Origin of the sequence: Pseudorhodoferax aquiterrae (genome assembly GCF_014652235.1) — a bacterium.
GTDB classification, from domain to species: domain Bacteria; phylum Pseudomonadota; class Gammaproteobacteria; order Burkholderiales; family Burkholderiaceae_C; genus Pseudorhodoferax; species Pseudorhodoferax aquiterrae.
Window position 1 is genome coordinate 81,144 of record NZ_BMYK01000011.1, and the last position, 54,957, is coordinate 136,100.

The 54,957-nt window shown below is 70.2% G+C and carries 51 protein-coding genes and 1 pseudogene (2 of these 52 running past the window's edge); 17 read left to right on the forward strand and 35 right to left on the reverse strand.

All coding sequences use genetic code 11. The features are described from left to right. The 4 genes from IE209_RS17865 to IE209_RS17880 form a co-directional block, all read left to right on the forward strand. Positions 1-643 carry the 3' portion of an MFS transporter gene (locus IE209_RS17865; protein WP_189688295.1) on the forward strand. It extends 566 nt beyond the left edge of the window, so 643 of the gene's 1,209 nt are visible here — the last part of the coding sequence; the start codon falls outside the window, past its left edge; its stop codon occupies positions 641-643. Positions 644-709: 66 nt separating this feature from the next. Beyond that, positions 710-1,954: a glycosyltransferase family 4 protein gene (locus IE209_RS17870; RefSeq protein ID WP_189688296.1), complete on the forward strand. Its 1,245-nt coding sequence runs from the start codon at positions 710-712 to the stop codon at positions 1,952-1,954. Beyond that, positions 1,951-3,105: an MGDG synthase family glycosyltransferase gene (locus IE209_RS17875; RefSeq protein ID WP_189688297.1), complete on the forward strand. Its 1,155-nt coding sequence runs from the start codon at positions 1,951-1,953 to the stop codon at positions 3,103-3,105. The genes IE209_RS17870 and IE209_RS17875 overlap by 4 nt, the downstream gene beginning before the upstream one ends. A 100-nt stretch (positions 3,106-3,205) precedes the next feature. Beyond that, the gene (locus IE209_RS17880; protein WP_229882922.1) at positions 3,206-3,556 is read left to right on the forward strand and encodes a hypothetical protein; all 351 of its coding nucleotides are present in this window, start codon (positions 3,206-3,208) and stop codon (positions 3,554-3,556) included. A 1-nt stretch (position 3,557) separates the two neighbouring features. Here IE209_RS17880 and IE209_RS17885 read toward each other — a convergent pair whose 3' ends face one another. After that, a complete protein-coding gene (locus tag IE209_RS17885; protein ID WP_189688298.1) occupies positions 3,558-5,090 on the reverse strand; it encodes a CYTH and CHAD domain-containing protein in 1,533 nt (510 codons plus the stop codon). Between the two features lie 9 nt (positions 5,091-5,099). Continuing rightward, positions 5,100-6,125 carry a transporter gene (locus IE209_RS17890; RefSeq protein ID WP_189688299.1) on the reverse strand — a complete coding sequence of 342 codons (1,026 nt, stop codon included), beginning with the start codon at positions 6,123-6,125 and terminating at the stop codon, positions 5,100-5,102. Between the two features lie 107 nt (positions 6,126-6,232). Here IE209_RS17890 and IE209_RS17895 point away from each other — a divergent pair, with 107 nt between their 5' ends. Then, entirely contained in the window at positions 6,233-7,729 is a 1,497-nt protein-coding gene (locus IE209_RS17895) for an AMP-binding protein (RefSeq protein ID WP_189688300.1), read from the forward strand. Here IE209_RS17895 and IE209_RS17900 read toward each other — a convergent pair whose 3' ends face one another. After that, positions 7,730-8,119, reverse strand: coding sequence for a hypothetical protein (locus IE209_RS17900; protein WP_189688301.1), 390 nt, complete (start codon positions 8,117-8,119; stop codon positions 7,730-7,732). 203 nt (positions 8,120-8,322) lie between these two features. On the opposite strand from IE209_RS17900, the gene IE209_RS17905 reads away from it, so the two are divergent. Beyond that, positions 8,323-9,336, forward strand: a complete 1,014-nt coding sequence (locus IE209_RS17905) for an SDR family oxidoreductase (protein ID WP_189688302.1) — start codon at positions 8,323-8,325, stop codon at positions 9,334-9,336. 206 nt (positions 9,337-9,542) lie between these two features. Here IE209_RS17905 and IE209_RS17910 read toward each other — a convergent pair whose 3' ends face one another. Then, on the reverse strand, positions 9,543-10,025 hold the full coding sequence (locus tag IE209_RS17910) for a low molecular weight protein-tyrosine-phosphatase (protein WP_189688303.1): 483 nt from the start codon (positions 10,023-10,025) through the stop codon (positions 9,543-9,545). Between the two features lie 71 nt (positions 10,026-10,096). On the opposite strand from IE209_RS17910, the gene IE209_RS17915 reads away from it, so the two are divergent. Beyond that, positions 10,097-10,831: a transporter substrate-binding domain-containing protein gene (locus tag IE209_RS17915; RefSeq protein WP_189688304.1), complete on the forward strand. Its 735-nt coding sequence runs from the start codon at positions 10,097-10,099 to the stop codon at positions 10,829-10,831. Here IE209_RS17915 and IE209_RS17920 read toward each other — a convergent pair. Continuing rightward, on the reverse strand, positions 10,828-11,787 hold the full coding sequence (locus tag IE209_RS17920; RefSeq protein ID WP_189688305.1) for a YihY/virulence factor BrkB family protein: 960 nt from the start codon (positions 11,785-11,787) through the stop codon (positions 10,828-10,830). The genes IE209_RS17915 and IE209_RS17920 overlap by 4 nt on opposite strands. Beyond that, entirely contained in the window at positions 11,784-13,850 is a 2,067-nt protein-coding gene (locus IE209_RS17925) for an AsmA family protein (protein ID WP_189688306.1), read from the reverse strand. The genes IE209_RS17920 and IE209_RS17925 overlap by 4 nt, the downstream gene beginning before the upstream one ends. Before the next feature lie 141 nt (positions 13,851-13,991). Here IE209_RS17925 and IE209_RS17930 point away from each other — a divergent pair, with 141 nt between their 5' ends. Together IE209_RS17930 and IE209_RS17935 are read left to right on the forward strand one after the other, a co-directional pair. Next, the gene (locus tag IE209_RS17930) at positions 13,992-14,945 is read left to right on the forward strand and encodes a DMT family transporter (RefSeq protein WP_189688307.1); all 954 of its coding nucleotides are present in this window, start codon (positions 13,992-13,994) and stop codon (positions 14,943-14,945) included. Between the two features lie 10 nt (positions 14,946-14,955). Next, the gene (locus IE209_RS17935; protein ID WP_189688308.1) at positions 14,956-15,345 is read left to right on the forward strand and encodes a DUF2784 domain-containing protein; all 390 of its coding nucleotides are present in this window, start codon (positions 14,956-14,958) and stop codon (positions 15,343-15,345) included. Here IE209_RS17935 and IE209_RS17940 read toward each other — a convergent pair. The 6 genes from IE209_RS17940 to IE209_RS17965 form a co-directional block, all read right to left on the reverse strand. Continuing rightward, complete coding sequence (locus IE209_RS17940) at positions 15,337-15,702, reverse strand: SEL1-like repeat protein (RefSeq protein WP_229882923.1); 366 nt, start codon at positions 15,700-15,702, stop codon at positions 15,337-15,339. The genes IE209_RS17935 and IE209_RS17940 overlap by 9 nt on opposite strands. Positions 15,703-16,156: 454 nt before the next feature. Further along, a complete protein-coding gene (locus tag IE209_RS17945; RefSeq protein ID WP_189688309.1) occupies positions 16,157-16,942 on the reverse strand; it encodes an amidohydrolase family protein in 786 nt (261 codons plus the stop codon). Between the two features lie 113 nt (positions 16,943-17,055). Next, entirely contained in the window at positions 17,056-18,003 is a 948-nt protein-coding gene (locus IE209_RS17950) for a Bug family tripartite tricarboxylate transporter substrate binding protein (protein ID WP_189688310.1), read from the reverse strand. A 22-nt stretch (positions 18,004-18,025) separates the two neighbouring features. Beyond that, on the reverse strand, positions 18,026-18,901 hold the full coding sequence (locus IE209_RS17955; RefSeq protein WP_189688311.1) for a Bug family tripartite tricarboxylate transporter substrate binding protein: 876 nt from the start codon (positions 18,899-18,901) through the stop codon (positions 18,026-18,028). A 130-nt stretch (positions 18,902-19,031) separates the two neighbouring features. Beyond that, a complete protein-coding gene (locus IE209_RS17960) occupies positions 19,032-19,670 on the reverse strand; it encodes a 4-carboxy-4-hydroxy-2-oxoadipate aldolase/oxaloacetate decarboxylase (protein ID WP_189688312.1) in 639 nt (212 codons plus the stop codon). Between the two features lie 69 nt (positions 19,671-19,739). Then, complete coding sequence (locus tag IE209_RS17965) at positions 19,740-20,606, reverse strand: NAD(P)-dependent oxidoreductase (RefSeq protein ID WP_189688313.1); 867 nt, start codon at positions 20,604-20,606, stop codon at positions 19,740-19,742. A 165-nt stretch (positions 20,607-20,771) separates the two neighbouring features. Here IE209_RS17965 and IE209_RS17970 point away from each other — a divergent pair, with 165 nt between their 5' ends. Beyond that, positions 20,772-21,491: a GntR family transcriptional regulator gene (locus IE209_RS17970; protein ID WP_229882924.1), complete on the forward strand. Its 720-nt coding sequence runs from the start codon at positions 20,772-20,774 to the stop codon at positions 21,489-21,491. A 337-nt stretch (positions 21,492-21,828) separates the two neighbouring features. On the opposite strand, the gene IE209_RS17975 is transcribed toward IE209_RS17970, so the two are convergent. Beyond that, positions 21,829-22,737: a LysR family transcriptional regulator gene (locus IE209_RS17975; RefSeq protein ID WP_189688314.1), complete on the reverse strand. Its 909-nt coding sequence runs from the start codon at positions 22,735-22,737 to the stop codon at positions 21,829-21,831. Between the two features lie 111 nt (positions 22,738-22,848). Here IE209_RS17975 and IE209_RS17980 point away from each other — a divergent pair, with 111 nt between their 5' ends. After that, positions 22,849-23,727, forward strand: coding sequence for an NAD(P)H-binding protein (locus tag IE209_RS17980; RefSeq protein WP_189688365.1), 879 nt, complete (start codon positions 22,849-22,851; stop codon positions 23,725-23,727). A 112-nt stretch (positions 23,728-23,839) separates the two neighbouring features. Here IE209_RS17980 and IE209_RS34225 read toward each other — a convergent pair whose 3' ends face one another. Then, entirely contained in the window at positions 23,840-23,971 is a 132-nt protein-coding gene (locus tag IE209_RS34225; RefSeq protein ID WP_268245969.1) for a hypothetical protein, read from the reverse strand. A 17-nt stretch (positions 23,972-23,988) separates the two neighbouring features. Then, positions 23,989-25,416 carry an MFS transporter gene (locus IE209_RS17985; RefSeq protein ID WP_189688315.1) on the reverse strand — a complete coding sequence of 476 codons (1,428 nt, stop codon included), beginning with the start codon at positions 25,414-25,416 and terminating at the stop codon, positions 23,989-23,991. Between the two features lie 145 nt (positions 25,417-25,561). On the opposite strand from IE209_RS17985, the pseudogene IE209_RS17990 reads away from it, so the two are divergent. After that, positions 25,562-26,356, forward strand: a pseudogene (locus tag IE209_RS17990) (AraC family transcriptional regulator); the annotation flags it as partial. Positions 26,357-26,388: 32 nt separating this feature from the next. Here the strand turns inward: IE209_RS17990 and IE209_RS17995 are convergent. The 7 genes from IE209_RS17995 to IE209_RS18025 all read right to left on the reverse strand — a co-directional run bounded on the left by IE209_RS17995 (position 26,389) and on the right by IE209_RS18025 (position 33,176). Next, positions 26,389-27,720 carry a PQQ-dependent sugar dehydrogenase gene (locus tag IE209_RS17995; protein WP_189688316.1) on the reverse strand — a complete coding sequence of 444 codons (1,332 nt, stop codon included), beginning with the start codon at positions 27,718-27,720 and terminating at the stop codon, positions 26,389-26,391. 334 nt (positions 27,721-28,054) lie between these two features. Next, positions 28,055-29,674, reverse strand: coding sequence for an ATP-binding response regulator (locus IE209_RS18000; protein ID WP_189688317.1), 1,620 nt, complete (start codon positions 29,672-29,674; stop codon positions 28,055-28,057). A 14-nt stretch (positions 29,675-29,688) separates the two neighbouring features. Beyond that, positions 29,689-30,558 (reverse strand): sensor histidine kinase, encoded by an 870-nt coding sequence (locus IE209_RS18005; RefSeq protein ID WP_189688318.1) that lies wholly within the window; start codon positions 30,556-30,558, stop codon positions 29,689-29,691. Further along, complete coding sequence (locus IE209_RS18010; RefSeq protein ID WP_189688319.1) at positions 30,551-31,567, reverse strand: ATP-binding protein; 1,017 nt, start codon at positions 31,565-31,567, stop codon at positions 30,551-30,553. The genes IE209_RS18005 and IE209_RS18010 overlap by 8 nt, the downstream gene beginning before the upstream one ends. After that, entirely contained in the window at positions 31,558-31,965 is a 408-nt protein-coding gene (locus IE209_RS18015) for an anti-sigma regulatory factor (RefSeq protein WP_189688320.1), read from the reverse strand. The genes IE209_RS18010 and IE209_RS18015 overlap by 10 nt, the downstream gene beginning before the upstream one ends. Further along, a complete protein-coding gene (locus IE209_RS18020; RefSeq protein ID WP_189688321.1) occupies positions 31,952-32,329 on the reverse strand; it encodes an STAS domain-containing protein in 378 nt (125 codons plus the stop codon). The genes IE209_RS18015 and IE209_RS18020 overlap by 14 nt, the downstream gene beginning before the upstream one ends. A gap of 10 nt (positions 32,330-32,339) precedes the next feature. Then, positions 32,340-33,176: an STAS domain-containing protein gene (locus IE209_RS18025; RefSeq protein ID WP_189688322.1), complete on the reverse strand. Its 837-nt coding sequence runs from the start codon at positions 33,174-33,176 to the stop codon at positions 32,340-32,342. Positions 33,177-33,401: 225 nt separating this feature from the next. Between IE209_RS18025 and IE209_RS18030 the strand changes: the two genes are divergently transcribed. After that, positions 33,402-34,565, forward strand: coding sequence for an AI-2E family transporter (locus IE209_RS18030; RefSeq protein ID WP_189688323.1), 1,164 nt, complete (start codon positions 33,402-33,404; stop codon positions 34,563-34,565). Here IE209_RS18030 and IE209_RS18035 read toward each other — a convergent pair. Both IE209_RS18035 and IE209_RS18040 read right to left on the reverse strand, forming a co-directional pair. Then, positions 34,555-36,093, reverse strand: a complete 1,539-nt coding sequence (locus IE209_RS18035) for a hybrid sensor histidine kinase/response regulator (protein WP_189688324.1) — start codon at positions 36,091-36,093, stop codon at positions 34,555-34,557. The two genes, IE209_RS18030 and IE209_RS18035, sit on opposite strands and share 11 nt — an antisense overlap. Then, on the reverse strand, positions 36,090-37,550 hold the full coding sequence (locus tag IE209_RS18040; protein ID WP_189688366.1) for an ATPase domain-containing protein: 1,461 nt from the start codon (positions 37,548-37,550) through the stop codon (positions 36,090-36,092). Before IE209_RS18040 ends, IE209_RS18035 begins: the two co-directional genes overlap by 4 nt. 233 nt (positions 37,551-37,783) lie before the next feature. On the opposite strand from IE209_RS18040, the gene IE209_RS18045 reads away from it, so the two are divergent. Further along, positions 37,784-39,886 (forward strand): TonB-dependent receptor family protein, encoded by a 2,103-nt coding sequence (locus tag IE209_RS18045; protein WP_189688325.1) that lies wholly within the window; start codon positions 37,784-37,786, stop codon positions 39,884-39,886. Between the two features lie 53 nt (positions 39,887-39,939). Here IE209_RS18045 and IE209_RS18050 read toward each other — a convergent pair whose 3' ends face one another. From IE209_RS18050 to IE209_RS18075, 6 genes are all read right to left on the reverse strand, one after another. Further along, positions 39,940-40,746 carry a hypothetical protein gene (locus IE209_RS18050; RefSeq protein ID WP_189688326.1) on the reverse strand — a complete coding sequence of 269 codons (807 nt, stop codon included), beginning with the start codon at positions 40,744-40,746 and terminating at the stop codon, positions 39,940-39,942. Positions 40,747-40,889: 143 nt separating this feature from the next. Further along, positions 40,890-41,225 (reverse strand): hypothetical protein, encoded by a 336-nt coding sequence (locus tag IE209_RS18055; RefSeq protein WP_189688327.1) that lies wholly within the window; start codon positions 41,223-41,225, stop codon positions 40,890-40,892. 98 nt (positions 41,226-41,323) lie between these two features. Then, positions 41,324-42,526, reverse strand: a complete 1,203-nt coding sequence (locus IE209_RS18060; RefSeq protein WP_189688328.1) for a hybrid sensor histidine kinase/response regulator — start codon at positions 42,524-42,526, stop codon at positions 41,324-41,326. 19 nt (positions 42,527-42,545) lie between these two features. Continuing rightward, entirely contained in the window at positions 42,546-43,157 is a 612-nt protein-coding gene (locus tag IE209_RS18065; RefSeq protein ID WP_189688329.1) for a chemotaxis protein CheB, read from the reverse strand. Beyond that, entirely contained in the window at positions 43,154-43,975 is an 822-nt protein-coding gene (locus IE209_RS18070) for a CheR family methyltransferase (protein ID WP_189688330.1), read from the reverse strand. Before IE209_RS18070 ends, IE209_RS18065 begins: the two co-directional genes overlap by 4 nt. A 3-nt stretch (positions 43,976-43,978) precedes the next feature. Further along, complete coding sequence (locus IE209_RS18075) at positions 43,979-47,449, reverse strand: response regulator (RefSeq protein ID WP_229882926.1); 3,471 nt, start codon at positions 47,447-47,449, stop codon at positions 43,979-43,981. A 233-nt stretch (positions 47,450-47,682) separates the two neighbouring features. Here IE209_RS18075 and IE209_RS18080 point away from each other — a divergent pair, with 233 nt between their 5' ends. Next, a complete protein-coding gene (locus IE209_RS18080) occupies positions 47,683-48,756 on the forward strand; it encodes an adenylate/guanylate cyclase domain-containing protein (protein WP_189688331.1) in 1,074 nt (357 codons plus the stop codon). 3 nt (positions 48,757-48,759) lie between these two features. On the opposite strand, the gene IE209_RS18085 is transcribed toward IE209_RS18080, so the two are convergent. From IE209_RS18085 to IE209_RS18100, 4 genes are read right to left on the reverse strand one after another with little or no spacing between them, the layout of a single operon-like run. Then, entirely contained in the window at positions 48,760-49,371 is a 612-nt protein-coding gene (locus tag IE209_RS18085; protein WP_189688332.1) for a chalcone isomerase family protein, read from the reverse strand. Between the two features lie 17 nt (positions 49,372-49,388). Beyond that, positions 49,389-50,111 (reverse strand): flagellar basal body L-ring protein FlgH, encoded by a 723-nt coding sequence (locus IE209_RS18090; protein ID WP_189688333.1) that lies wholly within the window; start codon positions 50,109-50,111, stop codon positions 49,389-49,391. Beyond that, the gene (locus IE209_RS18095; RefSeq protein WP_189688334.1) at positions 50,092-50,724 is read right to left on the reverse strand and encodes a cell division protein FtsI; all 633 of its coding nucleotides are present in this window, start codon (positions 50,722-50,724) and stop codon (positions 50,092-50,094) included. Before IE209_RS18095 ends, IE209_RS18090 begins: the two co-directional genes overlap by 20 nt. After that, entirely contained in the window at positions 50,711-51,202 is a 492-nt protein-coding gene (locus IE209_RS18100) for a hypothetical protein (RefSeq protein WP_189688335.1), read from the reverse strand. The genes IE209_RS18095 and IE209_RS18100 overlap by 14 nt, the downstream gene beginning before the upstream one ends. Before the next feature lie 476 nt (positions 51,203-51,678). Between IE209_RS18100 and IE209_RS18105 the strand changes: the two genes are divergently transcribed. Both IE209_RS18105 and IE209_RS18110 read left to right on the forward strand, forming a co-directional pair. Next, entirely contained in the window at positions 51,679-52,413 is a 735-nt protein-coding gene (locus IE209_RS18105) for a response regulator (RefSeq protein ID WP_189688336.1), read from the forward strand. A 194-nt stretch (positions 52,414-52,607) separates the two neighbouring features. Then, positions 52,608-54,059 (forward strand): sensor histidine kinase, encoded by a 1,452-nt coding sequence (locus IE209_RS18110; RefSeq protein WP_189688337.1) that lies wholly within the window; start codon positions 52,608-52,610, stop codon positions 54,057-54,059. 1 nt (position 54,060) lies between these two features. On the opposite strand, the gene IE209_RS18115 is transcribed toward IE209_RS18110, so the two are convergent. Continuing rightward, positions 54,061-54,957 carry the 3' portion of an ABC transporter substrate-binding protein gene (locus IE209_RS18115; RefSeq protein ID WP_189688338.1) on the reverse strand. Its footprint extends 126 nt past the window's final position, so 897 of the gene's 1,023 nt are visible here — the last part of the coding sequence; its start codon lies off the right edge, out of view; its stop codon occupies positions 54,061-54,063.

Genomic DNA, 54,957 nt, shown 5'->3' on the forward strand with positions numbered 1-54,957 from the left:
GCTGCGCCTGCCCGACACGGTGCCGCGCCGTGCCGGTGCCTGGGCCTCGCTGCGGCCGCAGATGGCGGTGCCGCCCGCGGCGCGCGGCGCCTTGCAGCGCCTGCTGCCGGCCAACACGGTGGGCTGGGCGCTGATGGGCTTCTTCCTGTCGCTGGGGCCGACGCTCGCGCGCCAGGTGACCGGCAATGCCGCCCCCCTCACAGGCGGTGCGCTGATCGCGGCCATGGTGTTGCCGGGAGCGCTGGCCAGCGTGGCCATGCAGCACCGGCCGGCTGCGCTGGCCCTGGCCTTCGGTGCCAACGGACTGACGCTGGGCATGGTGCTGGCGCTGGCCGGCGTGCACACGCATGCGCCGGTGGCGTTCTTCGCAGGCGCCCTGGTGGCCGGCTTCAGCATGGGCTGTAGCTTCAGCGGCGCGCTGCGCACGCTGGCGCCGCTGGCATCGCCGCAGCAGCGCGCCGGCCTCATGGCCAGCTTCTTCGTGTGCAGCTACCTCGCGTTCAGCATCCCGGCCCTGCTGGCAGGGCTCTCGACCGGCTGGTTCGGCCTGCACCAGACCGCGCTGGGCTACGGCGCGGCGCTGCTGGCGCTCGCGCTGGTGGCGGCACTCGGCACGCGTGCCCTGGTGGCCGCGAAGGCCTAACCCTGCGACACCGAACTGCCATGGCAGCGTCACGCCGCTGACTTGCGCGGCTCGCAGCATGGCGGCATGCCGCACGCCGAGCCCATCCCCATCATCGTGGACGAGTTCGCGCCGGCACGGCGTGCGCTGCGTCTGGCCTTCGTCACCGAAACCTACCCGCCCGAGGTCAACGGCGTGGCGGCCACCATCGCCTGCGTGGTGCAGGGCCTGCGCGCGCGCGGCCACCAGGTGCAGCTGGTGCGCCCGCGCCAGGATGCCGCCGATGCGGCCGAAGCGCCCAGCGCCGAGGTGCTGATGCGCGGCCTGCCGATCCCGCGCTACCCGCACCTCAAGATGGGCCTGCCTGCGACGCGCGCACTGCAGCGGCTGTGGACGCTGGCGCGGCCCGACGTGGTGCACATCGTGACGGAGGGGCCGCTGGGCTGGTCGGCCTTGCAGGCCGCGCGCAAGCTGCGCCTGCCCGTGAGCTCGGACTTCCGCACCAACTTCCATGCCTACGGCCAGCACTACGGCCTGGGCTGGCTGCACAAGCCGCTGATGGCCTACCTGCGCAAGTTCCACAACCGCTGCGACCTGACCATGGTGCCCACCGAGTCGCTGCGCCAGCAGCTCGCGGCCCAGGGCCTGGAGCGCCTGCGCGTGGTGGCGCGCGGCGTGGACGCCCAGCGCTTCGACCCGGCGCGCCGCAGCACCGCGCTGCGCGCGCAGTGGGGCGCAGGCCCCGACACGCCCGTGGTGCTGCACGTGGGCCGGCTCGCGCCCGAGAAGAACCTCGGCCTGCTGCTGCAGGCCGTGCAGGCCATGCGCCGCATCGACCCGCGCGTGCGCCTGGTCATGGTGGGCGACGGGCCGCTGCGTGCCGAACTGGAACGCAGCTGCGCGGGCCAGGGCGTGGTGTTCGCCGGCGCGCGGCGCGACGACGACCTGGCCACGCACTACGCCTCGGGCGACATCTTCCTGTTCCCGAGCGTGACCGAGACCTTCGGCAACGTGACACCCGAGGCCATGGCCAGCGGCCTGGCGGTGCTGGCCTACGGCTACGCGGCGGCGGCCCAGCTCGTCACCGAGGGCGAGAGCGGCCTGCTGGCGCCCCTGGAGCAGCCGGCGCAGTTCATCGCCCAGGCCGAGCGGCTGGCGCGCGACCGGGCCCTCGTGCAGCGGCTGCGGCTGCAGGCGCGTGCCGCCGCCGTGGCGCTGGCCTGGCCGCAGATCGTGGGCGAGCTCGAATCGACCTTCGAGGCCCTGGCGCGCCAGGGCCAGTCCGGCGTGCGCGCGGCGACCGCCGCGCGTGCCGTGGCCGGCCTGCCATGAAGGTCCAGCTGGTCTACTTCAACGCGGGCGGTGGCCACCGCGCGGCTGCGCAGGCGCTCCAGGCCGCCTGCGTGCAGCAGCAGCGGCCCTGGGATGTGCAAGCCGTCAACCTCGTCGACGTGGTCGATCCGCAGGGCCTGTTCCAGCGCTGCACCGGGATGGCGCCCGAAGACCTCTACAACGCCCGGCTCGCGCGCGGCTGGACGCTGGGGCTGGCGCAGGAGCTCAAGCTGCTGCAGGGCCTGATCCGCATGGCCCACGGCCAGCTGTGCCAGCGGCTGGCCGCGCACTGGCGCGCGAGCCGGCCCGACCTGGTGGTCTCGCTGATCCCCAACTTCAACCGCGCGCTGGGCCAGAGCCTGGCCCAGGCCCGGCCCGGCGTGCCCTTCATGACGGTGATGACCGACATGGCCGACCACCCGCCGCATTTCTGGCGTGCCGACGGCGTGGACCAGCACCTGGTCTGCGGCACGCCGCACGCGCTGGCCCAGGCCCGTGCGGCCGGCCACGACGCGCGCCGGCTGCACCTGGTCTCGGGCATGCCCGTGCACCCGGACTTCTATGCACCGCTGGCGCTGGACCGCGCGGCCGAGCGGCGCGCCCTGGGTCTGCCCACCTCGGACACGGGCCCGCCCGTCGGCGTGGTCATGTTCGGCGGCGCCGGCTCCATGGTGATGGAGCGCATCGCCCGGCTGCTGCCCGAGACCCCGCTGATCCTGCTGTGCGGCCACCACCGACGGCTGGCCGCGCGGCTGCGTGCGCTGCCGGCGCCGGCCCCGCGCGTGGTGCAGGGCTTCACGCGCGATGTGCGGCGCTACCTCGCGCTGGCCGATTTCTTCATCGGCAAGCCCGGCCCCGGCAGCCTGAGCGAAGCCCTGCTGATGGGACTGCCCGTGCTGACCACGCGCAACGCCTTCACCATGCCGCAGGAGCGCTACAACACCCAATGGCTCGAGGAGCAGGGCCTGGGCCTGGTGCTGCCGGGCTTCGCCGGCGTGGCCCCGGCCGTCCGCGCGCTTTGCGAACGAATGCCCGCTTACCGTGCGCGGGTTGCCCTGTTGCGGAACCGGGCTGTCTTCGAAGTGCCCGATTTGATGGCGAAATTGGTTCAACATGCACCATCCGCGGGCCATCTGCAACTGGCCGCGTGACAATGCCGTCACGAATTGGTCATTGGATTGACACAATTTTTGTGGGGTGGGCGGTGTCCAATCAGGGTTTGCGCTAGTCCCAAGCGCCAGGAAGACTCCGTTGAACGCCATCAAAGAAGCCAAGAAACTCATCGCCAAGGACCCTTTCAAACCCTCCGCCAAGACGCTGGCGGACCTGGTCCTTTCTCTCGAATCCCATGAGCCCTTCCAGCTGGAACGGCTGTACGCGCTGCAGCTGAGCGACTTCGACCTGGCCGTGCAGATCATCAAGGAATGGCGCCTGGACCGGTACTACGCCGGCAAGGCCAAGCTGTACGACTTCGCGGTGCAGGCCAGCGCGCTGAACCAGCCCGAGCAACTGGCGGCGGCCGTGCAGCAGCAGGGCGGCGCACCGCATCCGCAGCAGGCCGGCAGCATCGCCGCCGACGCGCCGACGAACAGCCCGTCCTGAGTCAGTCCTTCTTCTTGCGCCAGAACGGCCGGGCCGCCCCGGCCAGTTCCGCGAGCGCAAGAGCGGCCTGGTGCGCGCTGTGCGGCGCCCGGGCCTGCAGCCAGCCCACCGCGAACCAGGCGCGCGGCTCCTGCTCCGCCGCCGCGCGGTAGCGCTCCAGTGCCACCACCTCGTCGTAGTACGCGCCCAGTGCATCCTGGGCGGGCTCCAGCGCGCGCGTGAACTGCGCGGCACGGCGCGGCGCGAAGCAGGCGCCCACGAACTCGGCCAGGTAACGCAGCCGCTTGAGGCGCTTGCGCAGGCTGTGGCGCGCTTCGGGCGTGAGCTTCTCGAAACCTCCGCCCTCCTTGGCCACGCGGCGGTGCAGCTTGTCCAGCCGCTTGCGCAGGTGGCGCTCTGTGTCGTGCGGCGCCAGACCCGTGCTCCGCGCTTCGGCGGCAAAGCCGACCAGGCCCACCCAGGCGGCCTGCAGGGCCGGATCGTGCAGCGCCTGTGCCGGCGTGGGCACGTCGTCGTCCTCGGGCGGCAGCACGATGACCGGGCCGCCCGCGGCCAACAGCCGTGGCTGCATGAGCGCCTGCAACTGCTGGCGGTCGCGCCGCGCACCGAGCACGCGGAAGGCCTGCACCAGCGGCGCCTCCCAGGCCGGGTCCAGCCCCGGGCCCAGCGCTGCCAGTTCGCGCAGCGCGGTGCGCAGCCGGCGCAGGCCCACGCGCAGCTGGTGGATCTGTTCGGCATCCTCGCTGCCGGCGGCGATCTCGCTCGCGTTCGGCAGGATCTGCGCGAGACAGGCGCCGACCACGGCGCGCTGCACCGTGGCGCCGTCCGGGAAGTCCTTGCCGGCCGGCCACTGCGGCGCGCTGGCCTTGACCGCCGGGCGCGTGGACTGGCCGTGCGCCAGGCGCAGGCCGCGTTCGGACTTGGTCACCGTGCTCAAGGTGAGTCCGTGGCGCGCGACCCATTCGCTGGCCACGGCGGTGAGGTCGCGCACATCGCCTTCGAGCAGTTCGAGCTCGAGCTCGCAGACCACGGCACTGCGCGGCAGGCCGCCGTCGGGCGCGGGCGCCAGTACACGGCCCTGGTCCAGGGCAAGCTCGATGCGGCTGGCGCCGACCTGCAGCTGCTGCGTCGCGCGCCAGATGTCGGTGCCGTAGACCTCCACCAGCGGCGTGCCGGCGCGGCACAGCACATGGTCCAGGCGGCGGCCGACGGGCGTGTCGGCGTGCCGGGCGGGATCGGCCTGCAGCGCCTGCTGTGCTTTCGATTTGCGCGCCGGCCCCAGATCCACGTTGTGCTCCAGCCGTTGCACCGGGCCATCGCCCAGAGCCTTGGCGGTCTGCACCCAGCGCGGGCCTTCCTTGCGCAGGCGCAGGGCCACGCCGTGCGCGGCCAGGTCGCCCTGCGGGGTGTCGAAGTAGCGCGCCTGCAGGTGCGTGCGCTGGCTGCCGGGGCCGCGCAGCGCGGCCTCCAGCGCGGGCAGGGCGGCGCGGGGAATGTCGAACTTGAATTCGATCTCGGTCATGGAGGAGGACATGGGGTGATGCTAGCGGTCGTCGTGACCGCGAAAGGCCAGCCAGCCGGCCACCGCGGTGAAGGCCATCACCACGGCCACGAGGATCCAGAAGCCGTGGTCGTTGCCGGCCAGCGGCACGCCGCCCACGTTCATGCCGAACAGGCCGGCCAGGATGTTGATGGGCAGCGCCAGCACGGTGACCACGGTCAGCACGAACAGGCTGCGGCTGGTGCGCTCGTTGACGGCTGCGGCGATCTCTTCCTGCAGCAGCTTGATGCGTTCCTGCAGCGCCGCCATGTCGCGCAGCGCCACCGAGAACTCCTCGGTGGCCTGGCGCAGTTCGTCCACGTCGCGCTCCACCATCCAGGCCGGCGGATGCTGCAGCAGCCGGAACAGCGCAGCCGGCTCGGGCGCGAGCAGGCGCTGCAGCCGCACCAGCAGCCGGCGCAGCACGCCCAGCCGCGTGCGCTTGTGCTGCAGGCGGCCGGCCAGCAGTGCGTCCTCCACCGCGTCGATGCGCCGCGTGACGCCGCGCACCACGTCGACCAGCACGTCGGCCTGCGCGCGCAGCAGCCACTCCAGCAGCTCGGTGGTCGAGCGCAGCGGCTCGCCGCGCCGGATCGCGGTGCGCAGGCGGTCCACCGAGCGCAGCGGCGACTGCCGGGCCGTGACCACCAGCCGTCGGTCCACGCCGATCCACAGCGTGGCGATGTCCGAGGATTCGAAGGCGAAGTCGAACTGCACGTCGTTGATGACCGCGATCAGCGCGGCCTCGTCGCGTTCCAGCCGCGTGGAGCGGTGGTCGTCGTGCAGCGTCTCGAAGAAGGACTCGGGCAGCTGCGCATGGCGCTGCAGCCAGCGCTCGGCGCCGGCGTGCGAGAGGTTGAAGTGCAGCCAGACGAAGCCGCTGCCCTCGCCGGGACCGGCCAGCCATTGCGCGGCCTGGTCGGAGCCGATCGGGCAGGCCGCGGTCGCCGCCTCGAAGCGGTAGCCGCAGACCAATCCATGCGCATCCGCGCCATAGCGGGTGGGTTCGATCAGGAGGTCGCTGTCCATGGCGTCGGGCAACCGCGCATGCTGCGCCCCGCGTATGTCAGCTGTGTGACGGTCCGCGGGCGGCCGGAACGCGCTTGCGCCTATGCTCCCGGGCGGAGACCTTCGCCATGAACCTTGCCGTCCTGCTCGACCAGTCCGCCACCCGCCATCCCGGCCTTCCCGCCGTGTGCCTGGGCCAGCAGACGCTGTGGACCTTCGCGCAGCTGCGCGAACGCGTTGCGGCCATCTCTGCGGCGCTGCACGCGCGCCATGCGCCCGGCACGCGCGTCGCGCTGGTCTCGGAGAACCGGCCCGAGTACGTGGAGCTGCTGTTCGCCGTCTGGGCCGCCGGCATGGTGGCCGTGCCCGTCAACTACAAGCTGCATGCGCGCGAGGTGGGCCAGATCGTCGAGGACGCGCAGGCCGCGCTGCTGTTCGCCTCGCCGGGCCTGGCGCCGGCGCTGCAGGGCCTGCCGTGCCCCTGCATCGCGCTGGACGGACCGGCCTATGCCGAGCTGCTGGCGCCGGCCGCGCTGCACATCGCGCCCGTGGCGGCCGATGCGCTGGCCTGGCTGTTCTACACCAGCGGCACCACCGGGCGCTCCAAGGGCGCCATGCTCACGCACGGCAATCTCATGGCCATGGCCGTGGCCCACCTGGCCGACATCGAGCCCGAGCTCGGCCCGCAGTGCAGCCAGCTGCACGCTGCGCCCATGTCGCACGGCTCGGGCCTGTACCTGCTGCCTTCGCTCGCGCGCGCTGCGCGCCAGGTGGTGCCGGCCTCCCGGGGCTTCGAGCCCGCGGAATTCCTCGCGCTGTGCGATGCGCATCCGGGCAGCGGCGCCTTCCTCGCGCCCACCATGGTGCAGCGCCTGCGCGAAGCCCTGGCCGCGCGCGGCGGCCAGCGCCCGCGCCAGCTGCGCTGCATCGTCTACGGCGGCGGGCCCATGTACCTGGAGGAGCTGCGCAAGTCCATGGCCGCCTTCGGTCCGGTGTTCGCCCAGATCTACGGCCAGGGCGAGACGCCCATGACCATCACAGGGCTCACGCGGGCGGACCATGCGCGCGGCGACGCCGGCCAGCTCGCCTCGGTCGGCTGGCCGCGCAGCGGCACCGAGGTCGCGGTGCTCGATGCGCAGGGCCGCCCGCTGCCGGCCGGCGAGCCGGGCGAGATCGCGGTGCGCGGCGCCACCGTGATGGCCGGCTACTGGCGCAACGCCGAAGCCTCGGCGCAGGCGCTGCGCGGGGGCTGGCTGTGGACCGGCGACATCGGTGTGCTGGACGAAACGGGCTGCCTCACGCTGCGCGACCGGTCCAAGGACGTGGTCATCAGCGGCGGCTCCAACATCTACCCACGCGAGGTGGAGGAGGTGCTGCTCACGCATCCCGGCGTGGCCGAGGCCTGCGTGCTCGGCGCGCCGGATGCCGAGTGGGGCGAGGTGGTGGTCGCCCACATCGTCGCCGCGCCTGGCGCGGTGGTCGACGCGGCCGCGCTCGACGCGCATTGCCTCGCGCAGATCGCGCGCTTCAAGCGGCCCAAGCGCTACGTGTTCGTCGAGGCCTTGCCCAAGAACAGCTACGGCAAGGTGCCCAAGCGCGCGTTGCGCGAGCCGCCGGCTTCCTGATCAGACGCTGTCGTCGTCGCCCGTGCCTTCGATCGGGTCGTCCTCGCTCTCGCCGTCCTCGCCGGCCAGGCCGGGCACCTCGTCCAGCGCGTCGCGGCCGGCACCCACGCCGGGGCTGACGATGCGGTCGGGCAGGATGTCAGCGTTGGCGCGGACGTCGTCGCCCACGGCCGAGGCGCGCTCGCCCGTGCCCGAGGCGTCGCTGTCGGAGTCGTGGTCGGCCACCACGGCGCCCCATTCGGCTGCGTTGTCGGGTGCGGTTGCCATGCGGCGCTCGCCCTGCACGTCGCTGCCGCTGTCGGACGTGTCGCTGGGCCCCAGCAGGTCCATGTCGCTGCCCTCGGGCCGGGTGGCGGGCGTCTCGCCGCCCATGATGCTGCTGCGTGCCATGTGTGTTTCTCCTTGGTTGGATCCTGGCACCAGCCTAGTGCGCGCGCCGCCGCGGCGCTGTAGGCCGCGGCGTCGGCCGACGTAGGAGGAGCGCAGCATCCGGGTGCGGCGCAGCGGCTGACATGGGCCCGCGCCGCCGTCCGAAACCGCGCGCCGCGCCAGGGTCGGAGCATGGAGGTAACCGTCATTTCCAAGGAGTTCCCATGTCCCGCGACAAGCAGACACCCGATGCCCAGGACACCGTGCGCAAGCAGCAGCGCATCCAGCGCGAACAGGACCACCGCGACGCCGAAGCCCGCGCCCAGGCCAAGGGCCAGCCGGACGACGGCGGCACGCAGGGCAAGAAGGCCGCCCCCGGCCCGCACCGCGACGAGCCGGCGCCGCCCATGTCGCGCCAGCACCTGGCCAAGCCGGGCCTGGAGGCCGAGATGGCGCAGAAGCCGCGGTTCGCCGCGCCGCACTACCAGGGCAGCGGCAAGCTTGCGGGCTTTGCCACGCTGGTGACGGGCGGCGACTCGGGCATCGGCCGCGCCGTGGCCGTGCTGTACGCGCGCGAGGGGGCCGACGTGGCCATCGTCTACCTCAACGAGCACGAAGACGCCGAGCGCACGCGCGAACTCGTCGAGGCCGAAGGCGGGCGCTGCCTGCTGATCCCCGGCGACGTGAAGGACCCGGCGTTCTGCCGCGAGGCCGTGGCCAAGACCGTGCAGGCCTTCGGCAAGCTCGACGTGCTGGTCAACAACGCAGCCTTCCAGGAGCATGCCCAGGCCATCGAGGACCTCAGCGAGGAGCGCTTCGACGAGACGCTGCGCACCAACGTCTACGGCTACTTCCACATGGCCAAGGCGGCAGTGCCGCACCTGCGGCGCGGCGCCAGCATCGTCAATTGCGGTTCGGTCACCGGGCTCAAGGGCAGCAAGCACCTGCTGGACTACTCGGCCACCAAGGGTGCGATCCACGCCTTCACGATGTCGCTGGCGGCCAACCTCATGGACAAGGGCATCCGCGTCAACGCCGTGGCGCCGGGCCCGGTCTGGACGCCGCTGAACCCGGCCGACAAGCCGGCCGACGAGATCGCGCAATTCGGCGCCGGCACCGACATGGGCCGCCCGGCCCAGCCAGAGGAGATCTCGCCGGCCTTCGTGTTCCTGGCCGCGCCGTGCTGCTCCAGCTACATCAGCGGCATCGTGCTGCCCGTCACGGGCTCGGTGGGCTGAGAACGTGTGAACGAACCGCTCACACCCACGCGAGGCCCCGGTGAGCACCTGCTTCCAGCATGATCGTCGCGCCCGGGGCCTCGCCCTTCGGGCCGGCGCGCGCCAGGCCGCATGGGGGCGTTGCAGTCCTTGCCCGGGCACCAGCCCGGGCTGCGGCCTGCGCCTTCGCCTGCGGCCCGCCGCACCCCGTCGTGGGCGCGATTGGTTCATTCACACGTTCTGATCCTGGCCAGCAGGCCGTCCACGCCGCGGTCGATGAGGTCGAAGGCGTGGATGAAGTCCTGTGTGCTGCCGTACCAGGGGTCGGGCACGTCCTCGCCCGCATGGCCGGGCGCAAAGTCGAGCATCAGCGCGATCTGCGCACGGGCGCCGGCCGGTGCCTGGCGGCGCAGCGCCGCGCAGTGCGCCTGCGTCATGCCGACGATCCAATCGAAGCGCGCGAAATCCTCGCCCCGCACCTGGCGCGCGCAGTGGTCATGGGCCGGCACGCCGCGGCGCCGCAGTTCCGCGGCGGCACGGCGGTCGAACGGGTTGCCGCGTTCCTCGTCGGAGATCGCGGCGCTGTCGACGGCGAGCTGCAGGCCGGCCGCGCGGGCCTTGTGCACGAGCAGCGCATGGGCCGTGGGCGAGCGGCAGATGTTGCCGGTGCAGATAAAGAGGACGCTGGGGAAAGAGGAATGGCCGGGCATCGCGCGATTGTCGCGACCAGGCCGTCCACCGTGCTAGCGTTGCGCCCTTCGTTGCACAAAGGCGCTTTCGCATGACCACCTCCGTGTCCGACCTCGTCCCGGCCTTCGCCCCCACCGGGCGCCTGCGCGCCTCCATCAACCTGGGCAACCCCATCCTGGCCGGCCGCGACGCCGCAGGCCAGGCCCAGGGCGTATCGGTGGACCTCGCGCGCGCCTTCGCCGAGCGGCTCGGTGTGGCCCTGGAACTCGTCGTCTTCGACACCGCTGGCAAGTCGGTCGAGGCGGTCCGGGCCGAGCAGGCCGACATCGGCTTCTTTGCGATCGACCCGCTGCGCGGCGAGGGCATCCGCTTCACTGCGCCCTATGTGCTGATCGAGGGCTGCTACCTCGTGCGCGCCGATGCGCCACTGCAGGACAAGGCCGAGGTCGATGCCGCGGGCCGCACGGTCATGGTGGGCCAGGGCAGCGCCTACGACCTGTTCCTCACGCGCGAACTGAAGGCCGCGACCATCCTGCGCGCACCGAGCTCGCCGGCCGTGGTGCCGAGCTTCCTGGACGAGAATGCGGACGTGGCCGCCGGCGTCAAGCAGCAGCTCGAGGCCGATGCCGCGCGGCTGGGCGGGCTGCGCCTGCTGCCGGGTTCCTTCATGGTGATCCAGCAGGCCATGGGCCTGCCCGCCGGCCGCGGGCAGGCAGCGCAGGCGGCGCTGGCGGCCTTCGTGGAAGAGATGAAGGCCAGCGGCTTCGTGGCCGAGGCGCTGCGACGCCACGGCATCCAGGGTGCGGCGGTCGCGCCGAAAGCCTAGTCCTTGACCGAGGTCGGCGCCGGCTCCGTGGCCGAGCCCGGCAGGTGGCGCATGGAGCCGTACTGCTTGGCGTACAGCCAGGTGAACTCCGCGCCCATCAGGAACACCTGGGCCGAGTAGTAGACCCAGACGAAGATCACGATCAGCGAGCCGGCCGCGCCGAAGCTCGACGCCACGCCGCTCTTGCCGATGTACAGCCCGATCAGGAAGCGGCCCAGCGTGAACAGCAAGGCCGTGACGGCCGCACCGATCCACACGTCGTACCAGCGCACGTGCACGCGCGGCATGATCTTGTAGATCATCGCGAACACGCCGGTCGTCAGCGCGAAGCCCAGCACGATGTTGATGAGCTGGGCCACGATCTCCCAGCCGGCGAAGGCATCGCCCCACCACTTGCCCAGGGCCGAGACCACGGCGCCCAGCACCAGCGAGACCATCAGCAGGAAGGCGATGCCCAACACCATGCCGAACGACAGCAGCCGCGTGTGCAGCAGGTTCCACAGCCCGCCCGAGGTGTTGCGCGCGGGCGCGCGCCAGATCCGGTCCAGCGCGTTCTGCAGTTCGCCGAACACGGTGGTGGCGCCGATCAGCAGAACGCCCAGGCCGATCAGCGTGGAGACGATGCCCTGGGCCGGCTTGTTGACACTGGCCAGCAGCGTCTCCAGCGTCTTGGCCGCGTCGGCGCCCATGAGGCCGGCGAGTTGGCCGAACAGCTCGCCGCGCGCGGCCTCCTCGCCGAACACCAGGCCGGCGACCGAGATCACGATCAGCAGCAGCGGCGCCATCGAGAACACGCTGTAGTAGGACAGGGCTGCGCCCATGCTGGGCGCGTAGTCGTCCGACCAGGACTGCACGGCCTGCTTGCACAGCGCCAGCCACTGCTTGAAGGTCGGCAGGATGGGACGGTCGGGCGAGCGCTGCGGTGCGGTGGCGGAGGAGGGGACGACGGTGCTCATGGTCTGGATCGCGTGGTCGGGGCGGCGGCCTTGGCGGCCGGCCCGGCGCTGGCCAGCAGGCGCTGGCAGTCGGTGTCTTCGCCGGGGCCGGTCTCGATCAAGGGTAGCAGGGCGGCGAGCGGGTTGACCAGCGCCAGCGCCACGGCGCCGCCGCCACGCAGGGCCAGGCCGGCCTTGTCGAGTTCGAAGTCGGGCGAGCGGAAGCTGCCGTACACGCGCACTGGCGTGCGCAGCGACAGGATGCCGGCCTTCTTGGGCTTGGGCGCGATGGTCAGGTCGAAGCGCTCGTGGTCGAGGTCGAATCCGCCATCGCCCTCGATGCGCGTGTCCTCGGTATCGATGACGAACAGCTGCGACTTGCCCTGGCCGTCCTTCACGTCGAAGGAAACGGCCCCGCAGTTGATCGGGATGGGCTTGTCGCCGCCCATGAGCAGCGTGAGGATCTTGCCGCCATTGAGGCCCGACACGGCGTCGAGCAGGTTGGACACCTGGCCCCGCGAGAGCGCGGCCTGCACCTGGCCGTCGGCCTTGGCCGCCAGGTCGGCGATGGAGTTGCCGCTGGCGCTGAGCTTGGCGCGCGCACCCATGGCGCCGCTCGAGGGTGCGAGCCGGGGCGAGGGCGGCACCAGCCGCGCGAGCTTGAGCCGGCGTGCCGTGATGTCCACGTCGGCGCGCAGGGTGGGCTGCTGCGCGTCGAGCCGCACTACGGATCGGATCTCGCCGTCGGCCAGATCCACGTCGAACGGGTCCAGGCGCAGCACCGCATCCTTGAGGTCCAGCTTCACGCGCAGGTTCTGCAGTGCGATGAAGTCCGGCGCGTCGATGCGGTCCACGCGCAGGTCGGCCTTGGCGTCGATGGCCTTGAAGCGCCCGCCCTCGAACTTGCCCGTGGGCAGCAGCCGCTCGCCCTGCACGGTGCCCGTGGGCAGGGCGCGTTCGCCGCTGGTCTGCTTCTCGCGGGCCTGGGCCCGTTCGCGCGTCTGCGTTTCGGCCTGCGTGAGCGGCCGGGCGTCGGCGGTCTCCTTGGTCGTGAGGCCGACCAGCGGCCCCAGGTCGGGCAGGTTCAGCAGCTTGCTGTGCAGCGTGGTGGTGAGCAGCGGGCGCGGTTCACGCTGCACGTAGGCGGCTTCGCCGGCCACGTCGGTCTTGCCGATGCGGCCCTGGATGTCCTGCATGGAATAGCGGTTGCCGTCGAGCTTCAGATGGCCGGACAGGCGGTAGGGCGGGGAGGCTGGCAGCGGCAGCAGCAGAAAGGGATAGAGGTTGGCGAGCGTGTTGCCGGCGATGTTCAGCCGCACGTCGATGCCGCTGATGTTGGCGGCGTCGGCCACGGTGCCCTCCACGTCGAGCCGCGTGGTGCCGGCCACGAGCCGGCCCTGGATCGGGAACGGGACGTCCGAGCCCTGGAAGCTCAGCACATCGCCGGTCTGGGCCTGGCCGCTGAACTTGGCATCGTGGTAGGTGCCGGCGAAGCGGTAGCGTGTGGTGTAGCGCGCGTTGTCGGGGCGGGCCTTGGCGTCGTCGGCCTTGGCCGCGGCCGCCGGGTCGAAGGTCTCGACATCGACGCCGATGTCGAAAGGCGTGGTCCGGTCCACGTAGCGCAGCTTGCCCTGGCGGACCGACAGGCTGGAGATCAGCAGCTTGCTCGGCTCCTTGGTTTCCGACGGCTCGCCCAGCACCCAGTTGCGGCGCTCGTCCTTGGCTTTCTCGAAGTTGAGCTCGGCCTGGTCCATCGCCACGCGCGGCACGAAGACCTTGCCGTTCCACAGGTCGCGCAGCGAGACCGAGAACTCCAGCGTGCCGATGCGGGCCATGGGGTGGTCGCCCGTGCCGTCGGCCCAGTCCGCATTCGCGAAGTAGACGTCCTTGAGGCGGATCACCGGGTTCCAGCCCAGCTGGACGGCCAGGTGAGAACTGTCGAAACGGCGCTGCGTCTTTTCGCTGATGGTGCGGTTGAGCGGGCCGCGCAGCCAGTCCCAGTCGAACAGCAGCAGGAACACCACGAGTGCACCGAGCAGGGCCAGCAGGATCTTCGTGCCGCGACCGGGAGAGAAAGCGCGCATGGGGTGCAGCCTATGCCTGCGCCCGCAGCGGCTGCGGCGGCCCCGGCAGCATCCGCGCGGCAGCGCCGGGCGGGACCGGCTGTCGGACGGCGACTACATGCGGCTAAGCTTGCCGGCCTTTGCACCCACGGAGACTTTTCGATGTCCGCCCCCAAGGGCACCTGGCTCGGCGTGGCCTGCGGCATGGCCGCCGGCGCAGCCTGGGGCCTGGTGTTCCTCGCGCCAGAGCTGGCGCCCGAATTCAGCCCGCTGCAGTTGTCGGCCGCGCGTTACCTGGCCTACGGCCTCATCGCTGCGGCGCTGCTGCTGCCGCGCTGGCGGGCCGTGCGCCCGCATGTGGGCGCAAGCGCCTGGCGCGCGCTGTTCTGGCTCAGCCTGCTCGGCAACAGCCTGTACTACGTGCTGCTGGCCAGCGCCGTGCAGATCGGCGGCATGGCCATGACCTCGCTCGTGATCGGCTTCCTGCCCGTGGCTGTCACCTGGGTCGGCAGCCGCGGCGCCGACGCGGTGCCCTTGCGCAGGCTCGCGCCGTCGCTGGCGCTGGGCCTGGCCGGCGTGGCCTGCATTGCTTGGGAATCGCTCGCCGGCGCATCGGCCCAGCCGCCGGCGCAGCGCTGGCTGGGTTTTGCCTGCGCGGTCGGTGCGCTGGTCTCGTGGTCCAGCTATGCGGTGGGCAACAGCCGCCAGCTGGCGCGGCTGCGCGGCGTGTCGGCGCACGACTGGAGCCTGCTCACGGGCGTGGTCACGGGTGCGCAGGCGCTGGTGCTGGCGGTGCCGGCTTTCGTGCTGGCCGATCTCGCGCTGCAGCCGGCCAGCGCCTGGTGGCGCTTCGCCGGTGTCTCGGCCGGCGTGGCCCTGCTGGCATCGGTGCTGGGCAATGCGCTGTGGAACCAGGCCAGCCGGCTGCTGCCGCTCACACTCGTCGGCCAGATGGTGGTGTTCGAGACGCTGTTCGCGCTGCTCTACGGCTTTCTGTGGGAGGTGCGCTGGCCCACGGCCCTGGAATGGCTGGCGATGGCACTGGTGACCAGCGCCGTGCTGTCGTGCATCTCGGCGCACCGCGCACCGGCCGCGGTGGACGAGATGCATCCATGAGGGGTACTGCATGAGTCTGGCCATGCTGGCCGATGCCGTGCTGGTGCTGCACGTGGCCATCGTCCTGTTCGTGGTGGGCGGCCTGGTGCTCGTGGTCGGCGGCAACCTGGCGGGCTGGGTCTGGGTCAACCACTGGTGGCTGCGGCTGCTGCACCTGGGCACCATCGGCTTCGTGGTGGCCGAGGCCTGGCTGGGCATCACCTGCCCGCTCACGACCTGGGAGATGGCGCTGCGGCTGGCGGCCGGACAGCCCGCCCATGCCGGCGGCTTCCTGCAGCACTGGCTGCAGCGGCTGCTGTACTGGGACGCGCCGGCCTGGGTCTTCACGCTGGCCTACACGCTGTTCGGCCTGGCCGTGGCGTGGGCCTGGTGGCGCTGGCCGCCGCGGCGTTCAGCCTGAGCAGGCGGGACGGCCGGCCGGCGCGCTGCGCGTGCGGTTCAGGAACACCAGCTGCTGCCAGGCCACCAGGCTGCCTTGGGCAAAGGCCTGGCGCGCCCAGTGCAGGGCTTCGCAGCGGTCCGCCGTGACGGCCGGACCGTAGACGGCGGGCCCCACCAGCAGGGCCAGCCCCAGCATCTCCTGGGCCTCGACATGGCCGGCGCGCGCGGAGCGGCGCAGCAGCTCCAGCATCTGCGGGTAGGCGCGCTCGGACTGGGCTTCGAGCGCGAGCTGGTAGAGCTGTTCGGGCGTGGCGGCATGGACCGGGCCGAGCAGCAGGGCGGTGGACAGGGCCAGGGCGGAGGGGTGCATGGGCATGGCGGGTGCTTTGGGCAAGGTGTCGCCATGTTCCGGCCGGACTGGCTGCGCGCACCAGCGGGATCTGCCGCAGGGCGGCTCAGGCTGCGGCGAATCCGGCGGCCTGGGCTAGCCCGCTGGGGTGAACGCAGCTCCCGCCTGTTGATCCGCCAACCGGCTTTATTCGGATGCCAGCTCGGTCGAACGACACCCGCAGATCAGTTTCGGCTGGAACGCGCCCATCAGAGCCATTCGCAGTGATGAACAAGACTCCCGGAAGCCGAGTAACGTGGATGCTGCGCTGCACAGAGCCGCAACGGTTCTGCAGCACGGCTCGGCAAGCAAGCCCACAGTGTCGAACCGAACGGAGAGAACGAGACGGGCGCAGTCTGAACTGGGGATTTGCTTTGGATGCGGGCGCTGGCGTTCGTGTACCCCTGCAAGGGCAAACCCTCGCGCATCCGCCCAGCCGCTGCTACGTGCTCGGCAGAACGTCGAATCGGTACAACTGGGCCGGGTTGTCTACCAGGACACGTGGCGAGCCAGTATCTGGAAGCCACGCGGCGACGAGGTCCATCAGTTCGGCATCGTCCGGCTTTTCGCGCTCAGTGACATGGGGCCAGTCGGAGCCCCAGACGAGGCGCTCGGGAAACGCGTCGAACCAACGCCGTACGGTCTCTGCCAGAGCGGCGCGTTGCTGTTCCGCCGGAGCCGCGATATAGGGGGCAGACAGCTTCAGCCACACCCTCCCGGAGTCCAGCAGCCGCAGCACCGCCTGCTCGAGCGGCCGTGGGTCGCCCATGTCGGCTTGGTGCCGCGCGAAGTGGTCGATGACCAGCGGCACGTGCAACGCCAGCAGCCGGTCGGCCAGCTGGACCAGGTCGCCACCGGGCGCATGCACCTGCAGGTGCCAGCCCAGCGGCCGCACCATCTCGGCCACCGGCTCCAGCATGTCGACCACCGTCGCGCCCGCCTGCACCAGATTGAACCGCGTGCCGACGACGCCGGCATCGTCGAGCAACTGCAGATCGCGCCGCGTGAACGAAGGGTCGATGACCGCGACACCACGCGCCGCACCGCCGAAGGTCCGCAGTCCCGCCACCAGCACGCGGTTGTCGGTGCCGTAGCTCGAGGGCTGCACCACGACGTTGCGGGTGATGCCCAGCCGATGCTGCAACTGCCGGTAGTGGCGCACTGAAGCCTCTGCATGCTGCAGAACAGGACCGCCTGCGAATGGCATCTGTGGGTCGTACAGATGCATCTGGCAATCGCAGGTGTCCGCAGGCACGCGGCGCATGGGAGGCCGCGTTCCTCGCGAATGAGGAACCCGGCTCGCCGCCCCCGATGGGGTGTCAGCCGTGCTCTGGTCCGGCCTCACTTCGCGGGCTTCGCAGCGTTCCAGAAGGCGTGCGACTTGCCCAACTCGATGGCGGATTGCTCCAGATCGGTCGGCGCAAGGTCAAGCGACATGTCCTTGATCTTTGCCTGCACCTCGGGCTCGGCCAGCACCTTGCGCAGTGCGGCGTTGAACCGCTCGGCGAGCGGCTTGGGCAGCGCCTTGGGCGCAAAGAAGGCATTGAAGCTGTTGACGTTCACGCCGGTGAAGCCGAGCTCCTCGAAGGTCGGGACGTCTGGCAGCAAGCCGGAGCGTTTGCCACCGGAGATGGCCAGGATGCGAACCTTGCCCCCGCGGGACATGGTCACGCCCTCGGGTTCGCCTGTGACACCGGACGCCAGTTGCCCACCAATGAGCTGCGGCATCATCTGCGCGGAACCCCCGAAGGCAATGGCCTCCATCTTGACGCCCGCTTTGCGAGTGATGGCGTCACCGATGATGTCCGGCACACCGCCGGTCAGCGGTACTCCGTAGTTGCCCATTTTGGGGTCCTTGCGCACCACGTCGACGAACTCCGCGAGCGTCTTCGCCGGGCTGCTGAGCGGCACCGCGAGCGTCCACTGGAAGCGCGCAACCTGGCCGACAGGCGCGAAGTCCTTCACGGCGTCGTAGCCTGCACTGGGCGTGATGAGCGGCACGACGACCACGGAATGGTCCAGCGCCAGCAGGAAGGTCGATCCGTCGGCCGGCGCTGCCTTGACCGCAGCCGTGCCGATCTGGCCGCTGGCACCCGGTCGGTTTTCGATGATGACCGGATGGCCCAGCTCGCTGGACATCTTCGGTCCGAGCAGGCGGGCCAGCGCATCGGTTGCACCACCGGGTGCGAACGGGACCACGAATCGGATCGGGCTCTTGAAGTCCTGGGCGCTTGCACCAGCCGCCGCGACGGCCAGCGCGGCCGCCAGAATGTTTCGTCTGTTCAGCATGTCATCTCCTCCCTGGACTGCGTTATTCGGCCTTGGCGCCGGTTTCTTTGATGACCCGCGCCCAGCGCTCACCTTCGGCGCGCATGTAGTCGACGTACTGTTTCTGCGTGCCGCCGAGCATGATCGAACCCTGACTGTCCAGCCGGTCGATGAGCTCCTTGCTCTGCACCGTCTTCTGCAAGGCGGCGGTGACCTTCGTCACCACATCGGCCGGCGCGCCTTTGGGCAGCATCAGGCCTTGCCAGGCGCCCATGTCCATCGTGGACTTGCCCGTCACCTCGCGCAGCGTCGGGACGTTGGGCAGCAGGGCGACGCGCTTGTCATGCGACACGGCCAGCGCGCGGATGCCGCCGCCCTTGATGTGCGGCATGGCTTCGTTGATGGGCAGGAACATGAACTGCGTCGCGCCGGCCAGCAGGTCCGTGACCGCCGGTGCGCTGCCCTTGTAGGCGATGTGGGTCGCTTCGATGCCCACTTCCTTCGTGAACAGGGCACCCCCGAGGTGCAGCAGCGCGCCGGTGCCCGACGATGCATAGTTGACCTTGCCCTTCTGGGTCTTCGCCCAGGCGATGAACTCCGTCGCACTCTGAGCCGGGATGTCCTTGTTCACGACGAGCACCAGGGGAATCGTTGCCGTCAGGGAGATGGGAACGTAGTCCGTGTAGGGATCGAAGCCCGGCGACGCGTACAGCGAAGGGGCCAGCACCACGGCAGAAGTTGCGTAGAAGAACGTGTAGCCGTCCGGCGCGGAACGCTTGACGTCCTGGGCGCCCAGGTTGCCACCGGCGCCGCCCTTGTTCTCGACGACGATGGTGCCGCCCAGGTCCTTGGACAGTTGTTGGCCGACCGCGCGCGCGTTGATGTCGGCCGAGCCGCCGGGGGCGAACGCGACGACCATGCGGATGGGCTTGTTCGGATAGTTGTCGGGCTGGGCTTGGGCACCAGCGGTCAACGTGAACGCAGTGGCCAGAACGGCCAGGGATTGGATGAGTTTGTGCACGGGGTCTCCTTCTGTTGTTGCGATGGCGTCAGACCAGGCCGAAGCGCTTGAGCGTCTCGGTCAGGTTGAGCAGTTCGGCGGTCGTGGCGCCTTCCTCGATGGCCTTGCGCTGCTTGGCTTCCTTCTCTTCGCGTGCAAGGCTGCTCGCGATGGCGTGCTGGACCTCGTCCTGTGCCACGACGACCAGGCCATCGCGGTCGCCAACGATGATGTCGCCGGGGTTGATCTGCGTGTCGCCAATGAAGATGGGCACGTTGACCTTTCCGGGTTGGTTCTTGCCGGTGCCCTTGATGGACAGGCCGCGGCAGAACACCGGGAAGCCCAGCTCGATGATGAGGTTGGCATCGCGCACGCAGCCGCTGATGACCAGGCCGGCGATACCCAACTTCATGGCCTGCAGCGTGAGCACGTCGCCCCACGGGCCCGCTTCCATGAAGCCCTTGGCGTCCACCACCAGCACGTCGCCGGGCTTGGCCTTCAGAACGGCGTGGTGGAGGATGAGGTTGTCGGCCGGACGCGCATCGACCGTCAGCGCAGGGCCAGCCAGTCGGACCGTCGGGTCAATCGGCTTCATGCCGTTGTCGAGAGCGCCCTTGGCGCCTTGGGCTTCGTAGACGGTGGCTGCGCCCAGGTCGCGCAGTTGCTTGATTTGTTCAGTGGTGGCCATGGTGAGTCGGTAGGAGGAAGAAGGAGAAGAACAGGGGCCGCGGAAGCGGCAACCAACGGGTCGGAGCGGTCAGGACGGCTGCTCGGCCGTGAGCAGCCAGTCGAGCGCTTGCTCGACTGACGGGTCATCGGAAGGAAGGGGCTTGCGGTCCAGCGCGGCGGCCGTGTTCAGGAAGCGTTGCGACACCCCCGGCAGCACCACGGACGGCAGGCGTTGGGCAATAAGTTCGCCCTGGGCGTCGTGGACTTCATGGGCACGGCGCTTGGCGTGGATGACATGCGTGCGGACCAGCATGTCAATGAAGGCGCGCAGCGGCGTGTTGTCGATGTCGCTGAGCTGCTCGTAGAGCTTGTCGCGCACGCCTTGCTTCTCGGCGCTCATGAGCAGCTCGACGCACAGCGCCTCCATGCCCTTGGTAAAGACGCTACGGAGAATCTTCAGCGACATCGCGTCGCCGGGCTTGCCGTTGGCGATGACCTGCACCTTACCGCCGGCACCGTCCAGGACCGACTTGAGCGACCCGGCGCCCGAGCCGGACACCAGCAGCGGCGTGCGTGCCAGGTTCAGCGAGATGGCGCCCATGATGGCGGTGTCCGCGTACAGCGCGCCGACAGCTTCGACCAAGGCCCCGCCTTCGCGCTTGACCGCGGGGCTGGCCGTCGTCAGGTCGGCCAACGTCGCGCCTTTTTTGAGGTACGGGAGCACCTGCTGCAACACCGGCAGCGAGGTCGTGCCCGTGACGCAGGACAGCACCAAGTCGGCGCTCGACAGCCAGTCTCCGACCTTTTCCTGGATCGCCAGGTGTGCAGATTCGGCCAGCTTGCGTGCGGCCTCCGAGACACGTGCTTCGCACAGCAGCAGCGTATGGCCTGCAGCGTGCAGAGGCGCCGCGTAGCAGCGTCCCACTTCGCCCAGTCCGATGATTGCGATGTTCATTCAGTCACCTTTCAAACCGGCCGAAGAGTACAAAAAAAGTACAAACATAGCAATATGCGAAGGGGTTTACCCCTAAATACCTCTGAAGTTCGATTCAGGCGTCTTGGATGAAGTACATATAAAGTACATTTGACATCCATTCGACACTCGAGGGAGCTTGCGGCCATGAACCTAGAATCGGCCGACAAAACAGGCGACTTCATGCGAGTACAGAACGGTCGGGACAAGGCGTACGAGACGCTGCGGCAGCGGTTGGTCGGAGGGCACTACGGCCCTGGTGAGCAACTCAAGGAGGAGCCGCTGGCCCGTGAACTCGGGTTGAGCCGCACACCTGTGCGAACGGCTTTGCGACGGCTGGTGGAAGACGGGTTGGCAACGGATGCCGCGGGTCAGGGCATCCGCGTAGCCGAGTGGAGCGACTGGGACGTCGAGGAGACCTTCCAGCTGCGGATGCTGCTCGAACCCTACGCGTCGTTCCTGGCTGCAACGCGGGGTGGCGCAGCCGTGGTGGAGAAACTGGAGGCCAGCAATGCGGCCATGGCTGCCGGCATCGCTGCAGGAAGCGATGGCATCGGCGAAGTTCAATCAGCGAACCGGGATTTCCACCACGCGCTGCTCGAGGCATCAGGGTCGCCTCGGCTCCGAACCATTCTGGTCACGATGATCGACATGCCGATCATCAAGCGCTCGTTCTACCTCTACACGCCGCAGGAACTGGAGCAGAGCCTGCACCACCATCGAGACCTAACGCTTGCAGTCCACGCCCAAGACGGAGAGCTTGCGCGACAGGTCATGCAGTTGCACCTGCGCATGTCGTACCACCGCTTCATGGTGCATCGCGACGAGTACCGACGGGTGTCCCCCACGCCGGACGGGGAGAAGTAGCCCTGGCCATGTGAGGCAAATCCCAAGCATTGCGTTGAGCTGACGCCTTTGCCGAGCGGCTCGCAGAGGTGCGCACGATCTCGAACGCAGCGGTACGTCACAGAAGCCGGTCGTTCGTGGACGTCAGCTTGTGGCCGCAGCCTGCCACACGTCCGGGTGCGCCAGAGCGCCCATTTCACGCTCTCGAAATGCCAAAACGTAAACCTAGGGACGGCCGTCTCTGAATCACCCTGGGGCTCCAGCAGCGGACCTTCAATCCATCCGGATGTCACCGAAAGCAAGCGTCTTCACGCGCCCGGAAGGCTTCAGGGTCTGCGCGTCGGCCGACACCGCTGCCTCACATCACGAGGCTTGCCACGAAGTCCAGCAGTGCCCGTGTCTTGGCCGGCACGTGGTGGCGAGAGGGGTAGTAGGCATACAGCGGAAAACGCTCGTCCGGCCAGTCCGGAAATAGGCGCACGAGCTTCTTCCCGGTGATGAAGGACTCGGCCCCCAGCTCGAACAGCTGGGCGATGCCGTGGCCGGCCAGGCAGGTGCTGTAAAGGGTGCCGGCGTCATTGACGGTCAGGGCGCCGCGCGCCGCAACCGTGATCTTGCGGCGGCGCTGGTGGAACTCCCAGGGAAAGGGCCGACCGGTGGTCGAATCGCGGAACAGGATGCACCGGTGATGGCCGGCCTCGAGTTCGCGCGGGTCGGTCGGGCAGCCATAACGCCGGACATAGCCGGGCGACGCCACCGTCAGCACCCGGGTGTCGAGCAGCTTGCGCGCCACCAGGGAAGAAGGCCGGGGGTTTCCGAAACGAATGGCCAAGTCAAAGCCGTCGGCCACCATGTCGCCCAGGTCGTCGCGGCTGCGCAGTTCCATCTCCAGGTCCGGATGGCTGTCCAGAAAAGCCCCCAGTCGCGGACCCAGGATGAGGCGCGAGAAGAAGGGGTCGATATTGACCCGCAAGCGGCCTCGCACAGCCGCTGCGCCGCCTGCGGCGCTCCCAGTGGCTTCCGCCAGCGCGCCGACGAGGGGCATCACCTGCTCGTAGAAGCGTCGTCCCTCGTCGGTCAATCGCACCGACCGGGTCGTGCGTTCGAACACTCGGATGCCCAGCCGGGTCTCCAACCGCGCGATGGCGCGGCTCACACCGGACTGCGACATGTCGAGCGCTTCACCGGCGCGTCCGAAGCTTGCCGCGTCGACGACCGCCGCCATGACGTCGATCCCTTCGAGCAGCTGCGTGCTGATACCTGCCATTGATGACTTCCAAGCATAAACCAAATGCTTTTCATGCTATCGATCTTTGCGGACAGCGTGCACAGAATTCTCGTCAAGCGGCGCGCGGTGCGCCGCATCAGGAGAAAGACGATGTTTGTTGTCACGGGAGTCACTGGCAAGGTGGGCGGTCAGGTCGCAAGGAGATTGCTGGCCGCGGGTTTGCCGGTACGGGCCGTTTTGCGGGATGCGGCCAAGGCGCCGGCCTGGCGCGCGCTCGGCTGCGAGACAGCGCTCGCGTCCATGGATGACGCGGCGGCGCTGGGCACCGCTTTTGCCGCTGCAGAAGCGATATTCGTGCTATTGCCTCCGGTGTTCGACCCGTCGGAGGCCTATGCCGAAACGCAGGCACACATCGCGGCGCTGGTCGCGGCGTTGCAGAAAGCCCAGCCCCGGCGGGTGGTGGCCCTGTCGACCATCGGCGCCCAGGCGGCGGAAGACAATCTGCTGACGCAGTTGCAGATGATGGAGCGCGCCTTTGCCGCGCTGACCATGCCGGTCGCCTTCCTGCGCCCTGCATGGTTCATGGAGAACGCTGCCTGGGATATCGACGACGCTCGCTCGCTTGGTGTCGTGTCGAGCTTCCTCCAGCCGCTGGACAAGCCGGTGCCGATGGTCGCGACGGCAGACGTCGCCGCCACCGCGGTGCAGATGCTGCAAGACAACTGGGAGGGTCGCTGTGTGGTCGAACTCGAAGGGCCAGTGCGGATCACGCCACAGGTGCTGGCTTCCACACTGGGCAGGGTTCTGGGGCGCGACGTTGTGGACCGGGCGGTGCCGCGTGCGACGTGGGCAGCGCTGTTCCGCTCGCAGGGTATGGCCAACCCGTTGCCGCGCATCCGGATGCTGGACGGCTTCAACGAAGGCTGGATTGAGTTCGAGGCCGGCGCTGGCGCATCGCGAAAGGGCGTGACAGCACTCGAAACGTTATTGCGAGGTCTTGCAGATCCGATGGACGCGCTGGGCGGCTAGGCGAGCGCCTGCTTGTGGTGCGTGAGCCAGATGCCGCGGTGCTTGCGGTCCTCATGGTGTTCCTCGGCCCTCGCACGCGCGAGCCTCACCACGAAGGGCTGCCCGTGCGCGATCAGCGTTCCCAGCTCCGCGGCCAACGCGCAGCGTAGCCGGGAGGCGCATCGGCGGTCGCCAGAACCAGCGGGAAGCGGGAAGCGCCGTGGATGGTGAAGTCGGTCGTCTTCAAGGCCATGGTCTTGTCCATTCGAGTGAAGCTGCGCTTCAGCCCCGTGGCGCGAGCCGCAGAGAGATCAACCCGCACAGCAGTGCGAGCCCCGAGGCGGCCAGGAACGCCGCCTGGCTGCCCGCCAGCAGTGCGGCCTGCGGCCCGGCGGACGCCGGCTGAGCCCGCACCACGGTGTGCAGCACCGTGGCGATGCCGGCCACGCCCAGGGCACCGCCCAGTTGCCGCGCGGTGTTGGCCAGGCCCGAGGCCATGCCGGCGTCATGGACCGGGACGCCGGCGCTCACGGCGTGCGTGGCCGCCAGGATCACCATGCCGAGGCCGGCACCTGCGGCCAGCGTGGGACCGAGCACGTCCAGCCAGAACACCAGCTGCGGCGGCATCCGTGCCAGCCACGCCAGACCGGCCGCGGCCACCAATGCGCCCCACAGCGGCAACCGCCGCGATGCACCAGCACCGATGGAGCGCGTGAACACCAGGCGCACTGCCGCCAATGCAACGCCCATGGGCAGCATCGCCAGGCCGGTCGCGCGGGCGCTGTAGCCGGCGGCCTGCTGCAAGGTGTTGGAGATCAGGAAGATCGATGCCGCCAGCAGCCCGCCCAGGCACAGCATCAGCAGGTTGCCGGCGGCCAGGCCGGGCAACTCGAAGATGGACAGGCGCACCAGCGGCTGCTGGCTTCGGCGTTCCACGCTGAGCAACAGCAGGAAGGCGGCGAGCGACAGTCCCAGGGCGCCCAGCACCAGGGGCGAGCCCCAGCCCTGGGCCGCGGACTGCGTGATGCCGTAGACCAGCGCCGCGCTGCCCAGCGTGGACAGCAGTGCGCCGGGCAGGTCCAGCACCGGGCGCGTTGCCTGGGTAGGCGGCGGCCGCAGGCTGCAGGCAATGCCCACGATCAGCAACAGGCCGATCGGGACGTTCACGAACATCACCCAGCGCCAGCCCGCGCCGTCGGTCAGCAGGCCGCCGATCACCACGCCCAGCGCGAAGCCGGCTGAATTCAGCGCCGCCCACCAGGACAGTGCACTGGCGCGCGCCTGCCTGTCGTGGTGCGTGGCCGCCATGACCAGTGTCATGGACGAGGTGGCCAACACGGCCGCACCCAGGCCCTGCGCCGCACGGGCGGCCAGCAACAGGCCGGCATCGCCCGCGAGGCCGCCCGCCAGGCTGGCGAAGGTGAACAGCGCCAGCCCGGCCTGCAGCACCGGCCGCCGGCCGTAGAGATCGCCGGCGCGGGCTGCCAGCAGCATGCAGCCGCCGAAGCTCAGCAGGTAGGCGTCGATGACCCACTGCTGGGCCTGCGCCGACAGCTGCAGCTCGCGCTGCATGGCGGGCAGCGCCACGTTCACGATGGATCCGTCCATGACGACCATGAACGAGGCCAGGCAGGCGATGGCAACGACCAGCCAGGGCGGCAGGTTCGCGCGCAGCAGGGGCGCGGGCGGGGACAGTGCGGCGGTGCGCATAGAAGGCTCCAGTGGTTCGGGGTGGCCAGTGTGGTGTCCCGGGCGCGCAACCTGATAACGTTGTTTAGACGATCAACAATGAAATCCGGCCATGTCCGCCCTGCGCCCCGCTGCCGCCTCTGCGGCTGTTCCCGTGTCCCCCAACATGGCGCTGCTCGAGTTCAGCGAGCGGGCCGACGGCCCGCCGCTGATCGCGGTCCGGGGCAGCGCGCAGAGCGGCAGCGAATTCGAGTTGGGCACGCGCGAGACCGGCTGGCACCAGCATCTGCGCGGCCAGGTCTTCTGCATCGAGAACGGCCTGGTGCATGTGCGCACGCCGCACGGCTCCTGGTTGCTGCCGCCGCACCGGGCGGGCTGGGTGCCGCCCGGCGTGCCGCACATGGCCAGCATCAGCGGCGTGATGAGCGGCTGGAATGTGCTGGTGGCGCCCCCGGCCGCGCGTTCGCTGCCGAAGCTGCCTTGCGTGGTGGGGGTCAGTGAACTCATGCGCTCCCTGGTGCGCCGCGCCGTGCAATGGGGCGGGCAGGAAAGGCTCTCGCCGGCGGAGCGGCGTGTGGGTGCCGTGCTGCTGGACGAACTGCGCACGGCGCCGCACGAGCGCCTGCACCTGCCCATGCCGCAGGACCGGCGCCTCGTGCGCATCGCCCATGCGGTGTTGCAGGCGCCGGGCGACACCCGCACGCTCGCCGAATGGGGGGCCTGGGCCGGACTGTCGGCGCGCAGCCTGTCACGGTTGTGCCAGGCCGAACTGGGCATGGGCTTCGCGCAGTGGCGCCAGCAGGCCGGCCTGGTGCATGCGCTGGAAGCCCTGGCGCGCGGCGAGCCGGTGGCGCAGGTGTCCGATGCGCTGGGCTATGCCACACCGAGCAACTTCATCGCCATGTTCCGGCGGACCTTCGGGCAATCGCCGGGGCGCTATTTCGCCAGGCGCGGCCCACCCGCCCGATGCCCGGTCGTGGCGCCTGGAAGGGGTCAGCGCCCGTCCGCGGCCACGCGCCACACCGCATTGCCCACGTCGTCGGCCACCAGCAGCCCGCCACGCTGGTCCAGCGCCACCCCCACGGGCCGCCCCAGCGCCTTGCCGTCCTCGCTCAGGAAGCCCGTCAGCACGTCGCGCGGCAGGCCCTGCGGCTTGCCGTCCACGAAGGACACGAACACCACCTTGTAGCCGCTCGGCGGCTTGCGGTTCCAGGAGCCGTGGTTGCCGATGTAGGCCCCTGCACCGAACTTGCCGCCCAGCGCCTGGGCGTCGCCGACCGCCAGCCCCAGCGGCGCCACGTGCGCGCCCAGCGCGTAGTCCGGCACGCGGGCCTTGGCCACCATGTCGGGCCGCGGTGGCTGCACACGCTCGTCCACGTGCTGGCCGAAGTAGCTCCAGGGCCAGCCGTAGAAGGCGCCGTCCTCCACGGCCGTGAGGTAGTCGGGCACGAGGTCGTTGCCGAGTTCGTCGCGCTCGTTGACCACGGTCCACAGCCGGCCGCCGTGCCAGGCCAGGCCGTTGGGGTTGCGCAGGCCCGAGGCATAGACGCGGTGCTGGCCCGTCTTCGCATCCACCTCCCAGATCGCAGCCCGGCCTTCCTCGTTCTCCATGCCGTTCTCGCCGATGTTGCTGTTCGAGCCCACGGTCACGTAGAGCTTGCTGCCGTCGGCGCTGGCGATCAGGTTCTTGGTCCAGTGGTGGTTGATCTTCGACGGCAGGTCCACGAGCTTGGTCGGCTGCGCCGTGACCTGCGTCTGGCCGGCCTGGTAGGGCAGCTTCACGACGGCGTCGGCGTTCGCGATGAACAGGCTGTCGCCCACCAGCGCCATGCCGAAGGGCGAGCTCAGGCCCTGCAGCAGCACCGTGCGCAACTCGGCCACGCCGTCGCCGTCGGCATCGCGCAGCAGCGTGATGCGGTCGGCGCTGGGCACGCCGGCACCGGCGCGTTTCATGAACAGGCCCTGCACCCAGCCGCGCAGCGAGGGCTTCTTGCCTTCGCCCGCGTTGGCCGGCTTGTTGCTCTCGGCCACCAGCACGTCGCCGTTGGGCAGCACGCTGATCCAGCGCGGGTGGTCCAGGCCGCGCGCGAAAGGCGTGACGGCCATGCCGGGCGCGGGCCGGGGCATGGCGTCCGCGGGCCAGCCCTGCGCAGGCGCGACCTTGACGGTGGGGATCAGGCTGGTGCTGGGCGCGGGCAGTTGCGGCGCCGAGCCGGCCACGCCGGTCTCGGGCAGGCGTGAGGTCTCGCCGCAGCCCGCGAGCAGGGCCAGGGCGGCGATGGCACAGAGGGCGGGCAGGGCAGGGCGCAGCTGCGGCGGTGGCATGGGCGAGAACTCCTGTGGGAAAGGCTGGAATGGACAGGAGCTTGGCACGCGCAGCCGGCCGCGCCTGCCGGTGTGCAGGCACGCACGCTGTAGGCCGCGGGGAAGGCGGCTCAGAACGTGTGAATGAACCGATCGCGCCCACGACGGGGCGCGGCGGGCCGCAGGCGCAGGCGCGGGCCGCAGCCCGGGCTGGTGCCCGGGCAAGGACCGCAACGCCCGCATGCGGCCTGGCGCGGCCCGGCCCGAAGGGCGAGGCCCCGAGCGCAACGAACATGATGGAAACGGCTGCTCATCCGGGGCCTCGCGTGGGTGTGAGCGGTTCGTTCACACGTTCTCAGCCCAGCAGGCGCCGGATCGCGTTGAGCAGCAGTTGCGGCTCGAAGGGCTTGGCCACGTGCGCGTCGAAGCCGGCGTCCAGCGCCATGGCGCGGTCGTCCGGCCGGCCGAAGGCGGTCAGCGCGATGGCCGGCAGCCGCGGCAGGCCCTGGCGGGCCTCCAGCGCGCGCCAGTGGCGGATCAGCGCATAGCCGTCCTTGCCGGGCAGGCCGATGTCGCTGAGCAGCAGGTCGGGGCGGCAGGCCTGCAGCGCTGCCAGGCCACCGTCGTGGTCGCCCGCGATGCTCACCTGGGCACCGCGGTCCTCCAGGATGTGGCCCAGCATGTCGGCCGCGTCGCGGTCGTCCTCCACCACCAGCACCTTGCGCCCGCTCAGGCCCGCGAGCGCGGCATCGTCGAGCACGCCGGGCTGCGACTCGGGGGCCGGGCTGCCGTCGGCCGCGGTCGGCTGCAGCGGCAGCCAGACATGGGCGGTGGTGCCGGCGTCCAGGCCGGGGCTGCTCAGCGCCACGCCGCCGCCATGCAGCTCGGCCAGGTGCTTGACGATGGACAGGCCCAGCCCCAGGCCGCCGCTGGCCCGCTTGCCCGGCGCCTCGCTCTGCGTGAACTTCTCGAAGACGCGGTCGAGGAAGGCCGGGGCGATGCCCTTGCCCTGGTCCGTCACCGTCAGTTCCAGCCGATCGGCCGTGCGCGCCAGCGCCACGCGCACGCTGCCGCCCGGGTGCGAGAACTTGATCGCGTTGTTGAAGATGTTCCAGAAGATCTGCTGAAAGCGCGCCGGGTCGAGCAGCACCGGACCCGTGGCCTGCAGTTGGAGATCCAGGTGCAGGGCCCGGCTGCCCAGCTGCTGGCGCATCGCGTCGATGGACGACTGCACCAGCGCCACCGGGTCGGCCAGCTCGCGCTGCAGCGCCAGCTTGCCCGAGTTGATGCGCGAGACGTCCAGGATGTCCGAGATGATGCGCGCCTGCGTCTGCGCGTTGCGCCGGATCGCGTCCAGCCCCTTGGCGATCTCCGGCGGCTGCGGCTTTCGCTGCAGCACGTGCACGTTCATGAGGATCGCATTGAGCGGGTTGCGCAGCTCGTGCGAAAGCACGGCGACGAAGTCGTCCTTGGTGCGGCTGTGGCGCTCTGCATTGGCGCGCGCGGCCTGTTCGCGTTCCAGCAGCAGCTGCTTGTAGCGCTGCTCGGTCTCGCGCAGCTGTTCCTCGGCGATGCGCGCGCGGATCAGCGCCTGCACCGTGGCGACCAGCACGGCCGGCTCGACCGGGTGCTCCAGGTAGGCGTCGGCGCCCGAGTTCAGGCCGGCCACCTTGTCCGAACTCTCGATGTAGGTGGCCGACAGGTGCAGTACCGGCAGCACCACGGTCTCTGGCAGCTCGCGCAGCATGCGGCACACCGTGAAGCCGTCCATGTCGGGCAGGTGCACGTCCAGCACCACGGCCGAGATGCCGCCGGCACGGGCGCGGTCCAGGCCGGTGCCGCCGCTGGTCGCCTCCACCGTCTGGAAGCCCGCCGCGCGCAGGATGCGGCAGGTCGAATAGCGGGTGGCGGGGTTGTCGTCGACCACCAGCACCTGGTGCTGCGCGCGGTCGATGGTGATGCTGACCTTGTGCATGGTGGCGCGGTCCTTCAATCGGAGGGCTGGCCGTCCGGCGGCGCAGCGCGCAGCGGGATGCGCACATGGAAGGTGGAGCCCTGGTCCGGAACGCTCTGCATGCCCACGCTGCCGCCCAGCAGCTCGGCCAGCCGCTTGGACAGCGACAGGCCCAACCCGGTGCCGCGCAGGCTCTTCTGGATCGGCGAGTCGACCTGCGAGAAGTCCTGGAAGATCGCGCCGTGGTATTCGCTGGCGATGCCGATGCCGGTGTCGGCCACGGCGAAGCGGACCCAATCCTGCCCGTCCTCGGACACGCGCTGGGCCGACACACGCACCTCGCCGCGCTGCGTGAACTTGAGCGCATTGCTGATGTAGTTGCGCAGGATCTGCGCGAGCTTGCGGTCGTCGCTGAAGACCTGGGGCACGTCCACCGGGTCCTCGAAGATCAGCGAGACGGCGGGATTGGTCAACACCGGCTTGAACATGCCGCGCAGCGCCGCGAACAGGTCCACCATGTCGAACCAGCCGGGTGACACGTCGATGCGGCCGGCCTCCACCTTGGCCAGGTCCAGCAGGTCGTTGACGATCTCGGAGAACTCGAGCGCGTTCTGGTGGATGAACTGCACCTGCCGCTCCTGCTCGGCCGTCAACGGGCCGTCCAGCCGGTCCAGCAGCAGCCGCGTCATGCTCTGGATCGCGCCCAGGGGCGTGCGGAACTCGTGGCTCATGTAGGCCAGGAAGCGGCTCTTGAGCTCGTTGGCATGGCGCAGTTCGGCCGCCTGGGTGTCCAGCTCGGCGTACAGCGCCAGCACGCCGCGGTTGGTCTCTTCGAGCTCCTCGGACAGCTGCGCCACCTGCGCTTGCGCGGCGGCCAGCTGCCCGGCCAGGGTGGTGTCATCCATGGGTGTTCCTTTGCAGCACCAGCACGGTGGCGTCGTCGCGGCCGCGCAGATGTCCGTGCAGCAACCAGGCGGCCAGCAGAGCGGGGTCGCGTGCCACCAGGGGCGCCAGCGGCTCTGCGCGCCAGCGGCTCTGCAACCCGTCGCTGTGCAGCACGGCCACCGCATGGGGCGGCCACTCGGTGTGCACCGGTTCGAAATGCCGGGCCTGCACACCGAGCGTGCCATGCTGCGGGGCCAGGCTCTTGCTGTGCGTGCCGGAGACCAGCCGCGTGGCGATGTTGCCGGCCCCGGCCAGCTGCACGCCGGCCGGCTCCAGCAGGGCCAGCGAACCGGCCGCGCCGCGCGTGATGCGCAGTGCCCCGTGCATGCGGTCCAGCTGTTCGGTCAGCGGCGCGAACGGTGCCCGCACGAACTGCGCCACTGCGGCCTGCGAGGCCTCGGCGGCCTGCGGGCCGTGGCCCAGGCCGTCGGCCACCAGCACGGCCGCGCGCGCACTGTCCAGCGCCAGCGCCCAGGCATCGCCGCAGGCCTGCTCGCCCGGCGCGCAGAGCATCACCGCACCCCAGCGCCAGGCCGCGGGCGCGCGCCGGTGTGCCTCGGGTCGCACGCGCGCCAGCAGCACCGTGCCCACACCAAGTTCGGAGTGCAGGTCGAAGTCGCTGGCCAGCCGGCGCACCGCCCCCAGTCCCGTGCCCGGCGTGCCGCCGGTGGAATAGCCATCGGCCAGCGCACGCGCCGTGTCGGCGATGCCGGGGCCGTCGTCCAGCGCCAGCACCTCCACCTCGGGCTGGCCCAGCTGGCGCTGGGCGATCAGCAGCCGGCCGCCACGGGCGTGACGCACGAGGTTGTTGCCCAGCTCGGTGACGACCAGCGCAAGCCTGCCGGCCGTGGTCGCGTCGAGCGCGAGCTGCGTGGCCAGCTGGGCCGCATGGCGGCGCGCCTCGCCCACCCGGCTGGCATCGCCCATGGGAAACAGCACGTGCGGCGTGCCGGGCCGGATCACTTCCATCGCGTCACGCTCACACAGGTGCCCTGGCCGACGGTGGACTGGATGTCGAACTCGTGCACCAGCCGGCGGCTGCCCGACAGGCCCAGGCCCATGCCCTTGCCTGAGGTCCAGCCGTCGGTCAGCGCCTGGGCGATGTCGGGAATGCCGGGGCCCTGGTCGCGAAAGCGCAGCCGCAGGCCGCGTCGCACGCCTTGTTCCACGACGTCCCAGCACATCTCGCCGCCGCCGCCGTAGGTCACGGTATTGCGCGACAGCTCGCTCGCGGCCGTGATCATCTTGGTCTGGTCGACCAGCGAGAAGCCCAACTGCTGCGTGAGCTTGCGCACCAGCTGGCGGCTGGCCACGATGTCGGGCTCGCCGCGCAGCGGCAGCTGGCCGCTGGGTTCAGTCGCGCTCAAGAGACTCTCCGTGCTGGCCCTGCTCGAGCAGCAGCATGCCGCGCTTGACGTTGAGCGCCGTCTTCACGCCCTGCAGCGACAGGCCCAGCTCCACCAGCGTGATGGCCACGGCCGGCTGCATGCCGACCACCACCGTGGTGGCGTCCAGCACGCGCGCGATGCCGGAGATCGACGCCAGCATGCGCCCGACGAAGGAGTCGACGATTTCCAGGGCCGAGATGTCGATCAGCACGCCCGTGGCGCCGCTGGTCTCGATCCTGGTGGCCAGGTCGTCCTGCAGCTGCACGGCCGTCTGGTCCTCCATGTCGACCTGGATGGTGACGAGCAGCGCACTGCCCATCTGCAGGATCGGGATCCGGTACATGGCCGGCGGCTCAGGCGGTGCGCGCGACGGTCCAGCCGCTGCGCTTGAGCGCCAGGGCCAATGCCGCCGCCAGGCTGGCCTTGGTGGTCACGCCCTGCAGGTCCACGCCCAGGTGCACGATGGTCTGCGCGATCTGCGGGCGCACACCGCTGATGATGCAGTCCGCACCCATCAGGCGGATCGCCGTCACGGTCTTGAGCAGGTGCTGGGCGACCAGCGTGTCCACCGTGGGCACGCCCGTGATGTCGATGATGGCCAGGCCCGATTCGGTGTCGACGATCTTCTGCAGCAGGGCCTCCATGACCATCTGCGTGCGGCTGGAATCCAGCGTGCCGATCATGGGCACGGCCAGCACGCCTTCCCACAGCTTGATCACCGGCGTGGAGAGCTCCAGCAGCTCCTGCTGCTGGCGCGCGATGAGTTCTTCGCGCGTGCGCTGAAATGCCGTCGCCGTCCATTGCGCCATGGCGTCGAGCTTGGTCGTCACGCTGACCACGGCCTGCAGCAGGGTCTGGCTGTCCTGGCCCAGGCGCTGTTGCAGCGCGGCGAAGATCGGCAGCTTGAGCGCCAGCACGAAGGCGCTGGTGTCGCCGGCACTCTGGCCCTGCGCGGCCCGCGAGGCCGACAGGGCCTCGAGCAGCCGGCGTGCGCCGGACCAGCCGGCGCCTTGCAGGTCCTCAGGCGCATCGCCCTGCAGGGCCTGCAGCAGCGCTTCGAACAGTTCTTCGGCCTCCTCGCGGGTGGCGGCGCTGGCATTGGCGCCATGCGTGGCGGTGGTCCACGCCTGGAGCAGGGTGGCGCGCTCGTCGCGCAACAGCGCGATCAGGGTCTGGGCATGGGAAGCCATGGGGGTCCTCGGGCGGGTCTTGTCGGGCCGGTTGTGGGTGCACCGGTGTTTTTGCCACATAAATTCTAGGAGGCGCGACCAGGGTTCCGGTGCCGGCGCGCGCAAGTCGCGGCGTTGTCCTGCAAGCAAGGGGCGTGGTCACCCTCAGCGTCCGCCGCGCCCGGGCACCAGCATCGGGCCGCCCCTGCGCCTGCGCCGGGCCCCACGACACAAGAGGAAGCGTCCATGGATGCACGACAGGAGGAGGCCCCGGAGCCCATTGCCGCCGCGCCCGCGCCCGAGGGCGGGCATGCGCTGCCCGATGCGGCGGTGGACATGCGCAACGCGGCGCTGGCGGTGCTCGCCGTGCTGGCCTGCGTGTTCGCGCTGCGCTGGGCGGCGCAGGTGTTCATTCCCCTCATGATGAGCCTGCTGCTCACCTACGCGCTGTCGCCGGCGGTGGAGCGGCTGGCGCGCTGGCATGTCTCGCGCTGGATCGGCGCGGCGCTGGTGCTGCTCGCGCTGCTGGGCGCCGTCGGCTTCACGGGTTACCGGCTGGCCGGCAGCGCCGGCGCGCTGCTCGATGCACTGCCCGTGGCCGCGCAGAAGCTGCGCCTGCACATCCAGGCCAGCCAGCGGCCTGGCGATGTGAGCGCGCTGAGCACCGTGCAGAAGGCCGCCGCCCATCTGGAGCAGGCCGCCGAGGGCGCGGCCGAGCCGCCGCGCCGCGGCGTCCAGCGCGTGACCATCGAGCGACCGCGCTTCAACGTGCGCGACTACCTGTGGACCGGCACCATGGGCTTGGTCAGCATGGTGCTGCAGCTCACGCTCGTGACCTTCATGACCTATTTCGCGCTGGCATCGGGCACGATGTTCCGGCGCAAGCTCGTGCGCATCAGCGGCGCCAGCTTCAGCAAGAAGAAGATCACCGTGCAGGTGCTGGACGACATCGTCGGCCATGTGGAGCGTTACCTGCTCGTGCAGATCCTCACCAGCGCCATCGTCGGCCTGGCCACGGGGCTCGTGTTCTGGGCCTTCGGTCTGGAGAATGCCGCGGTCTGGGGCATCGTGGCCGGCGTCACCAACCTGATTCCCTACCTGGGTTCGCTGCTGGTCATGGTGGGTGCCGGCCTGCTGGCGCTGCTGCAGTTCGACAGCTACCACATGGCACTGCTGATCGCCGGTAGCTCGCTGGCCATCCACACGCTGGTGGGCCAGCTGCTGGTGCCCTGGCTCACCAGCCGCACCAGCCGCATGAACCCGGTGGCGGTGTTCGTGGGCGTGATCTTCTGGGGCTGGCTCTGGGGCGTGCCGGGCCTGCTGCTGGGCATCCCGATCATGATGGTCATCAAGGCCATCTGCGACCATGTGGAAGACCTGCAGCCGGTGGGCGAGTTGCTCAGCGACTGAAGCCCTCCACCAACGCGATCAGTTGCTCGGGGTCCAGCGGCTTGACCAGGTGGTGGTCGAAGCCGGCCTGCGCCGTCGCCTCGCGGTCGCGCTCCTGGCCCCAACCCGTCAACGCCACCAGCAAGGCGCCTTGGCTCGCCGGATGCCGGCGCAGGCGGCGCGCCAGCTCGTAGCCGTCCATGCCCGGCATGCCGATGTCCAGGATCGCCAGGTCGGGCCGCAGCCGGGGCAGCAGGTCCAGCGCCTGGGCGCCGCTGTAGGCCACGGCCGTCGCCATGCCCATGGCCTGCAGGAACTCGGCCAGGCTGTCGGCGGCATCGCGGTTGTCGTCGACCACGAGCGCGGTCAGTGCCACGGGAGGCACCTCAAGCGGGTCGATTGGCGTCTGCATCACCTGCGTCGCCTGCAGCGGCAGCCGGACCGTGAACGTGCTGCCGTGGCCCAGCCCCGCGCTGTGCGCCAGGATGTGACCACCGTGCAGTTCGACCAGGCTGCGCGCCAGCGTCAACCCGATGCCCAGCCCGCCCTGCGCGGCCTTGGACGCACCACTGGCCTGCACGAACATGTCGAACACGGTGTGCAGCATCTCCGGCGCGATGCCGATGCCGTCGTCCTCAACGCTGACGACGGCCTGGCCGTCCATCGCCTGCGCGGTCAGCACCACATGCCCGCCGGCCGGCGTGTACTTGGCGGCGTTGTTGAGCAGGTTGGAGAACACCTGCGTGAGCCGCACGCTGTCGCCTTCCAGCGGCAGCGGGCTGTCGAGCAGACGCAGCACGAGCCGGTGTTGCGCGGCATCGAGCAGTGGGCGGCTCAACTCCACCGCGTCGTGCAGCACCTCGTGCAGATCGATGGCACTGATGTCGAGCTCGATCTTGCCGCGTGTGATGCGTGAGATTTCCATGAGGTCGTTGACCAGCCGCACCATGTGGTCGATTTGGCGCCGCATCATGTCGTAGTGACGCACCGCCTCTTCGGGCCCCGGCCGCTTGCGCTTGAGCAGTGTCAGCACGGTCTGCAGCGGCGCCAGCGGATTGCGCAGCTCGTGCGCCAGCGTGGCCAGGAACTCGGTCTTGCGCTGGTCGGCCAGCCGCAAGCCCTCCAGCGTTGCGCGCAGGTCGTACTGCCGGTTGCGCGCCCGCAGTGCCGACCGCACCGAACTGACGAACGCCGCTACCCGCATCGGCCGCTCGATCACCGTGACATTGGCCACACTGTCCATGGCTTCGGCCACGACGCGCGAATCGGCGCCCTGGCGCGCCAGCACCAGCACCGGCAGGTCGGACCAGGGCGGTTGTCGCTGCAGGGCCTGTGTCAGGCCCGCGGCAGCCGGATCAGCGAGCGCCTCTTCGGCCAGCACCAGCGCACCAGCGCCGCGTGCCAGTTCGTCGGCCAACGCGGCCAGCGTGGTGCAGTTCTGCACCTGCACGTCGGCGCGCTCGAGCACCGCCCGTGTCATCAGCGCGTCCCTCGCTGTTGCGGCACGCATCAGGACCCGGCGTTCGAGCGCGTCGGCGGCGTCGCTCATGAAGGGTTGCTGGCCGGCGCATCGACGGGGAGGGGCACGCCAGTCAGGATGCCGCGGAAGTTGCGCAAGGGCTCGCCGATGTGGATGCCGGTCTCCGTGAGCGAGAAGTCGCGGATGGTCCGCTCGTGGTGGCCACCGCGCTTCTTGACGACCGAGATCGCCTGGCGCACCTCGCCAGCCAGTTCGAAGTAGCGCAACAGCACCACCGCATCGGCCAGGTAGCTGGCATCCACCGCCGCCGTCATGTTGCCGCCGATCAGGCCATGGTGTGCGCCGACCATCAGGGTGGCCACGCCGTGCTGGCCGAGGTAGGTCAGCAGCTCGTGCAGCTGCACGATCAGGAAATGCTCGTCCGGCATGGCGTTCAGGTAGCCGTTCAGGCTGTCGATCAGCAGCACCTTGGCCTGGTGCTCGGTGACGGCCTCGCGCACCAGATGCACGAACTCGCCCGGCGACAGTTCCGCAGGATCGACCTGGCGCACGCGGATCAAGCCCTGGTCGATGAAGGGGCCGAGCTCCATGCCCATGCCGGCGCTGCGCGTGCGCAGCGTATTGACGCTTTCGTCGAAGATAAACAGCGCCGAGCATTCGCCGCGGCGCGCTGCCGCCAGCGCGAATTGCACGCCCAGCGTGGACTTGCCGGTGCCGGGCGCCCCGACGAACAGTGTGCTGGTGCCGCGTTCGATGCCGCCACCCAGCAACGCATCCAGCGCCGGCAGGCCGCTGGGCATGCGCACCTGTTCCAGTGGCTTGTGGTGTTCGGCCGCGACCAGACGCGGATACACCCGAAGGCCGCCACGGCCGATGGTGTAGTCGTGGTAGCCGGTGCGAAATTGCCGGCCACGGTACTTGGTGACGAGCAGGCGCCTGCGCGTCGAACCGAAATCCGAGTTGTGCTGGTCGAGCCGGATCACCGCATGCGAGATGCTCTGCACCTGCAGGTCGTGCTCCATCGCCGTCATGTCGTCCAGCAGCAGCACGGTGCAGTTGCGCCCGGCAAAAAACTGCTTGAGTGCCAGGATCTGGCGCCGGTAGCGCAGCGAGTTGCCGGCCAGCAGGCGTAGCTCCGACAGCGAATCGAACACCACGCGCTGCGGGCGCAGCAGTTCCACATCGGCCAGGATCTTGAGCGTGGTCTCGCTGAGTTCCACCTCGGAGGGGTGGAACATGGTGTATTGCTCCTCGGGCTCGAGAGCATCGTTGTTCGGCAGCATCTCGCGCACGTGCACACCTTGCAGGTCCCACCCGTGCGAACGTGCCACGCCGGCCAGTTCGTTCGCGGTTTCCGACAGCGTCACGTACAGCACCGATTCGCCGTGCCGCGCGCCCTCAAGCAGGAACTGCATCGCGATCGTGGTCTTGCCCGCGCCGGGCGCGCCTTCCAGCAGGTACAGCCGGTTGACCGTGAGGCCGCCGCCCAGCACGTCGTCCAGGCCCGGCACACCGATCTGCGCCATGGCTTCGACAGGGTCGGCAGAAGAAGAAGGCAGGTCGGCCACGTGTTGCTCCGTGCGTTGGTTGGGCTGGCTGGGTCCGTCGACCTTGCCGGCGGTTATACACGCCTGCACCACCGATTTCGGGGTTTGCGCAACGGTCTGCCCGCCGGCGACCATGGGTCGAGGTGCTGTCCTACAGGCCGGTTTCAAGAATGGCGAGAATGGCGCCCCGCACCGTGTCTTGGACCTGCCGCATGAACGACTCCTTGCGTTGGATACCTTTGCTGGTCTGCTCGACCATCGCACTGCCGTTGCCCGGGCAAGCCCAGACCGACGCCCCTGCGCTGGCTGCCACGGTGGTCACCGCGACGCGCACCGAAGCCGATCCGCAAGACGTGCCGGCCTCGATCGGCAGCGTGGCCGGCGACGATCTGCGCCAGGGCCGCGCCCAGGTCAACATCTCCGAGGCCCTGGGCAGCGTGCCCGGCCTGCAGGCACGCGAGCGCCAGAACTACGCCCAGGACGTGCAGATCTCCATGCGCGGCTTCGGCACGCGCGCCACCTTCGGCATCCGCGGGCTGCGCCTGTACGTGGACGGCATCCCGGCCACCCAGCCCGATGGCCAGGGCCAGCTCTCGCATGTCGACCTGGCATCGGCCGAGCGCATCGAGGTGCTGCGCGGGCCGTTCTCTGCGCTGTACGGCAACTCCTCGGGTGGCGTGCTGCAGGTGTTCACCGAGGAAGGCCGCGGCGCGCCGCGGCTGCGGCTGGACACGGCCGCCGGCAGCGACGGCCTGCTGCGCTTCGGCACCAAGTTGTCTGGCAATACGGGGCCGAACGACAGCGGCGTGGGCTATGTGCTCTCTGCGAGCCGCTTCGCCACCGACGGCTACCGCGAGCACAGCGCGGCACGGCGCACCCTGGCCAATGCCAAGCTCACGCTGCGGCCGCACGAGGACGGCAAGCTCACGCTCGTGGCGAACCGCGTGGTGCTGCCGAAAGCGGAAGATCCGTTGGGGCTGGAACGCAAGGATTGGCAGGCCAACCCGCGCGGCGTAGCAGCTGCGGCGACGAACTACAACACCCGCAAGAGCATGGACCAGACCCAGGCTGGACTGGTGTATGAGCACTACTTGAGCGAGGCCCACTCCGTACAAGGAACGCTGTATGGCGGACAGCGCAGCACGCAGCAATTTCAATCGATCCCTCGGAATACGCAGGTCAGCCTACCGTTGCACCCTGGCGGTGTGATCGACCTGGACCGCGACTACGCCGGGGCCGATCTGCGCTGGACCTGGCACACGCGGCTGGCCGACGCGCCGCTCACCGTGGTGGCCGGGCTGGCCTACGACGGCCTGCGCGAGGACCGGCGCGGCTACGAGAACTTTGTCGGCAGCGCGTTGGGAGTGCAGGGTGCGCTGCGCCGCGACGAGCACAACCGCGTCAACAACTTCGACCAATACCTGCAGGCCGACTGGCGCGTGACGCAGCGCTGGACGCTGAACGCAGGACTGCGCCACAGCCGCATCCGTGTCGACTCGCAGGACCGGTACATCACGGCGGCGAACCCCGACGACAGTGGCGTCGCCCGCTATGGCGCCACACTGCCGGTGGTTGGAGCGAGCTTTGCCATCACGGAATCCCTGCGCATCTATGCGTCGGCCGGCAAGGGCTTCGAGACGCCGACTCTGAACGAGCTGTCTTACCGTCCAGACCAGTTGCCCGGCCTCAACTTCGGCCTGAACCCGGCCCGCAGCAAGAGCGTAGAGACAGGCCTCAAGCACCGCAGTGCGGCGTTCGGCGAATGGACGGTGGCAGTGTTCCGTACCGGAACTGAAGACGAAATTGTCACCCGCACCATCGATGGCCGCGCGACGGCAACCAATGCTGGGCGCACGAGGCGCAATGGGTTGGAGCTTTCATGGGAACAGCGTTTCCTTCAACATCTGCGGATGCAGATGGCTGCCACCCTGCTCGACGCGCGTTATCGCGATGGCGCGAACGCTGGGTCTCGCATGCCGGGTCTGGCAAAGAGCAGTCTGTATGCGAGCGCCGGCTGGATGCCACAGCAGGGTTGGCGCGCCGGTGCGGACTGGCGTGTCTTGAGCAAGGTCTACGTGAACGATGCCAACAACGATGCGGCGGCGGGATACGGTGTGCTGGGGCTTTACACAGGCTACCTCGCACGAGTGGGTAGCTGGCAGCTGGAGGGCTTCGTGCGCGCCGACAACCTGCTGGACAAGCGCTATGCCGGCTCGGTCATCGTGAATGACGCGACGATGCCGGTCGGCCGTTACTTCGAACCCGCACCGGGCCGCAACTGGCTGGTCGGCCTGTCGGCCACGCTGGCGCTGTAGCACAAGAAAAAGGGCGCCGCGCGGCGCCCTCGTTCGCTGCGGCACCAGCCGCCTTACTTCTGGCCGCCGGTGTTCTTCGCCGCGTTCGCTGCGCTGCCTGGCAGATCGTTCTTCTGTTCGCCGCTCTGGCGGTTCTTGCGCCAAGTGTCGAACTCGTCGGAGAACTTCTTGTAGCGCTCCCCGCGCCAGGACTGGTAGTCCTCGTCCAGGTTGCGCAGCTGCTGCTCGCGCCATTGCTGGTAGTCGGGGTCGTGGTGGTGCTGCTGCTGGCGGCCGCCCTGGTAGGAGCCGTAGCCCAGTTGGTCGCCATAGCCGCCATAGGTCTGGCTGCCGGCGTAGGGGCCGGTGTTGGAACGGTAGCCGCCGGAACCACCCTGGTAGCGCTCGTGGCCGTAGCGGTCCTCGTCGCTGCCGTAGGTGCGGTTCCAGTCGCGGCCTTCGTCGTAGCCGTAGCCGCCCTGGCGGTAGCTCTGGTTGCGGTAGCCCGCATCCGCACCGCCGTAGCCGCCATATTCGCCACCGCGGCGCTCGTCGCGGCTGCCGTAGCCCTGGTAGCCCGGGTTGCGCATATAGCCCGGCCGGTTGTAGCCCGGATCGGCCTGCCAATCGCGCTGGTAGCCGCCGCTCGGGCCGCCATGCACATCGGGTGCGCTGGCGCGACCGTAACTGGCCTGGGCCGGGTCGTGCCGGTGCAGGTCGCTGCCCTCCTGGCGTGCGCCCCAATTGCGCGCGTCGTGCCGGTTGTCCTCGTAGCGCTCGCCTCCGTGCTGGCGCTGCTGGTCAGCGTACTGCCCCATCTGGTTGCGGTTGTTCTCGTGCCACGCGTCCTGCTGGTCGTGGCGTTGATCGCGTTGTGCCATCGTGCTTCGCTCCTGTGCATGCGGTTGTGGAATCGGCAGCGCCGCGTGCGGCTGCCGTGCTGTGAATCGCAGGTTGCGGCGCCCGCCGCTGGCCGCAGGCCGGGATCGGCGCCAAGCTCCGGTAGGACGGCTCCGACCCGGTCTCAGCCGCCTGGTGCGGAAGCCGGCGGTGCCGCCGGCAAGGCGGATGCCGGGTTGTGCGCCGGTTCCGGCGTGGGGGCCGGTGCGGCACTGCCCGCGCCGCTGCTGCCCTGCGGGGTGTCCGTCCCGGGGCTCTTGCCGGTTCCTCCGCCGCTGCCCGTGCTCTCGGGCGCCGTCGGCGTCGTCGCCGGCGCACTGGACGCAGTGGCCGGCGCATTGGCGCTGTTGCCGGACACGCCCGGCGTGGGCGCCTCCTGGCGCTGGCAGGCGGCCAGCAGCGTGACGAGGGCGATGGCGCCGGCGGCGCGCAGGCCGGCTCGCGCGAGGGAAGCGGACATGGTGGTCTCCCGTGGATGTGGAAACCGCCATGCTGCGCGGCGCATGCGCCGCGCGCTGTAGGACGGGCGCGCCGCAGCTTGCCGGCCTGGCGTGGCCGTCAGGGCACCGTACCCAGGCCGGGTGCGCTGGCCACGGCCTGCGCGGCGCGCGGCAGCACCACGCTGAAGCAGGTGCTGCCCTCGGCCGACGCGACCTGCAGCTGGCCGCCGTGCGCGCGCACGATCTCGCGCACGATGTACAGGCCCAGGCCCAGGCCTTCGTTGCGCGTGCTGGCGCGCCGCGACGGGGCCTCTTCAGCCCGGGCACGGCCGCTGCGGAAGGGGTCGAAGATGTGCGGCAGCACCTCGGCCGGGATCTCGCCGCCGTTGCGCACCGACAGGCGCACGCTGGTGGCGTGGCTGCCGTCCAGCGCCACCTCGACGGTCTCGCCTTCGCCGTGCCGCAAGGCGTTGCCGATCAGGTTGGACAGCACCTGCGTGAGCCGGTCTTCGTCCCAGTCGCCCAGCAGGTTGCCGTGCAGGTCCAGCCGCACCTGTTTGTCGGGGCGCGTGCTCTGGCGCTCCTGCACCACGCGCTCGGCCAGCACGCCGAGGTCGAAGCGCTCGCTGACCATGGGCATGCCGCCGCCCTGGCGCGTGCGCGCCAGGTCCAGCATGTCCTCGATCATGCGGCCCATCCACTGGCCGCTGCGCAGCAGGCGCTGGGCCACGGTGCGGGTGGTCTCGTCGGGCCGGCGCAGCAGCAGCTCGGCGGCCGTGGTGATGGCCGACAGCGGGCCGCGCAGGTCGTGGCCCAGCACGGCGGTGAACAGCTCGTGCAGGCGCAGCGTCTCGGTGCGCTCCTGCAGGTTGCGCGCCAGCTGCTGCTTCTGCCGGTATAGCTGGAAGAACACGCCGGCCTTGCCGCACAGCACGTGCGGCTCCACGGGCTTGTAGAGGAAGTCCACCGCGCCGGCTTCGTAGCCGCGGAACATGCGCTGCGCATCGCGCGTGCCGGCGGTCACGAAGATGATGGGCACATGGCGCGTGCGCTCCATGCCGCGCATCATCTCGGCCAGCTCGAAGCCGTCCATCTCGGGCATCTGCACGTCGACCAGCGCCAGGGCCACCTCGTGGCGCAGCAGCAGCTCCAGCGCCTCGGTGCCCGAGCGCGCCTGCAGTACCTGGACGTCTTCGCTCTGCAGCAGCGCGGCGAGCGCGAGCAGGTTCTCCTCGAGGTCGTCGACGATCAGGCACTTGATCGGCTCCGGGCGCTCGGCCGGCGCGGGGCCGCCCACGGCGAAGGGCTGTGGCGGGCTCATGGGTACTCCCTGCGGCCGGTCATGCCAGCTCCCTGGCCTGCGAGGCCGCGTCCAGCGTGCCCAGCAGCGCGACCAGCGCGTGCAGCGGCAGCACGAAGTCGGCCGGGCCCGTGGCCAGAGCGCACTCCGGCATCAGCGGCATCTGCGCATCGGCGGGGTCCTGCACGGCCGTGAGGCCGCCGGCCGCGCGCACGCTGGCCAGGCCTTCGGCACCGTCCTGGTTGCCGCCGGTCAGCACCATGCCCAGCAGGCGTGGGCCGTAGAGGTCGGCGGCGGACTGGAACAGCACGTCGATGGCCGGGCGCGAGTAGTGCACCGGCGCGTCCACCGAGAGCGCCAGCTGCGGGCCGGTGTCCAGCAGCAGGTGGTAGTCCGGCGGCGCGAAATAGACCTGTCCGGGCTCGATGGGCTGCTTGTCCTGGGCCTCGCGCAGCGGCACGGCGCAGCGCGGCGCGAAGATCTCCACGAGCAGGCTGGCGCGGTCGCGCGGCAGGTGCTGCACCACGAACACCGGGGCCCGCAGGCCGGCCGGCAGCGCGGGCAGCAGCTGCGACAAGGCTTCGACGCCTCCGGCCGAGGCGCCGATCACGACCGCGTCCACGCGGCCTGCAAGCGATGGGGCGGTCGTCATAGGCTCTTTTGGTAGATGCGCTCTTCGCGCACGAACTCCGTGAACGCATGCGCGCAGGACGAAAAGCGCAGCGATTCCTTGCTGCCCAAGCCGAGAAAGCCCTTGCGGCACAGCGCGTCGCGGAACAGGCCGAGCGCGCGGTCCTGCAGCGGCCGGTCGAAATAGATCAGCACGTTGCGGCAGGAGACCAGCTGCATCTCGGCGAACACCGAGTCGGTGGCCAGGCTGTGGTCGGAGAACACCACGTTGCGGCGCAGGCTCTTGTCGAACACCGCGCGGCCGTAGGCGGCCGTGTAGTAGTCCGACAGCGAGCTCTTGCCACCGGCACGCTGGTGGTTGAGCGTGAAGCCGGCGATGCGGTCGAGCTCGTAGACGCCGGCCTCGGCCTGCTGCAGGGCTTGCGGGTTGATGTCGGTGGCGTAGATCAGCGTGCGCTCCAGCAGGCCTTCCTCGCGCAGCAGGATGGCCAGCGAGTAGACCTCCTCGCCGGTGCTGCAGCCGGCCACCCAGACCTTGAGCGAGGGGTAGGTGCGCAGCAGCGGCACCACCTCGCGGCGCAGCGCCAGGAAGTACCCTGGGTCGCGGAACATCTCGCTGACCTGCACCGTGAGGTAGTCCAGCAGGGCCGGGAAGAAGTCCGGCTGGTGCAGCACCTTGTCCTGCAGTTGCGACAGGGAGGTGCAGGAAAAACGCCCCATCGCGGCCTTGAGCCGGCGCCGCAGGGAGGCCTGCGCGTAGCCGCGGAAGTCGAAGTGCCAGCGCAGGTAGATGGCGTCCACGAGCAGGCCCATCTCGATGTCGAAGGTGCGGTCGGACATGGCTCACTTCGGCATCCAGACGCGCAGGAGCGAGAGCAGGCGCTCCACGTCCAGCGGCTTGGCGATGTAGTCGTTGGCGCCGGCGGCCAGGCACTTCTCCTGGTCGTCGCGCATGGCCTTGGCGGTCAGCGCGATGATGGGCAGCTTCTTCCACTCGGGACGCTTGCGGATCTCGCGCATGGCGGTCAGCCCGTCCATCTCCGGCATCATGATGTCCATCAGCACGAGGTCGATGCGGGCCTCGGCATCGGCCTCGCCGGCGCGCGTGCGTTCGAGCGCCGCCAGGGCTTCCAGGCCGTTGCGCGCCAAAGTGATCTGCGCACCCTTGGGCTCCAGCACGCTGGTCAGCGCGAAGATGTTGCGCACGTCGTCTTCCACCACGAGGATGCGCCGGCCCTCCAGCGTGGCGTCGCGGTCGCGCGCCAGGCGCAGCAGGCGCTGGGCCTCGGCCGGCAGCTGCGCCTCCACCTGGTGCAGGAACAAGGTGACCTCGTCGAGCAGCCGCTCGGGCGAGCGCGCGTCCTTGATGATGATGGACTTGGAGAAGCGGCGCAGCTGCTGCTCCTCCGCATGCGTGAGCGAGCGGCCGGTGTAGACGATCACGGGCGGGAAGGCCGTGCCCTCCTGCGCCGCCATCTGCTCCAGCAGTTCGTAGCCGGACAGGTCGGGCAGGTTCAGGTCCATGATCATGCAGTCGAAGGTCTGCTCGGACAGCGCGCGCAGTGCCGCCGCGGCGTCGGCCACCGCGCGGATCTCCACGTCCGGGCCGGCCAGCAGCTGGCCGATGCTCTCGCGCTGGCGCGCGTCGTCCTCGACCACCAGCACGCGGCGGATGCCCTGCGAGATCTTGGCCTCCAGCCGCTGCAGCGCCTCCACGAGCTGCGTGCGCTTGACGGGCTTGAGGTCATAGCCCACCGCGCCGCGCTCGAGCGCCTCCTGCGTGTAGTCGGCCACCGAAACCACGTGCACCGGGATGTGGCGCGTGCGCGCATCGTGCTTGAGCTGGTCCAGCACGCCCAGGCCCGAGTGGTCGGGCAGGTTCATGTCCAGCAGCACGGCGCTGGGCCGGTACTGCAGCGCGGCGGCCAGGCCGTCGGCCGCACTGTGCGCGAGCACGCACTGGAACTGCATCTCGTGCGCGAGGTCGCGCAGGATGGCGGCGAAGCGCTGGTCGTCCTCGATCACGAGGATGAGCCGCGCACCGGGGCGCAGCGCATCGCGGTCGTCCTGCAGCGTTTGCGGGGCGGGGCTGGGCGCCGAGGGCGGCGCCGACACGGGCGCCGGTGCGATGCTGCGCAGCACGCGCTGCGGCGCCACGGCCGGCACGGGAGCGGGCAGGGCGGCGGCCTCCTCGGCCTGGCGCGGCACGTAGCGCGCCGGCAGCGCCAGTGTGAAGGTGCTGCCGGCACCGGCCTGGCTCTGCACCGTGAGCGTGCCGCCCAGCAGGTGCGCCAGGTCGCGCGAGATCGACAGGCCCAGGCCCGTCCCGCCGTAGCGCCGGTGCGTGCTGCCATCGGCCTGGCGGAAGGCCTCGAAGATGAGTTCGTGCTGTTCGGGCGCGATGCCGATGCCGGTGTCGCGCACAGCCAGTTGCGCGCCGCCATCGGGGCCGGCGGCCAGCAGCAGCTCCACCGTGCCGCTGGGCGTGAACTTGATGGCGTTGGACAGCAGGTTCTTGAGGATCTGGCCCAGGCGCTGCGCGTCGGTCACGATCTGGCGCGGCGCATCGGGCGCGATGTCGACGGACAGGCGCAGGCCCTTTTGCCCGGCAGCCGGCTGCAGGCTCTTGGCCAGGCCCTCGAGCAGGCCGGCCAGGCGCACGGTCTCGGCATGCACCTCGACCTTGCCGGCCTCGATCTTGGACAGATCCAGGATGTCGTTGATCAGCGTCAGCAGGTCGTTGCCGGCCGAGGAGATGGTCTGTGCGTACTTGACCTGCTCGTCCGTGAGGTTGCCACCCTTGTTGTCGGCCAGCAGCTTGGCCAGGATCAGTGTGGAATTCAGTGGCGTGCGCAGCTCGTGGCTCATGTTGGCCAGGAACTCGCTCTTGTACTGGTTGGAGCGCTCCAGCTCGGCCGCCTTGGTGCTCAGCACCTCCTGCGAGCGCTGCAGCTCGTCCTTCTGCACCTGCAGCTGCTGGGCCTGTTCCTCCAGTTGCGCGTTGCTCTGTTCCAGCTCGCTCTGCTGCACCTCCAGCTGGGCCTGCGACTCGCGCAGAGCGCGGCCCTGTTCCTCCAGCTCCTCGTTGGACACGCGCAGTTCTTCCTGCTGCGCCTGCAGTTCCTCGGCCTGGCGCTGGGTTTCCTCCAGCAGCTCCTCGAGCCGGCTGCGGTCGTGCGAGGTGCGCACGGCGATCGCGAGCGTCTCGGACATGCGCTCGAGCAACTGCTCGTCGACCGGCTCCAGCTTGCGCGTGAAGCCCAGCTCGAGCACGGCGCGCACGCGCCCGTCCACCTGGGCCGGTGCCACCAGCAGCTCGCGCGGGTCGGCGCTGCCCAGCGTGGAGTTGATCGGCAGGTAGCCGGCGGGCACGTCGGCCACGCGCAGCGTGCGCCGTTCCTTGGCGGCCTGGCCCAGCAGACCGTCGCCCGGCCGTACCTGGGCGCTGCCGGCCGCTGCGGCGAAGGCGGCGAGCCGGCGGAAGCTGCCGTCGCGCTCGGCCAGGTACAGCGCGCCGACCTGCGCATCCAGATAGCCGGCCAGGTAGCTGAGCACGTTCTCGCCCAGCGTCTCCAGCCGGTGTTCGCCCTGCACGCGTTCGGCCAACCCGGCCTGGCCGGCGCGCAGCCAGACCATGTCCTCGCGCAGGCGGTGCTCGCGCACCGCGATGCCGGCCGACACCAGGATCAGCACCAGCAGCGTGGCGGCGCCGCCGCCCTGCACGCGCGAGGAGTAGTCGACCGCCTGCTGCCAGTCGGCCTGGCGTTCGGTGCGCCGCGCCACCTCCTCGCGCAGCGCCTCGTCGGCCAGCGCGCGCAGGCCGTCCATGGCGTCCTTGCCGCGGTCGCTGACCACGATGGCCAGCGCGCCCGGCCCGTCGCCGGCGCGGCGCAGCGCGATGGTCTGCGCGAGTTCCTCCAGCTTGAGGTCGGCATAGCGCTGCAGCCGCTGCACGCGGTCGAGCTGCTGCGGGTTGTCGGCCAGCAGCTGGCGCAGCTGCTCGAAGGTGGCGGCCAGGTTCACACGCGCGTCGGTGTAGGGACGCAGGTAGGGCTCCTGCCCGGTGATGAGGAAGCCGCGCTGGCCGGTCTCCGCATCCTTCATGTGCGAGAGCAGCGCGTTGATCTGCTCGATCACGCGCGTGGCCTGCGTCACGCGGTCGGCCGTGCGCGCCCGGGTCTCCATGGCCTGGAACGAGAACCAGGCGATGGCGGCCACGGCGAGGATCGCGACGCTGAAGCCCGCCAGGCTGGCCAGCGGCAGGGGCCAGCGCGAACGCGTGCGGCCCGTGGAGGAGGGGGGGAGCGTGTTCACGGCCGTTGCCGGGGGCGGCCGCACGGGGCGCGCATGGCGTGGCAGGGGGCGGATGCGGGGAGCATGGGCATGAGGTGGGAGATTCTAGAAATCGACATCCCGCCTTCCTGTAGGACCAATCCTATGCCGCTGTCGGAAAGCAGCGGGGCAGCTGGCCGATCGCGACGCGGCGGCGCGCGAGGCGCCCTCTATACTGCGCCGCCGCCCCATTGCCCATTGCAAGGACTGCCGCCATGACCTCAGCAGAACAACATCCCGCGCTGGCCGCCGTGCTGGCGGTGCTGGCGCGCGAAACCCAGGCGCCGGTGGCCCCCGCGGTGCAGGCGGAGATCGCCAGCATCCTCGCGGCGCGCCACGGCGTGCCGGCCGAGCTGGCGGTGGACCAGCGCGAAGTCACCATCCTGGTGGCCGACCTGCGCGGCTTCACGGCGCTGACGGCCACGCAGCCTGCCGGCACCATCGTGACCATGCTGAACCTGTGCCTGTCGCGGCTCTCGGAAGTGGTGTTCCGCTACGAGGGCGTGATCGACAAGTTCAACGGCGACTCGCTGACCGTGCTGTTCGGCGCGCCCGCCGCGCGCGAGGACGACGTGCTGCGCGCGCTGTGCTGCGCGGTGGAGATGCAGCTGGCCATGCGCGACCTCAACAACCACTACCTGCGCCGCCAGATGCCCGAGCTGCACCTGGGCATCGGCGTGAACACGGGCATGGTGATGGCCGGGCGCTTCGGCAGCCAGGCCTATTCGGAGTACGCCGTGATCGGCAACCAGGTCAGCCTGGCCTCGCGCATCGAATCGTTCAGCCTGCGCGGCCAGGTGCTGATCAGCGAGAACACCTACGCGCGCTGCAACGGCGTGGCCTCGGCCACAGAGCCCAAGGAAGTGTTCGTTGCCGGCAAGAGCCTGCCGGTCAAGGTGCGCGAGCTGATCGCCATTGCTTCGCGGCGCCTGAAGGTGCCACGCCAGGAGTTCCGCCGCAGCCACCGCGTGGAGGTGCGCCTGCCCTGCAGCCTGCGCCGGCTCGACAACGGGCAGCCCGTGGGCGAGCCCCAGCGCGCGCTGATCCGCGACGTGGGCTACCATGGCCTGCTGCTCGAACTGGAGCGCCCGCTGGCCGTGCAGGACGAGGTGGCGCTGGCCTTCGACCTGACGCTGGTGGACTACCAGGTGAACGACGTGCGCGCCCGCGTGGCCAAGGTCAAGCGCGAGGAAGGCCGGTTGCTGGCCGGCCTGGAGTTCACGCACATCGGCGTGGAGAGCAACGCCAAGATCCAGATGTTCGTGCAGCTGCTGGTCGGCGCAGGCTGAGGCTCACAGCCGCGCCTCGCGCAGGTCGGCCGGGCCGCCACCCAGCAGCTTCGCCTTGAGCGCCGGGTCCGTCGGCTTCTCGCCGAGCCAGACCATCAGCAGCGCATCGTAGACGGCGCGGTTGCGCAGGGGCGGTGCGAGCGGCTTGCCGTTGAGCGCCACCACGGCGCCCACGCCGGGCACCCAGTCCAGCGTCAACACCTCGCCGCGGCGCAGGCCACCGGGCCGCTGGCCGATCATGTCGGCCAGGGCCAGCAGATGCGCGCGCACCTCAGCGCTGGCGAAGCGCTCGGCCGAGAGGTCGCGCATGACGGCTTCGCAGAAGTCGTCGCCGCCGATGTCGCGCAGCGGCACGATGGTCATGCGGCGTGCTCCTGCGGTGGCCAGCACGGCGTCGGTGCGCTGCGTGCGGTCGGGCAGGTACAGGCCCATGGCATAGACCTTGAAGACCAGCCGCCGGGCGATGCCCGCGCCGTTGAGCTGCAGGTTCTGGCCGCCGACCTGGGCCGCCTCTTCCAAGGTCACCTCGCCCAGGTCGACCGCCGGCAGTGCCGGCAGGCAGGCCATGGCGCAGGCCGCGGCCAGGAGTCCGCGCAAGGGTCGAAGGGTGCGCATGCTGTGCTCCTGTGCCGCTACCAGACCGACAGCGTGCTCGTGAGCACGCGCTGCAGCCAGCTGCGCGAGGCGGCCTCGGAGATGTCGCCCTTGCCGCCGACCTCCACGCGCGCCTGCGCCACGTCGACCGAAGCCACGACGTTGCCGTCGCGCAGGTCCTTAGGATCGACGATGCCCGAGAAGCGCAGCATGGTGTAGTCGCCGCGCACCAGCACGCTGCGCTCGCCGGCCACCAGCAGGTTGCCGTTGGGCAGCACGTTGATGACCGAGGCCGCCAGCTGGCCCGAGAAGCTGCTGCTGTTCTCGGCCGTGCCGCTGCCCTTGTACGAATCGCTACCCGAGGCCGCGACGTCCAGGTTCAGGATGCCCTTGAGGATGCCCCAAGTGTCTTCGCTGGTGCCCGGGCCCTTGCTCGCGACGGCGTTCTCGCGGCTGGTGCTGTTGGCGATCTTGTTGCTGCTGGCCAGGTTCTCGGCGATGTCGACCTTGAGCGTGTCGCCGATGCGGCGCGGCTTGGCGCGGCCCGCGTACGAGAACACCATGGGCTGGCCCAGCTGGTAGATGGCACCGTTGTTGACGCGCTCCACGTTCGGCGGTTTGGGGAGCGGCGGCGCGTAGCTGGGCTGCACCGGCACGGCCGGCGGGGTCTGGAACAGCGCGCAGCCGGGCAGGGCCAGCGCCGCGGCCAGCAAGGCCGCCCAGGCCGGCCGGCGCGCGGGTTCAGCAGTGGCGTGGGTCATTCGGGAACTCCTCTTGCGCGCGCTGCGCGACATGTAGACATTGGTAGAAACCGACGTTCTCCGCACCGGTCACCAGGGCCGTCACGACCGGCGCGATCTTCTGGCGCGTCGTGGCCCATTTGTCGGTGCGCAGGCCGTCGGCCATCACGTAGTGGCTGGACGAAAGCACCTCGCCCTCGCTGGTGCGCAGCGTGAGCGATGCCGCGCTGATGTAGGGCCGCGGCAGCGGCGTCAGCGGCTGCGTGTCCCACTCGATCCAGGCGGCGTAGTGCAGCCAGACCTTGCAGGCGGGCACCTGTTGCAGCGCCTCGTAGACGCGGCTGTCCACGCCGTGGCTGCGCAGCGATTGCTGCAGCGCGGGCACCATGTCGGCGACCTCGGCCTGCGGGTTGAACGCGATGCACAGCGCGCGCAGCGGCGCATGCGGGTGGTAGACGGTGTGGCGCGCCTCGCTGTCGGCGCGTTCCAGCGCCAGGCTGGCCATGGCACCGGCGCCCTTGACGACTTCCCAGGCCGGCCAGGGGCTGACGATGCTGCAACCGCCCGACAGGGCCGCCGCCAGGGTGGCCAGCGCGAGCGCCGTGCGGCGCCGCCAGGTGTCAGACGATGGCATCGATGCCCCGGCTCACGGCGTTGGCGGCGAGGGCCGCGTACAGGCCGACCTGGCTGGCCGCGGACGCGATGCCGCCGACCACGCTGGAGGCTGCGTCGCCGACCGCATCGACGGCGCCGGACGCGGCATCGCCCACGGCATCGACCGTGTCGGCGACGAAAGCGGCCGCGCTGTCGTAGGCCGCCACGCCGGCGTCCGCGACCGCGGCGACGGCGTCCTCGCCGGCGTCCCAGACGGCCTCCAGCCCGTCCTGCACCGCCTGGACCACGGCACTGCCGCCCTCGACGACGCTGCCGGCCGTGCTGGCGGCGCCCTGGACTTCCTTGCCCAGGCGTTCCAGCCCTTGCGCGCTGAGCGACACGACCGTGCTGGCGGCGGCTGCCGCCGGTCTGGCGCTGGCCAGCTGGCCGCCGACGCGCTGCACCGCCTGGGCCGCGGTGGCCAGGCCTGTGGCCGTGGCCGATGTGATGGGATTCATCCGGTACTCCTTGGGTCGAGTGGTTTGAGTGGACGAATCCTAGGTGCGCGCGGTGATTTTCTCTTTTGAATAAGAAGCGCGAATATGCGCCAATTGGAGATTATCGTTTGATGCAATATCTCGTCATATTGAATAATGTGATTTGAATATATAAATCATTGATTTGAAAAGACTTTGTTTTACTCTGAATGACGTCCGGTGATGGCCCGTTCAATGGAAAATTGTCAAAGTGGAAACTCCCCATCGCACCGCGCGGCGCACCGTCGCGTGCGCTGCTTCGTGAAACGGAGATTGGTGACGCCGTGTGCGTTTTCGCCATGCATCGCATGCGGCGTCACACAAGGGCTGGCGCGCTTCACCAAGCGGACAAGCGCTGCGGCGAAGATGCGGGCGCGCCACCCGGGCTCCCCGAGAATCCTTCGCCGCGGGCCGGGCCGGCGCCGCCTTCGCATCGAACAACACACCCAGACCATCCCATGCCATCCGTGGAGTCCGCCAAGCCTTTTCATGCCTACATCGTCGAGGACGATGACGCGCTGCGCGACATGCTGTGCGCCTACCTGGGCCGCCACGGCCTGGAGGTGACCACCATGCGCAGCGCCGAAGAACTGCTGCAGCGCATGCACCGCCAGCGCCCCGACCTGATCGTGCTGGACGTGGGGCTGCCCGGCATCTCGGGCCTGCAGGCCTGCCAGCGCATGCGCGCCGAGGGCGACCGCGTGCCCATCATCCTGCTGACGGCTTTCAGCGAGGAGGTCGACCGCATCATCGGCCTGGAGATGGGTGCCGACGACTACCTGGGCAAGCCCTTTTCGGCGCGCGAGCTGCTGGCCCGCATCAACGCCGTGCTGCGCCGCGCCTCCTTCATTCCGGGCGCGCCGGTGGAGGCGCGCCGCACCGTGCGCGTGGGCCCCTTCCTGTTCGCACTGGATTCGCGCAGCCTGCACCGCGGCGAGGAGGTGCGTGTGCTCAACACGGTGGAGTACGCGCTGCTGGCCGAGCTCACGTCCAATCCCTCGGTGCCGGTCTCGCGCGAACGCCTGCTGGCCGTCTCGCACAGCCGCGGCGACGAGGTCATGCTGCGCGCGGTGGACGCCGCCATCATGCGGCTGCGCAAGCTGATCGAGCCCGAGCCGGCCTCGCCGCGCTTCATCCAGACCGTGCGCAGCCACGGCTACATGTTCGTGCCCATGGACGCCCTGCTCGCGTGACGTGAACCCTCCCCCGTTTGGACTTCTCACTGCGTGTAGAAGTCCCATCCCCCCTCAAGGGGGCGCACCCAGCAGTCCGGCAGAGCCGGCCCCGCGGGTGCACGCGCATGGCCTGCTCCGCGGCCTTTCGACCAGCGGCGTGCGGGGCGGTTTCGTGTCCTGCGGTTGGCGCGCCAGCCCCACGGAAAACTGACATGTCCCGTCGCCCGTTCTCCATCGTCCGCCGCCTGACCATCCTGGTGGTGGCAGTGATGGTGGTCATGCTGTGCCTGAACGCCTACCTGTTCCTGCGCTCCACCCAGCCCATGGCCTGGCAGCTGGCCGGCACGCTGGCGCGCAGCATCCACGTGGTGCGCACGGCACTGCAGCAGGCGCCCGCGGCCCAGCGCGACGCGCTGGCCAGGGCCTTGCGCTTCGGCGGCTTTCCGGTGCACCGGGCCACGGCCGCGCCGCCCTACACGCAGGCGCCGCCGCCCTTCGACCCCTTTCCGCTGCTGGCCCAGCCGCCGCGCTTCGGGCCGCCGCAGTTCGGGCCGCCGCGCCCGGGCCTGTGGCCGGACCGCGGGCCGCCGCCGGACGCGCGGCCCTGGCCCATGCACGAGGGCCCCGCGCCGGCGCAGCGGCTGGACTGGGCCGAGCAGCTGCGCAGCAAGCTGGACTTCCCGATCACGCTGAGCTGGCTGCACCCCGCACCGCCCGGCCCGCCGCTGCTGCGCGTGCGCTTCTCGGTGGACATGGAGGAGTGGGTGATCGACATGCCGGGCGGCGGCCGTCCGCCGATGGCGCCGCTGCTGCTGGCGCTGCTGCTGCTGGTGGGCGTGGGCGTGGCGGCCGCGGCGGCCACGGTGGCCGGCGTGCGCTGGATCACGCGGCCCATGGCCCAGCTGGCCGACGAGGTCGCGGCACGCCAGCGCGAGCTGCGCCCCATCACCCAGGCCAGCCCGGTGGCGGCCGAACTGCGGCCGCTGGTGGAAGCCTTCAACGGGCTGGTGGGTGCCGTCACCGCGGCCGACGCCACGCGCCAGCAGCTGCTGGCCGGCCTCTCGCACGACCTGCGCACGCCGCTGGCACGGCTGCGCCTGCGCATGGAATGCATGTGCCCGGACGACCAGCTGGAAAGCATGGAGCACGACTTCCAGGCCCTGGCCCACATCGTCGACCAGTTCCTGGCCTATGCCCAGGGCGAGGCCGACGTGGCGCCCGGCTCGCCCGAGCCGCTGGGCGCGCTGGCCCGGCGCATCGCGCGCAGCCACGGCGAGGGCAAGGTGCAGGTCGAGATCGAGGACCCGGCGGCCGGCGAGCTGCTGGTGCCCGACATCGCGCTGCACCGCGTGCTGAGCAACCTCATCGACAACGCCGCCGCGCACGGCCTTGCGCCCATCGTGCTGTGCATCCGCAGCGTGGCGCGCGAGTGCCAGCTGCTGGTGCTGGACAGCGGCCCCGGCATCGGCGCCGAGCGCTTCGAGGAGGCGCAGCAGCCCTTCGTGCGGCTGCAGGCCGGGCGCGCGGGCATCGGCCACTGCGGCCTGGGCCTTGCCATCGTGGCGCAGATCGCGCGGCGCCTGCACGGCCGCGTGTTCCTGCACGCGTTCGACGGCCAGCAATCCGGCGTGGGCGTCGCCCTGCCGTTCCCCACGCACATCTGAATTACTTCGGCAGCGCCTCCACCTCCCGGGTCCAGCGGTCGATCAGCCGCTTGCGCTCGGCCGACTTGCCGTACTTCTCGAAGTCGTACTTGATGAGCTTGACGCTATCGATGGCGGGGATGCGCGGGTCGGGCTTGAAGGTGCGGTTGGCCGGCGTCTGGTAGCTGCCCACCGTGGCGCCGATGGCCTGGCCGGCCGGGCCCATGAGCCAGTCGTAGTACTTCTGCGCGTTGGCCTTGTTGCGCGCGCCCTTCACGAGCGCGATGCCGCCGATCTCGTAGCTCGTGCCCTCGCAGGGCGCGGCCGTCTTCACGGGGTACTTGTCGTGCTTCCACTTCTCGAAGTTGAAGGCAAAGGTCACGCCGATGGCGACTTCGCCCTTGGCCACGTTGGGCGCCTGGGCCTGGCCGCTGCGCGTGTACTGGGTCACGTTGCGGTGCAGCTTCTTGAGGTAGTCGAAGGCGGCGTCCTCGCCCATCTGCTGCACCAGGCCGGCGATGACGGTGTAGGCCGTGCCGCTGGAGGCCGGATGCGAGATCTCGATCTCGCCCTTGTATTCGGGCTTGATCAGGTCGGCCCAGCACTTGGGCTCGGGCAGGCCCTTCTTCTTGAGCAGCTCGGTGTTGTAGCCGAAGCCGATGGTGCTGGTGTAAAAGCCCCCGACCTGGTTGCCGCTCATGGCGTACTGGCGCACGGACCATTCGTGCAGGTCGTTGATGTAGGCCGGGCGGTAGGCATCGAGCAGGCCGACCTCGGCGGCCTGCAGGAAGGGGTCGCCGGTGCCGCCCCACCAGATGTCGGTCTTGGGGTTCTGGGCCTCGGCGCGCAGCTGGGCCCCGATCTCGCCCGTGCCCTTGTGCGCCTGGTTGACCTTGATGCCGGTCTGGCGCGTGAACGC

What these genes read in the sequence shown, in the direction of transcription:
- IE209_RS17870 (WP_189688296.1), top strand. Translation starts at nt 710, where the DNA reads ATGCCGCACGCCGAGCCCATCCCCATCATCGTGGACGAGTTCGCGCCG.
- IE209_RS34225 (WP_268245969.1), bottom strand. Translation starts at nt 23,971, where the DNA reads ATGGACAAGACCATGGCCTTGAAGACGACCGACTTCACCATCCACGGC.
- IE209_RS17985 (WP_189688315.1), bottom strand. Translation starts at nt 25,416, where the DNA reads ATGCGCACCGCCGCACTGTCCCCGCCCGCGCCCCTGCTGCGCGCGAAC.
- IE209_RS18095 (WP_189688334.1), bottom strand. Translation starts at nt 50,724, where the DNA reads ATGCCATCGTCTGACACCTGGCGGCGCCGCACGGCGCTCGCGCTGGCC.
- IE209_RS17920 (WP_189688305.1), bottom strand. Translation starts at nt 11,787, where the DNA reads ATGAGCACCGTCGTCCCCTCCTCCGCCACCGCACCGCAGCGCTCGCCC.
- IE209_RS18060 (WP_189688328.1), bottom strand. Translation starts at nt 42,526, where the DNA reads ATGAGCCCGCCACAGCCCTTCGCCGTGGGCGGCCCCGCGCCGGCCGAG.
- IE209_RS18010 (WP_189688319.1), bottom strand. Translation starts at nt 31,567, where the DNA reads ATGGAAGTGATCCGGCCCGGCACGCCGCACGTGCTGTTTCCCATGGGC.
- IE209_RS18080 (WP_189688331.1), top strand. Translation starts at nt 47,683, where the DNA reads ATGACCTCAGCAGAACAACATCCCGCGCTGGCCGCCGTGCTGGCGGTG.
- IE209_RS17910 (WP_189688303.1), bottom strand. Translation starts at nt 10,025, where the DNA reads ATGCCCGGCCATTCCTCTTTCCCCAGCGTCCTCTTTATCTGCACCGGC.
- IE209_RS17900 (WP_189688301.1), bottom strand. Translation starts at nt 8,119, where the DNA reads ATGGCACGCAGCAGCATCATGGGCGGCGAGACGCCCGCCACCCGGCCC.
- IE209_RS17995 (WP_189688316.1), bottom strand. Translation starts at nt 27,720, where the DNA reads ATGCCACCGCCGCAGCTGCGCCCTGCCCTGCCCGCCCTCTGTGCCATC.
- IE209_RS17975 (WP_189688314.1), bottom strand. Translation starts at nt 22,737, where the DNA reads ATGGCAGGTATCAGCACGCAGCTGCTCGAAGGGATCGACGTCATGGCG.
- IE209_RS18100 (WP_189688335.1), bottom strand. Translation starts at nt 51,202, where the DNA reads ATGAATCCCATCACATCGGCCACGGCCACAGGCCTGGCCACCGCGGCC.
- IE209_RS17915 (WP_189688304.1), top strand. Translation starts at nt 10,097, where the DNA reads ATGACCACCTCCGTGTCCGACCTCGTCCCGGCCTTCGCCCCCACCGGG.
- IE209_RS18110 (WP_189688337.1), top strand. Translation starts at nt 52,608, where the DNA reads ATGTCCCGTCGCCCGTTCTCCATCGTCCGCCGCCTGACCATCCTGGTG.
- IE209_RS18050 (WP_189688326.1), bottom strand. Translation starts at nt 40,746, where the DNA reads ATGGCACAACGCGATCAACGCCACGACCAGCAGGACGCGTGGCACGAG.
- IE209_RS17875 (WP_189688297.1), top strand. Translation starts at nt 1,951, where the DNA reads ATGAAGGTCCAGCTGGTCTACTTCAACGCGGGCGGTGGCCACCGCGCG.
- IE209_RS18105 (WP_189688336.1), top strand. Translation starts at nt 51,679, where the DNA reads ATGCCATCCGTGGAGTCCGCCAAGCCTTTTCATGCCTACATCGTCGAG.
- IE209_RS18020 (WP_189688321.1), bottom strand. Translation starts at nt 32,329, where the DNA reads ATGTACCGGATCCCGATCCTGCAGATGGGCAGTGCGCTGCTCGTCACC.
- IE209_RS17980 (WP_189688365.1), top strand. Translation starts at nt 22,849, where the DNA reads ATGTTTGTTGTCACGGGAGTCACTGGCAAGGTGGGCGGTCAGGTCGCA.
- IE209_RS17890 (WP_189688299.1), bottom strand. Translation starts at nt 6,125, where the DNA reads ATGGACAGCGACCTCCTGATCGAACCCACCCGCTATGGCGCGGATGCG.
- IE209_RS18030 (WP_189688323.1), top strand. Translation starts at nt 33,402, where the DNA reads ATGGATGCACGACAGGAGGAGGCCCCGGAGCCCATTGCCGCCGCGCCC.
- IE209_RS18045 (WP_189688325.1), top strand. Translation starts at nt 37,784, where the DNA reads ATGAACGACTCCTTGCGTTGGATACCTTTGCTGGTCTGCTCGACCATC.
- IE209_RS17935 (WP_189688308.1), top strand. Translation starts at nt 14,956, where the DNA reads ATGAGTCTGGCCATGCTGGCCGATGCCGTGCTGGTGCTGCACGTGGCC.
- IE209_RS17940 (WP_229882923.1), bottom strand. Translation starts at nt 15,702, where the DNA reads ATGCCCATGCACCCCTCCGCCCTGGCCCTGTCCACCGCCCTGCTGCTC.
- IE209_RS17895 (WP_189688300.1), top strand. Translation starts at nt 6,233, where the DNA reads ATGAACCTTGCCGTCCTGCTCGACCAGTCCGCCACCCGCCATCCCGGC.
- IE209_RS18005 (WP_189688318.1), bottom strand. Translation starts at nt 30,558, where the DNA reads ATGGATGACACCACCCTGGCCGGGCAGCTGGCCGCCGCGCAAGCGCAG.
- IE209_RS17950 (WP_189688310.1), bottom strand. Translation starts at nt 18,003, where the DNA reads ATGCTGAACAGACGAAACATTCTGGCGGCCGCGCTGGCCGTCGCGGCG.
- IE209_RS17930 (WP_189688307.1), top strand. Translation starts at nt 13,992, where the DNA reads ATGTCCGCCCCCAAGGGCACCTGGCTCGGCGTGGCCTGCGGCATGGCC.
- IE209_RS18040 (WP_189688366.1), bottom strand. Translation starts at nt 37,550, where the DNA reads ATGGCGCAGATCGGTGTGCCGGGCCTGGACGACGTGCTGGGCGGCGGC.
- IE209_RS17965 (WP_189688313.1), bottom strand. Translation starts at nt 20,606, where the DNA reads ATGAACATCGCAATCATCGGACTGGGCGAAGTGGGACGCTGCTACGCG.
- IE209_RS18000 (WP_189688317.1), bottom strand. Translation starts at nt 29,674, where the DNA reads ATGCACAAGGTCAGCATCACCATCGACCGCGCGCAGCACCAGGTGCTG.
- IE209_RS17905 (WP_189688302.1), top strand. Translation starts at nt 8,323, where the DNA reads ATGTCCCGCGACAAGCAGACACCCGATGCCCAGGACACCGTGCGCAAG.
- IE209_RS18090 (WP_189688333.1), bottom strand. Translation starts at nt 50,111, where the DNA reads ATGACCCACGCCACTGCTGAACCCGCGCGCCGGCCGGCCTGGGCGGCC.
- IE209_RS18070 (WP_189688330.1), bottom strand. Translation starts at nt 43,975, where the DNA reads ATGTCCGACCGCACCTTCGACATCGAGATGGGCCTGCTCGTGGACGCC.
- IE209_RS18065 (WP_189688329.1), bottom strand. Translation starts at nt 43,157, where the DNA reads ATGACGACCGCCCCATCGCTTGCAGGCCGCGTGGACGCGGTCGTGATC.
- IE209_RS17960 (WP_189688312.1), bottom strand. Translation starts at nt 19,670, where the DNA reads ATGGCCACCACTGAACAAATCAAGCAACTGCGCGACCTGGGCGCAGCC.
- IE209_RS17925 (WP_189688306.1), bottom strand. Translation starts at nt 13,850, where the DNA reads ATGCGCGCTTTCTCTCCCGGTCGCGGCACGAAGATCCTGCTGGCCCTG.
- IE209_RS17955 (WP_189688311.1), bottom strand. Translation starts at nt 18,901, where the DNA reads ATGGTCGTCGCGTTCGCCCCCGGCGGCTCGGCCGACATCAACGCGCGC.
- IE209_RS18055 (WP_189688327.1), bottom strand. Translation starts at nt 41,225, where the DNA reads ATGTCCGCTTCCCTCGCGCGAGCCGGCCTGCGCGCCGCCGGCGCCATC.
- IE209_RS18085 (WP_189688332.1), bottom strand. Translation starts at nt 49,371, where the DNA reads ATGCGCACCCTTCGACCCTTGCGCGGACTCCTGGCCGCGGCCTGCGCC.
- IE209_RS17885 (WP_189688298.1), bottom strand. Translation starts at nt 5,090, where the DNA reads ATGTCCTCCTCCATGACCGAGATCGAATTCAAGTTCGACATTCCCCGC.
- IE209_RS17945 (WP_189688309.1), bottom strand. Translation starts at nt 16,942, where the DNA reads ATGCATCTGTACGACCCACAGATGCCATTCGCAGGCGGTCCTGTTCTG.
- IE209_RS18035 (WP_189688324.1), bottom strand. Translation starts at nt 36,093, where the DNA reads ATGAGCGACGCCGCCGACGCGCTCGAACGCCGGGTCCTGATGCGTGCC.
- IE209_RS18025 (WP_189688322.1), bottom strand. Translation starts at nt 33,176, where the DNA reads ATGGCTTCCCATGCCCAGACCCTGATCGCGCTGTTGCGCGACGAGCGC.
- IE209_RS17970 (WP_229882924.1), top strand. Translation starts at nt 20,772, where the DNA reads ATGAACCTAGAATCGGCCGACAAAACAGGCGACTTCATGCGAGTACAG.